This window comes from Anaerophaga thermohalophila str. Valhall (genome assembly GCF_000250735.1).
GTDB classification, from domain to species: Bacteria; Bacteroidota; Bacteroidia; order Bacteroidales; family Marinilabiliaceae; genus Anaerophaga; species Anaerophaga thermohalophila_A.
Window position 1 is genome coordinate 1 of record NZ_AHZV01000041.1, and the last position, 44,342, is coordinate 44,342.

A 44,342-nucleotide genomic window follows, 5' to 3' on the forward strand; every position below is an offset into this window, starting at 1 on the left:
CAACAGCCTGTTTTTTGTGAAAAAATGTCAAGTATTTCAGGAGCAGACTTATTGGTCTACAATAAGATTAAAAATATCATTATCTTTGAAGAAAAAACAGGTTATTTTTGTTGAGTTCATTCAATAGTCCTTAAAAAAACCTGAACGCAAAGACGCAAGGAGGCAAAGTTTTTATTAGTAAGCGAGTTATGGCTTGTATTATTAATGGTGCAAACAATTAATCATCAGACATTTGTAAAAGTTTAACTAAGTACTGTACCTTTAAACTCGCAAAAATTTTCACAATATGTGTGTCTGTTCAGAAAGTGCCAGTTGCAAGGCTTGCGAAGTCCGAAAATACGGAGTTTACTCATGGTAAATGAGTAATTTTCTGACAAGCGTAACGCAGCAAATGGTACTTTATGGGCAGACACTATTTAAACAATAAATGATATGAAAGACAAAACCCTAATTTTAAAGCATCTGCTGATAGCGGTTCTTATTTTTCCGCTAATGACCAATTGCTCCGATGAGGATGAAATAACTGATCCAACAACATCAGATACTGAGTCAGACACAGAAACACAAGAATTAGATGCACAAACATTGATGATCAATAATTTCATCGATGAAAATATGTCATTCTACTACTTTTGGAATGAAGAAATGCCTGATTTAGATCCTAAAAAAGAAGAAGATTCAGAAGAATATTTCTATAAGCTACTTAAAGAACCAGATGATAAATGGTCCTTTATAACAGATGATTATGAAGGGCTAATGAACTACTTCTCCGGGATACAGAAAAGCACAGGCTACTCTTTAATGCCGATGTATTTAGAGCAAGGCAGCAATCAGGTAATTGCTTTTATCGAATATGTACACAGAAATTCTCCTGCCAGTGAAGCCGGATTAGAACGTGGTGATATGATTTACCGGATTGACGGTCAAATCATGACGGATCAAAATTACTCGGATTTACTTAGTCGTGATATTTTTGATATAACTTTGGCAGAAATCCAAACAAATGAAGATGGTGATATTGAAATAATAGAACTTCCTGATGAAATACCAATGGTGGCAGAAGAGATCAATCTTCACCCTGTTATCGAGTCCACCATAATTGATACTCTTGATCATAAAATTGGATACCTTGCGTATTCTTCTTTTGTGTCCAATTACGACACAGCATTGGTCAACACTTTTAGTCATTTTAAAAGTGCAGGCATAACCGATCTGGTAGTTGACCTCAGATACAATGGTGGAGGATCAGTTTCAACTGCCGCCTTAATCGGTGACATACTGGTCCCACCCGGGAACGTTGGAGAAACCTTTATTGAAGAAGTATATAACGATTTGCTAACTGTAGCTTTCAAAAGAGAACCCGACTATGAGCCAGATGACTTCTTGATAAAGTTTGAACAAAATTCAAATAACCTTAACATAGACAAGTTCTACGTCCTGACAACTCCATCAACTGCATCGGCAAGCGAAATGGTTATTTACGGACTTGAGCCCTATATGGATGTTATTCAGATTGGTGAAACCACTCATGGAAAATATTATGCTTCTGCTACATTTTGGGACAGAGAAGAGAAAAAACATAATTGGGCAATCCAGCCTATTATACTAAGGTCAATTAACGCTACAAACAGTATTGATTATTCTAAGGGTCTTCCCCCCGACCACATTCTTGACGACCTATTTTATCTGATGCCCAACAAATATCAGTTGGGTGATCCGGATGAGTTGTTCATGGCAAAGGCCATTTCTCTGATTACCGGTGAACCGTTCATTTATGAAGATTTTGTGAATGGTTTAAAATCAGCCTCACCGAAGCCTGTCGAATCATACCGGCTCAGAAATAACCTTTATCCGGGAAGGTCCAGAATGTGGATAGATAAACCCGGATGGATGAAATAAAACGTTTTGAAACGAACATACAATGCTCGCTCAAAACAGGTTAGTTCTCCCCCTTTGTTTTTGAGAATTCCTCCCGCATCTGTTTCAAAAACCGGGAGGCATAAATAAATTCGTTCAATCTTGAATTATCTGAAGTTAGTATGTTTTCTTTTGTCCCTTCCCAACACTTTTCACCCTCCGATATGAAAACAACCTTTTCACCTATTCCCATCACTGAATTCATGTCGTGCGTGTTAACGATGGTTGTCATGTTATATTCCTTGGTAATCTCATAGATCAGCTCATCAATAACAATAGCCGTTCTGGGGTCAAGACCAGAGTTTGGCTCATCACAAAACAGGTATTTAGGATTGAGAGAAATAGCTCTTGCAATAGCAACTCTTTTCTGCATTCCACCACTCAACTCCGAAGGAAAGAGTTCATTAACATTTTCCAGGTTAACTCTGTTGAGGCAAAAATTGACCCGGTCGTCTTTTTCCGAGGCCGACATATCTGAAAAAACATCAAGCGGAAATCTTACATTTTCTCCTACAGTCTTGGAGTCAAACAGTGCCGACCCCTGAAACAGCATACCCATCTCTTTTCGAATATCCTTTCTGTTTTTCTCGGACATTCCCGAAAAGTCACGACCATCATAGATGATCTCACCCCGATCTATCTCGTGCAGTCCCACGATAGATTTAAGCAGCACTGTTTTCCCGGAACCGCTTCTCCCTATTATCAAATTTACTTTTCCAGGCTCGAACAAAGCCGATACGTTTTTCAATACTTCTGCTCCTTCAAACGATTTAAATACATTTTTGACTTCGATCATGCCAGCAACATTTGAGTAAGAATGAGGTTAAATAACAAAATCTGAATACTGCTTACAACAACAGCTCTGGTACTGCAACGCCCCACTTCAAGAGAGCCTCCGGAAGTATAATATCCCCAATAGCCGGAAATGGTCGCTATCAGGAATCCGAAAACGACCGACTTAATTAAAGAGTAAACAATATAAAAAGGGATAAAAGCATATTGAATACCGTAAATATACTCTGCCGAAGGAACAACCCCTGTAAACTCACCTGCAGCCCATCCGCCAAAAATACCTATTCCCATACTAATCATTACAAGAAACGGATTGATAAATACCATTGCCACCACCTTCGGAAAGACCAGATAACTGGCCGAATTAATTCCCATTACATCTAATGCATCAATCTGTTCTGTAACACGCATAGTTCCTATTTCCGAAGCAATATGCGACCCTACCTTGCCGGCAAGTATAAGAGATACAATTGTGGAAGAAAATTCCAGAAGGATAGTATCACGGGCTGCCACTCCCACCGTATATCTGGGGATGATGGGCAGTTCGATATTGTAAGCGGTTTGCAAAGTAATGACAGCTCCAATAAAAACAGAAATAATGGCTACTATCCCCAAAGAGCCAATTCCCAAATCATCAATTTCATCGATGATTTGCCGCATAAATATGCCGGGCTTAACGGGTTTACCAAAAACCCGGCCTAAAAACATAAAATACCGGCCCGTATGAAACAAAAAAGTCATCGCAAAATTTTTTTCTAAAAATAGTAACTAAATTAGTGGTACAAAACAAAATTTAACCAGATTATTCCGTGAGCTAAGTTATCCTAACTCAGATACCGCCGAAAAATACATATAAATTTCAACATAAAAATACCCTGGTGTTGTCTAATGCTTAAAATGAAGCATATTCGGTAAGCTATTTCATGCTTTATTTAATACCTTGTTTTTAGTGCAAAAGTTAATGTTGAAAAAGAAAAATAAACGGCATACTTTATGCAAGTCAGATTCAGCGAAAACACTCATTTTTTGTAAGATTAAACACTATTGTAATACATATTAAAATAATAAAAGATGAAAAACAACACTTATTGTGTCATAATGGCAGGTGGCATAGGCAGTCGTTTCTGGCCACTAAGTAAAACCAGTACACCAAAGCAGTTCCTCGATATCCTGGGTACAGGAAAGAGTCTTATCCGCCAAACCTATGAGCGGTTCGCACCTTTATGCCCAAATGAAAACATCATTGTAGTAACCAGTGGTGATTACAGCGATATGGTTCTGGAACATATTCCGGAACTAAAACCCGAACAGGTATTATCAGAGCCTTTCAGAAGAAATACTGCCCCATGTATTGCCTTTGCAAACAAATGGATTGAAGAGAGAAATCCTGATGCCAATATTGTTGTCACTCCTGCCGATCATCTAATCATTAACGAATCTGAGTTTCGACAAGCAATCGAGAATGGAATTGATTTTGTCAGCCAAAACGACGCACTCCTGACACTGGGGATAAAACCACATCGCCCGGAAACCGGGTATGGGTATATCCAGGCAGGAACCAACGATGACGATAACAGCAACTTCAAAAAAGTTAAAACCTTTACTGAAAAACCCAATGCAGAACTGGCCAGAGTATTTTTTGAGAGCGGAGAATTTTTCTGGAACTCGGGCATCTTTCTCTGGTCGTTAAAATCCATTAATAGCGCGTTCGACCTTTATTTAAAAGATGTAAAACAATTGTTTGATCCCCTTGAAGCATCTCCGGCGTTCGATATGAAAAAAATTGAAGATGTATATGCCGAATGCAAAAACATTTCCATCGACTATGGTATAATGGAAAAGGCAGAAAATGTATATGTTCAAACAGTTAATTTCGGATGGTCTGATCTTGGAACCTGGTCTTCACTGTATGAATATTCTGCTCAGGATAAGGAAGGAAACGCCATCATCAGCGGACAAGTTCTTCTTTACGATACAAATGGTTCAATTGTTAATGTCCCTTCCGGTAAAGTGGCGGTTATTCAAGGTCTGACCGACTATATAGTTGTAGATTCCGGTGATGCGTTGTTGATATGCCCGAAACAAAACGAGCAACAGATACGCCAATTTACCAGCGACATAAAAGCAGAGTTCGGTAAAGAATAATTACCGCTTTAATCAAAAGGGGGCTGTTGCAATTCAGCAGCAGCCCCCTTTTGACGTATGATGAGATAAAACAATTAATGCCCTAAAACTCCCATAAATCTTGTTCCCACTGGAATATTTCGTTTTCAATTCTTTTGGACTCCAGTATCGCTTCTTTACCAACCGTATATTCCTGAATGCCCCTGTTATCATAAACATTAGCTTCCTGGGCTATATAACTGCCAAAATACCGTTTGATGAAAATGTCATCAAAGCTCCTTCTTTGCGTATCATTTCGTGGGTTAAAAACTTCGTGCTGAGCCAACAATTCCCGAGCCTCAGGGAAATAAACCCAGAATACCATCTGCTTAACAACACCTCCTTCTATACCTTCTGCGCCTTCAAAGTCTTCATCAACATATTCTCTGATGGGACAAAGCCCCAGAATTCGAACATCCAGACGTGAATAGTTTCTGTCGAAATACCAAATTTCTTTAACCATAACCTGTTTCACCTCGTGTGTCCGTGCTCCCTGAACCACTTCCTGTTCTACTTGTGTCCCGTCAGCCTGGGTAACCACCACTGTTTCGGGACCGGCTCCCAACCTCTTGAGAATCTCACCTTCATCGTCCATTACAACTTTGAATTCATCGTTGGCATCAGGCGAATAAGCTGTTAATTCGCCTAACTTTCCATCGTTCGGATCATCACCAACAACACCTTTCAACAACAAATCTATAAGACTGTAGCGACCATCCATTGGTGTGGTAGGATAATATAAAGGGAGATTCATTTTTTCCCTTAAATCAATTATTCTCCATACCTTTTTCGACCACAGAACATCGGCTTCCCTTATACTAGGGTAAGGAATTGGCTTCCGGTTTTTAACGTGTTTTCGTTCAAACAGGCCGTCAATAGGAAGATTGTCTTCTGCTACGGGTTCTTGTTCCTGTGCAGTAAGGTTAGAACCGAGGATCCCCAGAAGACCTATCACCATTAATAAAAGAAGTTGCTTTCTCATCATAAAGAAATTTATACCATTCAAAATTTTATTCTATCTCAAAGTAAAGTTAATTGAACCCAAATCGCGAACTGAACCATCGGGTCCTTTGGCTTTGATATTATTAAACATCACCACACTTCCGGGCGAAGAATTATCAATCAGATCCTTCTGGTCTGTTGTAATAACAGCACTTTCACTGTCCTTAAATTGCAGATATCCGCTTCGGATGGTACTGACTGTGAAACTGACAACATTAAATTTCAGGTCAAAATCAAAATTATCCATTTCAGCAACTACAATTTCCTGAGCTTTTAGCAATGCCTTATCTATTCGGCCGCCTCTCATTCCGGCAACTGTGGCAACCGGATCAGGCACACGCTTAACACGGAACTCCTGGCTACCAAGGTTCTGAACCTTCCCGTCAACATTTGCCCTGACCGAAACGATACATTTTTTGCCAATAGCATTGGAATTGGGGTTTACGATATACTGGTTGCCGGATACTTTCCTCATTCTACCGTTGGTAATCCTGACATCCAGTCTCTCACTGGGAATACCCGGAGCAGAAACCTCAACCGGATTATCAACCCCAATATAGAAAACATTCATTTTAGTGGGAGAAATGACAACCCCGGGTTCGGAAACAATATACGAACCACTAACTTCCCTGCGTGTTAATGTTCCATCGGGTCCTACAATAGCAATCTCACCGCTCCATTGTTTTTCTCCTGTCGAGGTGGCTGGAACCTCATAAATGCCACGTCCGTTTTTGATGGGAAGGGTTTCACCATTCACTGTAACAACCGGTGGTTGGGTAGTGTCCCGCGCAGCAAGCATTATTTCAGCATAATAATTATCGCCGCGCATCACATATTCCGAACGCGGAACAACAATGGCTTCTATACTGTTAAAAGCAAAGGATCCTTCATCAATTTTTGCATACAAATACCGCACTACATCCGACTCCATATTTCTAACTTCACTCTGCAGCTGGCTCATCATGGCCATACTGGCGGCCAATGGTACATGCTCGAACTTTTCACTTTCCCAACTTTTTTCAACTCCCTCCTCTTTTGGAGGATCATGAGGTGTTAATGTCCGGTCAAGAGAGTTTAACAATGTCGTATCCTCTTCGTCTATCATTGATTTCAACACGTCCCTGAAATGTATAAAATGTTCCTTCAGCTTTTCACTCCGTTCTCCGCCTCTTTCGGTAATCATAATTTGGGCTGCCACATCCTGATTATCTATGGATTCATAGTTGTAGGGGGTAGCTTCTTCCCCATCGGCAGCCTGAACAATTTCATATTTTAAGTCTTCAATATGTTTATAGAGACTATCGGCTTCTTCCTTTACTTTTAAAGCATCGAAATATTTATCTCTTACCTTGGCTTCATTTGTTGCATAGGCACTTTGAAATTCGGCATAAGCAAGACTATTCTTCTTTTCCATCGTTTCGATGGTTTTCCTGATACTCTTGTCGACAAGCTCAAATGCCTGAAGCAATTCTCCGGAAACATTGAGAGCCAACATAGCCGTGAGCATAAGATACATCATTCCGATCATCTTTTGTCTCGGCGTTTCAGGACAGTTACCACCACTCATATCAATACAATGTCTTTAGGTTAGTTAATACTTCCTGTGTTATTTTGAGTTGCTCCCCATATTCATAGCACTGAGCATATTCCCATAAATGGTATTTAATTCTGAAACGGACTGGTTCAATTTGCTCAATTCTTCTTTATAGGCCTTTGCATCATCGACCGATTTATCGAATTGCTCATGAATGGCTCCCAATTTCTCTGTAACGTTTTTTGATGCTTCCATCTGAGCAGAGAAGCTTTTCAACTGCATTTCATAAACCGAGTTTATAGCAGTTAATTGTTTATTGGCCTCAGCAAGCTGCTGATTATAATTTTCAGCATTCCCGGTAACCTGACCTGCATTTTCATTAATGGTTTGGCTAAAGTTTCTGTAGGATGAAACCAGCTCTTTACCCGATTCTTCAATATCCCTGACAATAGTGTTTCCTGCTGCTGTCATATGCTCGGCAAGCTGCTTTCCCCCTTCAGCTACTTGTTGGGCTGCTGTACTGTAACTTTGACTCAAATTATCAATCTCGCGAATGCTTTTAGATTGAGAATTGGATAATTTATTGACCGATTCGGAAGCCATCTTCATACTTTGAAGATAACTTTCAGTGGCTAATGAAGCATCGCTCAGGTCTGATAATTGCCCGGTTGTTGCCGTTAATTTCCGGATTCCTTCTCCCAATTTTTCAACCACTTCCGGTTCCAGCGCACCACTTTCGATCAGAGCTGCAAGATCACTTCCCCCGGAACCTCCGCCACCACGACGACGGTCCTCTTTGGGCTCCAACCCTACCAACTCCGGATATACGATACTCCAATCCGGCATTTCATGTGGAGGTTCGAATGCCGAAAGGAAGAAGATAATAACTTCCGTTCCCATTCCAATATTCAGCATAAGGCCTGCCATTGGATAATGCTGAATCTTGAACAAGGCACCCAACAATACTAATGAGGCACCCCATCCGTATACTTTGGCCATAAACTTTTTATAGGCAGGACTCTGGACAAATTCTGAAAGACCCATAGAAACTAATTTTTCTTTTCCAAACCTTTAAAACTTAACTTCCTATATAATCACGAACACAACGGAATCCGATATAAGATTTTGCAGAATCCTGATATTCATAAGTGCGTGCACCATTCTGCAAAAAGTACCCTATATCTTTCCACGACCCTCCACGGATTACTTTTCTTTTCAAAACTTCCGGATCATCCGGTAACGCATTATATTTATAGGTAGGACTGATGTCGTGCATAAATCCATAAGCGGATTCATCATACGCACTTGAAGTCCATTCGGCTACGTTGCCAGCCATGTCAAACAAACCAAAATCATTTGGTGCAAAATTGGCCACTGCCATTGTATACATTCCGCCATCATCTCCATATCGGCCACGCAATGGTTTAAAGTTGGCCAGGAAACATCCCTGATTATTCCGGGTATAATAGCCACCCCATGGATATTTATTCTGATCCAGTCCGCCACGTGCTGCATATTCCCATTCTGCTTCACTGGGAAGGCGGTAATTCATTACCACGGACTCACCTTTACTGGCCAGATAATTATTTAATAATTGAGTACGCCAGATGGCAAATGCCGTAGCTTGTTTCCAGGTCACTCCGACTACCGGATATTCGTCAAAACCAGGATGCCAGAAATATTTTTCAGTAAGTGGTTCGTTAAACGAATAAGTAAAATCGGCAATCCAACACAGAGTGTCGGGATAAACCAAAACCTGATCGGTCATGATAAAAGCAGAACGGTCATCGATTTCACGTTCCTCTCCATACTGATCAAAAACGACCCCTTCATATTCCCTGGTATCAAAATTATACCGGTTGCTTTTTTTAGCTGCCTGTTGAAGATCAACCCATTGGTAGTCGTACACCAGCTTCCTTGTATCGATCTCCTTTCTCCTGAAAAAACGCTCGTTTTCAGGAAGATACATTTCTTCAAGAATGGGGGCATATTCCTCATCATCCCATTCAATTGGTTCGCTCCAGTTGAGATAAGGCGGATCGATGGGATTACCGAATTCATCCTCAGCAATTAAAAATTCTTCAAATTGCTGACCCAATAAACGCCGGGCAATAGAATCGCGAACCCAGTAAACAAACTGGCGATACTCTGTGTTGGTAATCTCGGTTTCGTCCATCCAAAACGAGGGTACCGATATCGTCCGCTTCTGTGAATTCATGGTATAAGCCATGTCCTCATCAGCAAGGCCCATATTAAAACTGCCTTGTGGAATAAAAATCATTCCGTATGGATCGGGCTCATAAAAAGCCGCTTTCCGTGACACACCGACGAGTTCTCCTCCACCGGATTTGCCACATCCGTATAAAAATGTGACGACGATGATACTTAGGGTAACTACTTTCTTCATAGTATTTCGGATAATCAATTTTGTTCCTGTTTATTATAAGAATCTTACACTTTTATATCTCTTGCTTTGCTTATTTATATTCAAATCGAACGAGTAACCGACAACTATTTCGTGTGAACCGTTACTCCCTGCTTTCGATAAAGCAGATGTTGAAATATCGTAACTGTATCCGGCCCAAACGCCATTGGATAATTTCAATCCCCCCATTAATACAATAGCATCCTGATAACGATAAGTAATTCCTGCCCAGTACTTATCTCTAAAATCAACATTCAGATTCCAGTCGATTTGCCAACTTCCACCTCCAACCCGGGCGTAAAATGACGGCTTCAGGTTATATCTGCGCTCGTTGGGGCTAATGGTATACCCTCCGGTTAAAAATACGGAGCGATGGATGTATACGTAAAAATCCTCCTGAAAGTTTGGTTCGGGCGCAAATAAATGCTGAATTCCCACACCGGCATACAACTTATCTCCCTGAAAAAAAGCTCCAAGGCCAAAATCCGGTGTAAATCCGCTTACTTCTTCGGCAGGTATTAGCGGATCATTTTCTTCGTGATAATCACTCTCCGGGATGACCACACCGGTACCATCGAAACTCTGACTAATCACTCCGGCCGATAAGCCAACTCCCAATCTGCCCACCGGAAGCAGGAATTGCCTTGCAAATGAGGCTTTAATAAACAAATTGGAAAACAATCCAATATTATCGTTCATCACTTCAAGACCAACGCCTGCTCTTTTCCCAAAAATATCAAGGGCTGCATCTGCGCCTGCTACCGTTGTAACCGGAGCTCCCTCCAGTCCTGTCCACTGGTTGCGGTTTGCCACTATCACATTCATCTGTCCGCTGCTGCCGGCATATCCCGGATTACCATTCAGCAGGTTGAACATATTCTGGCTAAACATTGGATCAAACTGGGCAAAAGCGTTGGATGATATGCAAAATAAAATAAAAAAAATAACACTCCCGCTTCCGGTCTTCTTAAAAACAGGGGTTACTTGTTTTAAAAGCAAAATTCGCAAAACAACCAAACAACTAATAAACAGGCCCTTGCAATTATTAAAAGAACGTATATTATTTGTGCTTTTAAATAAGTCCATATACTATATTTCCCCGGTAAAGGTTTCGTTTTTCATATAGAAACTCGAAATTATTGTTTGGTAATTTCATGATTACCGGCTATTCTGATAAAATGTCGCCACCAAATTTGCGGAAGCTCTTTATTTAATGCCAATTTATAGTCATCTGCATGGCATGGAACAATTTTACCACCCTTTGTGTCCGGCACGTTAATCCACCATCGGTCATTCCCCGGATTATGATAAAACTTCAGGGTTTCATCATATTCTTCAAGGTAAATCGCTTTCAATTCGTACTCCTCAATGGGTTTAAGAGGATAATCTCCTTCTTTGGCTCCACATCCTTCCAGAAAATGCCAAACCATCTGGGCAGCGGTCACTAGCGACATTTCATCCTCTTTATCAAGGCTTATGTCAAAGAGTCCTGCAACTTTCAACACATCACTTGCCCCTGCATACCATAACATTCTGCAGGCTTCTGCCTCCGAAAACCCGTTTGGCATTTTCCCTCCACGGGGAAGCGATGGTTGACCTTTAAGCGCACCAAAGTCAAAACTTAGCAAAGATGCATTTCTGATAAAGACCTCAAAGTAATCGATTCTATCAGCCCGTAAATCTTTTAAACGAACAACCGGGAAATGTAATTTATCCATAAAATCTTCCTGCTCCTTTGAGCAATAGTAGAGTTGAGTACCTAAAACGGATAAATCACCAATTTTATTTCCCGTTTCTTCTGTTAATTTGTGAATATAGGCAGAAGATGAGAAATCAAGTCTCTGAGGATCAACATCCAAAAAGGCATCTACAATAACTATATTTCCATCTTCTTCCTTCTTATCTAAAAACCTGCTTGCCGGCAAAGTTAAGTCCTGCGACCCGCCAATCAGAAAAACCGGAACACCTTTCAGATAGAGGTAATTTATTACCTCTGACAATGCATAATACCTGTCTTTCAATCCGTTGCCCTTTATATCTCCCAAATCGGCAATCGTGAGACCCGATGATACACTTCTCATTCCGTAAAGCCAGGTACGCACATGAGCAGGAACCTCCGGGAGTAAAGCGCGTGTGCTGTTTCTTACCTCAGGTATGCCTATGATGGCAACATCGAATTCATTATTTTCGAACCATTCAGATTCTCCGTTAAAAAATATTGTCTGGCCCCCGAGTGACGCTTCTTTTGAAATTCCCGGAAAGGCAACCCATGTTTTTTTCAATGGTTCCAGATAATGAACTATCTCCACAACATTAACTTAAGTTAAGTATTTTAATTTTTTTGGTCCGGGTCTTTGCCTGTTTTCCTGATTTTGTCCCCGGTTTCTTCTTACTTTTCCCCTTTTCTCTCTTAGTTTTATATCCTTCTTCTATCAATTTAAGACACTCCTCATAGCTTAATGCAGAGGCTTCTTTATCCTTTGGGATTTTATAATTTTTCTTTTTAAAACTGATGTATGGCCCCCAACGACCATTAAGGATTTGCAGGTCTTTGTTTTCTTCAAACGTCTTAATGGTTTTTTTATTGTCTCTTTCTCTTTTCTCCTCAATCAGTTCTATTGCACGGTCGAGACCTATGGTTAAAGGATCATCAATTCCCTTTTTCAGGGAAACAAATTTCCCGTCGTGTCTCACGTAAGGTCCGAACCGGCCAACCCCGACTACCACTTTCTTGTTTTCATAAGTACCTAATTCCCGGGGAAGATCAAATAATTTCAGTGCTTCTTCAAAAGTTATGGTTTCGATGTGTTGTTCTCGTGTAAGTGGTGCATAGCGCGGTTTTTCTTCGTCATCAGAACGACCGAGCTGTGCCATTGGTCCAAACCGGCCGATACGAACACTGACCTGTTTCCCCGTTTTGGGGTCTGTCCCCAGAATCCGTTCTCCGGTTTTGCGTTCCGATTTCTCCAGGGTTTCCTCTACCTGCTGATGAAATGGTTTGTAAAAATCATCAATAGCTCTGTGCCATTCTACTTTACCCATTGCAATTTCGTCGAATTCCTGTTCCACCTGCGCGGTAAAATCATAACTCACAATATTGGGAAAGTAGTTGACGAGAAAGTCGTTTACAACCATAGCAATATCGGTGGGAAACAGTTTGTTCCGTTCGGCATTGGCCACCTCTGTTTTTTCTTCCTGCTGAACTTTCCCCCCTTCGATCCATAGATACTGATATTTGCGCCTTTCACCTGTTCTGTCCTCCTTAACCACGTATCCACGCTGCTGAATGGTGCTGATGGTAGGTGCATAGGTAGACGGGCGTCCAATTCCCAGTTCTTCCAACTTGCGCACAAGACTGGCCTCAGAGTAACGAGGCGGTTTTTGAGAGAATCTTTGGCGGGCTTCCAGTTTTTTCATTTTAAGAAGGTCATTTTCTTTCATCGGTGGAAGGAATGCAGCAGACTCTTCGTCTTCTTCCTGATCAGTCGATTCTATATAAACCTTCAGAAAACCGTCAAATTTCACCACTTCCCCTGTTGCTACAAACTGATGTTTCTGTCCGGGAACATCTATATTCACCGTTGTCTTTTCGATGATGGCATCACTCATTTGTGAGGCCAGCGTGCGTTTATATATCAGGTCATAAAGTTTTTGCTCGGCAGATGTTCCCGAAACGGAAGCCCTGTCGGGATAGGTTGGCCGAATGGCCTCGTGCGCTTCCTGGGCACCTTTAGATTTTGTTTTATACTGCCTGACTTTAACATATTTCTCACCCATTTCGGATTTGATGGATGAAACAATCGAACCAATGGCCGACTTTGCGAGGTTGACAGAGTCGGTCCTCATATAAGTAATTTTACCGGCTTCATATAATCGCTGAGCAACCGACATGGTTTGACCAACGCTAAATCCAAGTTTTCGTGCGGCTTCCTGTTGCAATGTTGAAGTCGTAAAAGGGGCTGCAGGCGACTTCACCGAAGGCTTTTGGATAACAGACCGTACCCTGAATTCAGTACTTATACATCTCTCGAGAAATTCGCGAGCCTCTTCTGCAGTTTTGAAACGATGATTCAGCTCGGCTTTAAACTCACTTCGTTTACCATTTTCGTCAACTGAAAAAATAGCGGATACCCTAAATGAAGACTCGGCCTTGAAATCGAATATTTCCCGTTCACGTTCTACCAGCAGACGTACAGCCACAGACTGTACCCTTCCGGCCGAAAGTGAAGGTTTCACCTTTTTCCAAAGAACCGGGGATAGTTCAAACCCCACCAGGCGATCCAATACACGACGTGCCTGTTGGGCGTTAACCAGATTATGATCTATGCTGCGGGGATTTTCTATCGCTCTAAGAATAGCATCTTTGGTTATCTCATGAAAAACAATTCTTCGTGTGTTGTCCGGTGAAAGGTTTAGAACTTCACTCAAATGCCAGGCTATGGCTTCTCCCTCACGGTCTTCATCGGAAGCCAGCCAGACAGTACCAGAGTTTTTTGCCAAAGATTTCAGCTCTTTTACTACTTCCTTTTTATCATCAGAAATTATGTATTGCGGCTGATAGTTGTTGTTGATATCAATTCCGAAATCCTTCTTTGCCAAATCCCTGATATGCCCGAAGCTGGATTTAACCAAAAAATCCTTTCCTAAAAATTTCTCAATCGTCTTGGCCTTTGCAGGCGATTCCACAATAACCAGATTCTCTTCTGTCATCTTTTCTTTTTTCGCCATTTTTTATCGTTTTATTTTTGCCCTCCTCTGTATTTTAATTAGTGTTTGTCCATAAAGTGTCATTTACTGTGTTACGCTCGTCAGAAAATTACTCATTTACGATGAGTAAACTCCGTATTTTCGGACTTCGCAAGCCTTGTAAATGACACTTTCTGAACAGACACGCACTAATTACTCATCCGGGCTCTACATTATATATTATATCGAGGGGGGACAAATTTATAAAATATTGTTAACAGCAATCAAGTTATTTTCTCCAAAGCCAATTTATACCTGATTTACTACTCCTGCAAAGCAGATAAATCCACAACTGAATGACTCTTTTCATAGGAGACTCATTAACTTCATACTTGAATCCGGGGATTTTAGTTTCCTTATTTTTTGTATTTTTACAAATTCAATCTTTGGAGCAAATTTTGCATGGTAAGTAATAACAACATCACCATAAACGTTAGGAAATGCAAAGTTTAAACAATATCTTCTGATGGAAAAAAATCTTCTGCAAAAATATATTCGCTGGCTTTATGGCTTATTTTTGGGGCTGGTAGGCTTTTCAATCCTGCTGTTTTTTTTGATTTCAATTGGCGGACTGGGCTTTATGCCAAGTTTTGAAGAACTTGAGAATCCCAAAACAAATCTTGCCACAATACTTTATTCTTCCGACCATGAAGTGCTTGGTAAATATTTTCGGGAAAATCGGACCAATGTTACGTATGATGAATTAAACCCTCATGTAATCAATGCGCTGATATCCACCGAAGACATTCGGTTTTACAGGCATTCGGGGATTGATGCCCGCGGATTGGGAAGGGTTTTGTTCCGCACCATCATTATGGGAGAAAAGAGTTCGGGCGGTGGCAGTACCATTACCCAACAGCTTGCCAAACTTCTTTTTCACGATCCGGCCAGAAATCTCTGGCAGCGAAGTCTGCAAAAACTTAAAGAATGGGTTATTGCCGTAAAGCTGGAACGCAGTTATACCAAACAGGAAATTCTTACGATGTATTTGAACAAAGCCCCGTTCATTTACGGAGCGTATGGTATTGAATCGGCAGCCCATACTTTTTTCAGCAAACCGCTGGATTCTATACAGGTTGAAGAAGCCGCCACTTTAATCGGTATGCTGAAAAACCCTTCTCTTTACAACCCCATTCGCAGGCCGGAACTTACTCAGGCCCGTCGAAATGTGGTACTTGGACAGATGAGAAAAGCCGGTCACATTGCACCTGAAGAATTTGACAGTTTAAAGATGCTCCCGCTGAGTATCAATTTTCAGAGAGATGACCACATCCATGGTCTGGCACCCTACTTTCGCGAATACCTTCGTCTGGTATTAACAGCCGAAAAACCGGAAAGAGAAAATTACGCATCCTGGCAGGAGCAACAATTCATAGAAGACAGTACGGCCTGGATAGAAGACCCTCTTTTTGGATGGGTAAATAAAAACCTGCAAGCTGACGGAACAAAATACGATATTTACAAAGACGGCTTACGTATATATACAACCATAGACAGCCGGCTTCAGCAATATGCAGAAGAAGCCATGAAGCAGCATCTGGGTGAAGAGCTACAGCCCACCTTTTTCAGGGAAAAGAAAGGACGGCCGCGGGCTCCATTCACCAAAAATATTACCCGGGAGCAATATGAATCCATCATCAACCGTTCCATTCGCAATTCCGACCGATACAGGTATTTACGGGAAAAGGGTATTGAATGGGATTCCATAATGACCATCTTTAAAATACCGGTAGAGATGGAGGTTTTCTCATGGAAAGGCGATATTGACACCATCATGAGTCCACTGGATTCCATTCATTATTATAAGTCGTTCTTAAGGGCCAGCCTGCTCTCCATGGACCCGCAATCAGGACACGTAAAAGCTTATATCGGCGGCCCCAATTATGAGCATTTCAAATATGATATGGTTTCCATGGGGAAAAGACAGGTAGGTTCCACAATTAAACCTTTTGTCTACACACTGGCCATGCAGGAAGGGCTCACTCCCTGCGACATGGTTCCCAACATTCCGCAAACTTTTCATCTTCCCACCGGTAAAACATGGACGCCCAGAAATTCAGGGTCGGCCAGAGCCGGTGAAATGGTTTCGCTCAAATGGGGACTCGCCAATTCCAACAACAATATTACCGCCTGGATATTAAAACAATTTAATCCTGAGGCAGTTGTCAATATAATTCACGATCTTGGAATAGAAAGTCCTATGGATCCTGTACCATCCATTGTACTGGGTGTGCCTGAGTTCGGCCTCGATGAAATTGTTTCTGCTTATTGCACCTATGCCAATAAAGGTGTTCATGTTGACCCTTTGATGGTAACGCGCATTGAAGACCGGTTTGGGAATGTCATTTCAAGTTTTACACCCCGGAAACAGGAAGTGTTAAGCGAAGAAGCGGCCTTTCTGATGCTTAATCTTCTGGAAGGAGTTGTCAATCAGGGAACAGCCATCAGATTAAGGCTAAGGTACAATTTCGAAGCCCAGATAGGAGGCAAAACCGGAACCACCCAAAATCATTCCGACGGATGGTTTATGGGGGTCACTCCCAACCTCGTATCCGGGGTATGGGTAGGCGGCGATGACCGCGACATCCATTTCGACAATCTTTATTACGGACAGGGAGCCAACACAGCTTTGCCAATCTGGGCACTGTATATGAAACAGGTATATGAAGATGAAGAAATACCCATTACGCCTGAAGACACATTTGAAGAACCTGCTAATTTCAATATCGATTTGGAATGTCCCGATGAACATATTCCCGCGAATGAAGAACAACTCGAAGGAGGTGATACAACCATTTATGAAGAAGAATTTTTCTAATCAAAACTTCGCATGGTATAATAAGCAGCTCAGGAAAACAAGAATCTGAATGCCTCTTCAATCTTTGCTGCCTGAACAACTTTAATATCGAAGTTTTCAAAACTGACCCCGCGGTTGTATTTGGGTACAATAATAGACTTAAACCCCAGTTTTTCAGCTTCACTTACGCGCTGTTCGATGCGGGTAACCGGCCGGATTTCTCCGGAAAGGCCAACTTCTCCGGTCAGGCAAATCTCGCGCGGAACGGTCAGGTCGGTATTGGATGACAAAACAGAGGCAACCACCGCAAGGTCAATGGCCGGGTCGCTCACTTTTAGACCACCGGCAATGTTCAGGAAAACATCTTTGGCTGCCAGTTTAAATCCGGCACGTTTTTCCAGGACAGCCAGCAACATATTCAATCGACGCAGATCAAACCCGGTTGAAGACCGTTGTGGTGTACCATAAGCTGCTGTGCTGGCAAGGGCCTGAACTTCGATCATAAACGGACGAATCCCCTCTAACGCAGCAGCGATGGCAATGCCACTCATCTCTTCTTCATGATGAGCCAAAAGCATTTCCGAGGGATTACTGACTTCCCTGAGGCCGTCGCCCAGCATCTCGAATATGCCGATTTCAGAAGTTGAACCAAAGCGATTTTTTACGGCTCTCAGAATACGATACATATAATGCCGGTCACCCTCAAACTGCAAGACCACATCCACAATGTGTTCAAGCACTTTAGGCCCGGCAAGGTTGCCCTCCTTATTGATATGCCCGATCAACAACACAGGGATATTCTTCTCCTTGGCAACTTTTAAAATAGATGCTGTACATTCCCTTATTTGCGACACGCTACCGGGAGCCGACTCAAGCGTCTCCCGTTCCATGGTCTGAATACTGTCAATAATAACCAGACCTGGATCCTCATGTTCGATATGGTTCACAGTCTGCTCCAGAGATGTTTCTCCCACAAGCAGGCAATGGTCACCATTCACATCACTCAGCCGGTCGGCCCGAAGCTTGATCTGCTGCGGACTCTCCTCCCCCGACACATAAAGTATTTTGCGGGTATCGAGCTTCATAGCCATTTGCAAAACAAGCGTTGACTTCCCGATGCCCGGTTCACCTCCCAAAAGAACCAGAGAACCGGGAACCAGTCCACCTCCAAGTACCCGGTTCAACTCTTCTATGCGGGTATCAATTCTGGGTACATCATCCACAAACACAGAAGAAACCGGGACAGGCTTTTGCTTTTCTTTCCCAAAGGTGAGCGACAATCGCTTGTCTTTGTTTTTCCCTGTAATGGCCACTTCTTCTACAAAAGTGTTCCATTCACCACAGGCATAGCATTTCCCCATCCATTTGGGCGATTCGGCACCGCAATTCTGACAAACGAATACAGTTTTGTTTTTGGCCATAGTCGAGGTGATTTTAATACAAACTTAAACTTTTTTGTATTCCGTTTCCGGCAATAGCCGTTAAAAAAACCCTAAACGCAGAGACGCAATGACGCAAAGTTTTTATTAGAAGAGAGTTGTGGTTTGTGCTATGAAGAATATTCAACAAAAAACCCCGGCTAAACCGGGGTCCGTTAACAATATAAAATTCCTGCACTCTATACCAGTTTATTTGTAGCAGTATCGGGAAAAACAAAAACCGGTTTATACTTTTTAGCCTCTTCAACAGGCATAGAAGCATAGGTTATAATTATGACTGTATCTCCCACAGCTGCCTTGCGTGCAGCAGCTCCGTTTAAGCATATCACTCCCGAACCGGGCTCGCCTTTTATTACATAAGTTTCAAGACGTTCCCCGTTGTTGTTGTTGACCACCTGTACCTTTTCATTTTCAATAATGTTGGCCGCTTCCATCAATTCGGCATCGATGGTGATACTACCCACATAATTAAGATTGGCTTCGGTGACCGTAACATTGTGTAATTTTGATTTTACAACCTCTATGTTCATTACTCCACTTATTTGTAAACGATATTATCAATAAGTCGGATTTCACCAGCAAATACTGCTATACATCCAACAATATAATTGCTTTCCTCCCAACTGTCAACAGATTGCAAAGTGTTTCCGTCAACAATCTGAAAGTACTCCAGTCTCAGGTCCTTATTCCTGCCGATACTCTCCCTGACAAATTTTTCGGTATCGGCAACTGAACTATTCTTTGCAAAATTACAAGATTCAAATAAAGTTTTGGCTATCATCGGGGCACTTTTTCTGTGTTTTTCCGATAAAAGCCGGTTTCGCGAACTCATAGCCAGTCCGTCAGACTCCCTGATTACAGGACATGCAACAACTTCCGTTCCAAGATTCATCTGTCTGACTAAATCGCGTATAATAACAAGTTGTTGAAAGTCTTTCTGACCAAAAAAAGCCTTATCGGGTTTAACCATGTCAAAAAGTCGGCTCACAACCTGCGCTACACCGTTAAAATGTCCGGGACGGTGTTTACCTTCCATTACTTTATCCAGATGACCGAAATCGAAAACCCGTTTGTCAGGTTCGGGATAGATTTCCTTCACCGAAGGCGCAAAAAGAAGCTCGCAGGGAGTTGTTTTCAGAAGTTTAATATCTTCTTCCAGATTCCGGGGATATCGTTCCAAATCAGAAGGATCATTAAACTGTGTCGGATTTACAAATATACTTACAACAACAACGTCGCTAACTTTTCCGGCATTCCTTACGAGGGAAAGATGTCCTTCATGAAGCGCCCCCATCGTCGGAACAAATCCAACCTTTTTCCCGGGTTTTCTGAGAACGGCCAACCGTTCCTCCAGTTCATTCCTGGTTTTTACTACTTCCATAAGAGTTAACAGATCATTAGAATTTTAGCCTGCTGAATCTGCACTAAAAGAGCTGTTTTTGTCATAATCGAGGTACGAAAATTTTTGAGTTTGAATTAACTAATTGGTTATAAGTAATTAAGAATCTCCCTGACCATTAAACCGGCAAAAAACAACTTTTCGGTGCAGACTCATAACTGCCTAACTGCGGGCAATTAAAATATTTCACGCCATTGCTTGATCATTCTCAAATTTTCAAAAAACGCGGCAAAATAAAAAATAATTCTCATAACGGAAAGAAATTTTCTTATCCCAAGGCATCAGGGATAACATCCACTTGTAAGGGACAACAAAACTTCCCCGGAGGCAAAATGAGACGGATGATCAACGTAAATTCATTCACCAATAAGGCGGTTTTCCACAAGAATATCTCCGGAATGATTCAACAACAATTTCATGGAAACATTGATAATCAACCCAAAAGAAATACCAGGGAAATATTCAACTTTGTTTAGATTGCAGATTTTTTGTACTTTTGTGGAATATTTATCTTAATATATCCTTGAAAAATGGAAAATAACAAGGTCCTATTCATCTCGCAGGAAATAACACCCTATCTGCCCGAAAATTCAATGTCGTCTCTTTGCAGAAACCTTCCCCAGGGCATTCAGGAAAGGGGCAAACAAATCAGAACTTTTATGCCCCGTTTTGGTAACATCAACGAAAGACGCAACCAACTGCACGAAGTCATTCGTCTTTCGGGCATGAATCTGATTATAGATGACACCGACCATCCGCTGATAATAAAGGTGGCCTCCATTCAGGCGGCCAGGATGCAGGTCTATTTCATCGACAATGAAGACTATTTTTCCAGAAAAAATACCATCTCGGATGATGATGGCAAGGAATTTGATGATAACGATGAACGCATCATCTTTTTTGCCCGGGGTGTACTCGAAACAACCAAAAAATTAAGATGGGCACCCAATGTAGTACATTGCCAGGGATGGTTTACTGCCCTTGCTCCTTTATATATCAAAAAAGCAATGAGTGAAGACCCTTACTTTGCAGGTGCCAGGGTGGTATATTCTGTTTTTGACGATGACTTTAAGACTGCGCTCAATCCGGGCATTAAAGAAAAGGCGAAAGTTGAGGGAATAAAAGATACTGATCTGAAAATACTGAACCCGGCCAATTTTATCAATCTTACAAAACTGGCCATTAATAATTCAGACGGAATTATTCAGGGGTCGGAAAAGATAAATCCTGAAATTGAGAATTATATAAAACAGTCGGGAAAACCTTTTCTGGAATATCAACCCGAAGATCAGTATATTGACGCTTACAACAAATTTTACGACAGCCTGTAGTTAGTGCTCGTCTATAAATTACGCGAAAGTTGTTTCTGATCATGTGCCTGTTCAGAAAGTGTCATTTTCAAGATTTGCCAGGTCCGAAAATACGGAGTTTACTCATCGTAAATAAGTAATTTGGCTGCGAGCGTAACACAACAAATGGTACTTTATGAAGAGACACCAAGTAGTATAGACTTGCAGGAAATAAGGAATAACATACCCAAAAAACAATAAAAGCTTTTAACCTGTATTATTCATAAATCAGGTTTCAAATATCAACAAACTATTGAATAATTTTTAATAGTGACTTTTTAGAACGCCAAAACTGATTGGATTTTTATGCTGAATAAACTAAAAATTAGGTTTTTATTACCTTTTCTTATTGTACCGGTTGCAGTATTTGTTTCATGCGAAAACGAAACAGGAACCTTAGGTTTGGATGTTTTACCACAAGATGAACTATTCTCAGGCGCCGATGAAATCGCTTATATGCCCGTCAGTAATGAAAATCCGACACGGCTCCGTTCCGACGATGTGGATTATACCATTATTGGTAGTGTAGATGATCCTTATGCCGGAAAGACCGAGGCTTCGTTCATTACACAGGTAAATATCGGAGAGTTTACTGGCGAGTTAGACAAAACCGACTCCCTGAATGAATATTTTGTTGACTCTTTGGTTTTGAATCTTGCCTACCGTGAAAATTACTGGCTTGGGGATAAAGATGCACGCCATTCCGTCCAGGTTTACCGGTTCACTGAACCGTTGAACTACTCAACCGATTATTATTCGGATATGGAAGTTGAAGGGCTATATGACCCGAGTCCTGTTGGAGAACGAATAAGCAGTGGCTGGGATGCTTTGGCTGATTCGGTTTGGGAAGAGGAGGATTACATCCACCAATGGCAGATAAAACTAAACAACGACCTTGCTGAAGAAGTCTTTAACTACTCAGAAGATGTAATGAATTCCCGCGAAACATTTATGAATACTTTCGGAGCATTATTTGTGAAATCGGAATTACTGGATTCGGACACCCCGGGCTCACTTATCAGGATTAATATCCTGGCCTCCGAATCAAACATGCGGCTGTACTATTCCTACAATGTAATAGATTCTGTTACAAATGAAGTAGATACAACCATGCATAGCTCCTATACGTTCCCTATCAACGAAGAATGCGTCAGAATCAACCGTTTTACCCACGATCACGAGGGGAAAGTGGAATTTTCAACCCCCGACGCAGAACAGTTTGTGGTGCAGGGAATGGCAGGAAGCTATGTAAAAGTAGATTTTAACGATGTAGAACTGGAACCCGGAGTGGGTTTGTTTGAATTCTGGGAAGAAAAGTTATCCGCAAATACGAATAATGATAGTTCACAATATCACGGAATAAGTGCTGTAGACATTTACTTTGAAGCAGATACAACGCTTCAGCTCGGTGATGAAGACTTTTACTCTCCTATCCCGCAGGCCCTCGCGCTGAACATCATGAATGATGACGGGGAACTCGAAATCCCTCCATACTACTATCTGAGTAAAGAAGCCGCAGAGGCCGAAGGCATAGAAAACTATAAAGAAGACTGGTCACCCGAATTTGAAGATGGTACCTACAATGAAGAAACAGGTAAATACAGGTTCCGTATGAGTAGAGAGACTTTCCGTATGATGGTTGAAAAGCCGGAACTCAGAGGACCATATTATCTCACACCATACAACACCTCTACTTTTCCCTGGAGGCTTGTCCTGAAAAACAATCCATACTCAGAGAACCCCGTACCTTACTTAAGAGTTAAGTATGTTTCAGTTTCAAAAAAATAATTCGGAACAAAAATAAAATACTAAAAATTATTAAAAATATAAAAAACGCTTTGCAGATTTAAAACTCGTAAAGCGTTTTTTGTTTTCAGCAGCAAAATTTTGTTATAAACACAGGGGCCCTTGAGGTTCCCCTCATTCTCAGACAGAACATGACTCCATAGATGGTCAAATGGTTAAACCAATGAACATTATCTAATTCCTCATGCTCCCAGCCTGTCACTTTCAGAAACCTATTTTCCACTCTGCAATTCTCTTCCCCTTTTCACTTTACTCCTTGCTCTATGCTCCATGCCCTATCTTCTGCATTCAGCCTGATGGTTTCTTATCTTTATATCTAAAAATCTAATAGTGAGTGCGGTATAAAAAACATATTTTTGTAAAAATCAAGGCGTTTAAAATTTTGTACCAGAGTTAACTCGTTGTTAATGAGGGCTCAAAATTTAAAACAACACAGAGTTTGGCAATAAAGATGCTTTTTTGACCGTGCTCAATAGTCGTTTATGGTAATGTTTGCCATGCCCGTTTCAGTCACTAAAAATGACGTCCCGGCAAAATGCTGTTATTAAACATATCTGCATCCCGATAACATTTGTAATCCCCTGGAAAGTAAAAAAATAATCTTTATCCTTTTATGCAAATTCTTAACAATTCCAAATGCGGATTGAACCCTGAATTTTTGTTTGATAATTACAAAAGACTTATTTTAGAGCCACAAATTCAGATTAAAAAGTCGTTTCTACCCGATAAAAACTGGAACTATGACAAAAAAACTTCAGGACCTTACCGAAAAAATTTACAACGAAGGGGTACAGAAAGCCAAAGAAGAGGCCGATAAGATACTAAAAGAGGCCAGAGAAAAAGCTTCGGCCATAGAAAAAGAGGCCCGGAATAAGGCAGAACAAAAAGTTTCCGAAGCTGAGAAAAAGGCCGCAGACACAAAAAAACATGTTGAAGCCGAAATGAAAATGGCTCTGGAACAATCTGTTGCTGCCCTCAAACAGGAAATTACCAATCTGGTTACCATGCAGGCCATCGAACCCACCACCAAAGAATTATTTTCCGACAAAAAATATCTTGGAGACCTGATCGTAAAAGTCGTTGACGGCTGGATCAAAAAAGAAAGCATGGATCTGGAAGTAATACTGCCCGAATCGGAACGGAAAAAAATGGAAGAACATTTCCAAAAGCAGCTTGCTCAACATCTGAACAAAGGCCTTAAGCTCACTTTCTCGAAAAATCTGAAATCGGGCTTTAAAATTGGTCCTGCTGACGGAGGGTATGTAATCAGCTTCACCGATGAAGATTTCAACAATTTCTTTAGAGCGTACCTGAGACCAAAATCTACCGAATTACTCTTTAAAAAGAAAGAAAAGAAATAAAATATATGTCGAAAGGTTACTATTGTCTTGTTGCCGGACTTCCCGACCTTGTTCCCGAAGAAAAGAAACTGACTTTCTCTTCGGCCGACTTTCGGGAAATGATGGAAGACGAGCTGGCCCCCGGGGATTTCGCTTTGCTGCGGCTTTTCTATCTGCCATTTGACCATGAAAACCTGATCAATTTGTTCTTCAAGGAGGAAAAAGAGTGGGACGATCGGGGAAACTTCAGTAAGGAAGAGTTGGAGCCGCTGACAGACAGGAAACAGGCCTTCACAGCAGAAATGTCGCACTTCCCCCCCTACTTGTCCGACTTTGTCTTTGACATGCATGGCGACGATGCTAAAGACACCCGCGTGGAAGCCGGTCGAAAATTGTCTGCTGAATACTACGATTATCTTGAAAGTTCAAAAAATCTTTTTGTCAGAAAGCTTGCAAAATATCAGCGCGACACATCGAATGTTCTGACCGCCCTGAACGGCCGCAAGTATGAACTGGATTTTGAAAAGGCCCTGATAGGAAACAATGATGTCACCAATGCTTTAAAGAAGAGTCGTGCCAGGGATTTCGGACTGAAATCGGAAGTTGAGCATATAGAAGACCTTCTACAGATATTCGAAATAGAAAACCTGAAAGAGCGGGAACTCAAACTTGATGTGCACAAATGGCATTTTGTTGAGGATGCCACCTTCTTCAATTACTTTACAATAGAAAAAGTACTGGCTTTTCTGCAAAAACTCTTTATAGCAGAGCGCTGGATTCATCTTGACCCCGAAAAGGGACGCGAAATGTTTGAAAAATTATTCAATGAACTGAAGTCGGGATTTGAATTCCCCGAAGAATATACATTGACCTATGGAAAAAAACGATAAAACAACCGGAACGGTATCAGGGATCATTGCCAACCTTGTGGTGGTAGATATTTATGGTCCGGTGGGACAGAATGAGATTTGCTACATCGCCCACAACGAAGAGCGATTAATGGCAGAGGTCATAAAAGTGACAGGAAAACAGGCCTATGTACAGGTATTTGAGAGCACACGCGGGTTGAGACCCGGAAGCAAAGTTGAATTCGAAGGTCACATGCTTGAGGTGACGCTTGGCCCGGGCATGCTTTCCCGAAATTACGACGGACTGCAAAACGACCTCGACAAAATGGATGGTGTTTTCCTGAAACGTGGAGAATACACCGATCCCCTGGACAGAAAAAAGAAGTGGAACTTCAAACCCATAGCCTCAAAGGGTGACGAAGTAGTCGCCGGCGATTGGCTCGGTGAGGTAGAAGAAAACGGAATGCCCCACCGTATTATGGTGCCATTTAAACTTGAAGGTACCTACAAAATTAAATCAATAGCAAAAGAAGGTGAATACACCGTTGATGACGAAATTGCCGTCATTGAAGACAACAACGGAGATACCATTTCTGTTAACATGGTGCAGAAATGGCCGGTAAAAGTACCCATCAAAACTTACAAAGAAAAACCGCGTCCGTTCAAGCTTCTGGAAACCGGTGTTCGCTGTATCGATACATTGAACCCAATTACCGAAGGCGGAACCGGTTTTATCCCCGGCCCCTTTGGAACAGGAAAAACAGTGCTACAGCATGCCATTTCCAAACAGGCCGAAGCCGACATCGTAATCATGGCTGCCTGTGGTGAACGGGCAAATGAGGTGGTGGAAATTTTTAAGGAATTCCCCGAACTTGATGATCCCAGAACAGGTAAAAAGCTGATTGAAAGAACAACCATTATCGCCAACACTTCAAATATGCCCGTAGCGGCTCGTGAAGCTTCGGTTTACACAGCTATGACGCTTGCAGAGTATTACCGTTCTATGGGACTGAAAGTTCTTCTGATGGCCGACTCCACTTCGCGATGGGCGCAGGCATTACGTGAAATGTCGAACCGTCTTGAGGAACTTCCGGGGCCGGATGCCTTCCCAATGGACTTATCGGCCATTATTTCAAACTTTTATTCACGTGCAGGTTTCGTATACCTCAACAATGGAAAAACCGGTTCCATCACTTTTATAGGTACCGTATCACCGGCCGGGGGTAACCTGAAAGAACCCGTTACCGAAAACACCCGTAAAGCAGCCCGTTGCTTCTATGGTCTTTCGCAGGATCGTGCCGACAGCAAACGTTATCCCGCCATCGACCCCATCGATAGTTATTCAAAATATCTCGAGTATCCCGAGCTTCAGAAAACCCTCGGGGAAAGTCTCGATGAACACTGGCTTGATAATGTACTGAAAAGCAAAGACGTTCTGCTCAGGGGAAAAGAAGCCAACGAACAAATCAACATTCTTGGGGACGATGGTGTTCCCATTGACTTCCACGAACGCTTCTGGAAAGCCGAGCTTATCGACTTTGTAATTCTTCAGCAGGATGCTTTTGATAAAGTTGATGCATCTACCCCACTTAAGCGGCAGAAATATATGCTCGAGAAGGTGCTCGGTATTGTGGATACCGATTTCGAGTTCAGGCACTTTGAAGAAGTTGGCGACTTTTTCAAACGAATCATCAATCAATTCAAACAGATGAACTACTCGGAATTCGAATCGGATAAATTCAAAGGTTTTGAAAAAGAGCTTGATGAAATGTTGAAAGAGCATGCGGTAGAAGAAAAAAAGAAGGAAGAAGAAGCTGTATAGTTTAGTCATCAGGGGTCAGCTTTGAATGGATCTCAGCTCTTACCCCCCCAAATATCCCATGCGTTGGGTTGATATAGACAAACAACTTACGAAACAGGTATCGCAAAAATTGCCATAATAGATTTTTAGATTTAAGATGAAACGAGCTTGTTGACAAAGATTGTCACAAAAGAATATGTATAAAATCAATCATGCGAGTTCCATCATGCCAATAACTTAGACTAATTTTTTACTGATGAAACGAGTCCTGATTGCTCGGGACAAGTTCCATTAGACCTTAATAAAAAAATTTTATACGAATGAAAAGTCAGGCATTTCAAAAGGTATATACCAAACTAAACAACATCACTAAAGCCACTGTATCGCTTACCGCCAAGAATGTAGGATACGATGAGATGGCTGTGGTCAACGGGCGGATGGCCCAGGTTGTGAAAATTGTTGGCGACCAGGTCGTTCTTCAGGTTTTTTCAGGTACGGAAGGAATTCCTACCGATGCTGAAATAACATTTCTGGGGAATCCGCCACAGATAAAAGTAAGCGACGAGCTTTCGGGCAGATTTTTCAATGCTTATGGTGACCCCATCGACGGAGGCCCCGATATTGAAGGTGAAATACGCGAAATCGGAGGTCCGTCGGTGAATCCTGTTCGGCGCGAACAGCCCTCACAACTTATTGCCACCGGTATCGCAGGAATTGACCTGAACAACAGCCTTGTTTCGGGGCAAAAAATCCCTTTCTTCGCTGACAGCGATCAGCCCTACAACCAGGTAATGGCCAATGTGGCTTTGAGAGCTAAAGCCGACAAGATCATTCTGGGAGGTATGGGGCTTTCAAACGACGATTATCTCTATTTTAAGCAGGTATTTGACAACGCCGGAGCACTCGACCGTATTATAAGCTTTGTAAACACGACAGAAGACCCGCCGGTTGAGCGATTGCTGGTTCCGGATATGGCTCTGACGGCTGCCGAATACTTCGCTGTTGACAAAAACGAAAGTGTGTTGGTTCTTCTGACCGACATGACACTCTTTGCCGATGCACTCAGTATTGTATCGAACAGGATGGACCAGATTCCGTCGAAGGACAGCATGCCGGGTTCGCTTTATTCCGATCTGGCCAAAATTTATGAAAAGGCCGTACAGTTCCCGACGGGAGGCTCTATTACCATTGTGGCGGTAACCACACTTTCGGGGGGAGATATTACCCACGCCATACCCGATAACACAGGTTACATAACCGAAGGACAGCTTTTCCTGAGAAGGGATACTGATATCGGAAAAGTCATTGTTGACCCGTTCCGTTCATTGTCACGACTGAAACAGCTGGTTATTGGAAAACAAACGCGCGAAGACCATCCACAGGTTATGAATGCGGCCGTTCGTCTTTATGCCGACGCTGCCAGCGCCCGTACCAAACTGGAGAATGGGTTTGACCTCACCGATTACGACGAGCGAACACTGGATTTCGCCAAAGACTATTCGGAAAAACTGCTGGCAATTGATGTCAATGTTGACACGGATACCATGCTTGACATCGCCTGGAAGCTCTTTTCCACCTATTTTTCTAAAGCAGAGGTGGGAATCAAAAAAGAACTGGTGGATAAGTACTGGAAAAAGTAAATGAACCGTAGCATAAAGAAAGTAAGCCATCGATACTCTATTATGTTAATCATTAAATAAGAGGTAATAGTAACGAAAGAAGGAGAAAACGTGGCCATAAAATTTCAATATAATAAGACATCGCAACAGGCTCTTGCCAAACAGCTGCAAATAAGAGAACGCGCTTTGCCGACCCTGAAGAACAAAGAATCGGCATTAAGAGTGGAAGTGAAAAATGCTAAAGATAAAGCCGTCGAACTGGAAGAACAGCTTAAAAAAGAAATGGGCCTGTATGATGATATGATCCGCCTTTGGAGTGAATTTGACCCTTCTTTGGTAAAAATTGAAGACGTGGAACTTTCCACTAAGAAAATTGCAGGGGTGCAGACACCTGTGCTTGAGAAAATTCACTTCGGAATACGCGATTATAACATGTTCGAAAAACCCGCCTGGTTTCCGGATGGCGTTGCCATTCTTGAAAAACTGGTTAAACTTGCCATTGAGAAGGAGGTATTTGAACGAAAAATGGAATTACTTGACTTTGCTCGTAAAAAAACAACTCAAAAAGTTAATCTATACGAAAAAGTTCAAATTCCGGGATTTCAGGATGCAATCCGTAAGATTAAACGTTTCCTTGAAGATGAAGAGAATCTGTCAAAAGCTTCCCAGAAAATCGTTAAAAACAGGCAACAAAACATGGAGGTGGAGTCATGATTGTACCAATGTATAAATATTCGTTTCTGGTATACCATGCCGACTATGATCAATTTCTTGATCACCTGAAAAAACTCGGTGTGGCACATATCGTTGAGCACCAGCACGAACCCACCACCGAAATGCAGGATTTATACCGGAAAATCAGTGATCTTTCCAAAACAATAAAAATATTGGAAAGCCGTAGAAAACAAATCCAGGATCCCGCAGAAGTCGAAAATATAACAGACAAATCGGGTGAAAAGCTCAACCAACGGATAACAGAAATTGAGAGCAGACTCGAACAAATACAACAACAACTTTCTTCCCTTCAGAAAGAGGAAAAACAGATTGAGCCATGGGGACAATTTACTTTGGAAGCCATAAACAGACTTTCGGAAGCCAATATAAATCTGCGTTTTCTTATCTGTCCCGATTCAAAATACAATCCTGAATGGGAAGAAAAATATCCCGTTGAACTTATTTCGGAAACCGACGGTTATTGTTACTTTATCTTTGTTGACAAGTCAGAGAACAAAGAGTTGCCCGAAGAAATGGAAGAGTCGGACGAGATGCCGCTGCCAGCTAACACTCTTGAAGACGTTCGTAAAGAAATTTCAACAACACAGGCAAAGGCAGACGAACTCAATCATGAGTTAGATAAGATTGCCGTACATGGTATTGAATTGCTTGAAGAATATCAGAAAAAACTGGAAGAGCAGTTGGCCGATATTAATGTCAGATTTCAAACAGTAGATGAAGTAGAAGGGAAAATACGGCTGGTTGAAGCATGGGTTCCAGAAGTAAAGGCAGACGAACTGGAAAAATGGGTAGATAAAAAAGAGGTTTATTATTTAAAAGAAGCGGCACGAAAGCATGAGAAACCACCCATACTGCTGCGTAATAACCGGTTTGCAAGATTATTCGAGCCGGTGGCCAAACTTTTTTCATTACCTTCATATATAGAATTAGACCTTACTCCCTTCTTTGCGCCTTTTTTCTTGCTGTTTTACGGATTCTGCCTGGGAGATGCGGGATACGGTCTGCTTTTGGTACTGGCTATTGCCATATACAAACCAAAAGCAAAGCCAGGCATGCGTCCCATACTGACACTTGCACAACTACTGGGACTGGCCACTATTCTTTTTGGGGCGATTACAGGAACTTTCTTCGGAATAAACCTGATAGAGAATCCTCCGAAATTCCTGGCTAATGCGAAAGACTTGTTTTTGGACAACGATCAGATGTTCACACTGGCATTAGCGTTCGGCGCTGTTCAGATTCTATTCGGGATGGTACTTAAAGCCATCAATCAAATCCGCCAACAGGGCTTTGGTTATTCATTATCAACATGGGGATGGTTCATACTGATTGTATCATCAGGAATATTCTACCTTTTGGATATGCAAAATCCGGAAGCAGGCCATTTTTTCGGTCCTGTACACACGGTATTGGTGGGTGCTTCGGTTCTGGGAATATTTATTTTTAACCACCCGAAAAGAAACATCTTCATTAATATAGGAGCAGGCTTGTGGGACGCATACAATATGGTTACAGGTGTAATAGGCGATCTGTTATCGTACATACGCTTGTTTGCCCTTGGCCTGGCAAGTGCCATTCTCGGACAGGTGTTTAATCAGCTAGCATTCGATCTGGCCCCTGATATTCCATTGATCGGCATATTGGTGACCCTGATTATCCTGCTGATCGGACACGGTATCAATATCTTCATGTCAGGGCTTGGTGCTTTTGTCCACCCGTTACGTCTTACATTCGTGGAATTTTATAAAAATGCAGGTTTCATAGGAGGAGGAAAAGAATATAAACCATATCAAAGAGTTCAAGTAAAGAATTAATAACCTTAAAAACAGGAATAATATGACTCCAATTGTATTGGCCTATATAGGCATTGGCTTGATGATCGCACTGGCTGGAGCAGGAAGTGCTTACGGTGTCTCTTATGGTGGTAACGCTGCATTGGGTGCTATGAAAAAAAATCCCGATGCATTTGGCAACTACCTTGTCTTGAGTGCACTCCCCGGAACACAGGGACTTTATGGATTTGCAGGTTACTTTGTAATTAATGCAACCGGCGTGCTTTCGCCCGATATTACTGCGATTCAGGGCGCAGCGGTATTGGGTGCCGGTATTGCTCTCGGAATTGTAGGGCTGTTGTCCGGAATCAGACAGGGACAAGTTTGTGCCAACGGTATTGCCGGCATCGGATCGGGACATGATGTTTTCGGGAGTACTCTGGTTTTGGCTGTATTCCCTGAGTTGTACGCTATCCTTGCATTTGCAGCAACATTTATGATCAGCGGAACACTTTAGTGAGAAATAACAATTTTCGAAAAAACCTGCTTCTTCTATTCGAGGCAGGTTTTTTTGTGAATAAACATTTTTTTTCAAGCAACTGTTACTATTTATTACTAACTTCGGCAGTAACAGACAGTTATAGATACTATTGTAAGATGTATGATCAATTAATATTTGTCCTTAAAGCAAATCATTATGTCAGAATACCGGCCTTTAACCGCCCATGAAATTGAAACACTCGAAAAGCAGGGATGTTTTAATGATGAGTGGAACAACATAGAAGTAAAAGACGGGTTCGACCCTTCATTCGTCAGGCAAACTTCTTTCTCTGGAAAAATAAGGCTTGGCCGCTTCCGGCGCAGTTTTCAATTTGCAGGAGGTGTTACCAAACACTCGGGCATTTCGAATGCTACCATTCACAACTCAACCATTGATGACGATGTTTACATCAGCCAGGTAAGGAATCAAATAGCCAACTATCACATAGAAAGCAATGTCATCATAGAAAATGTGGACTCCCTCACTACCGAAGGAAAATCCTGCTTTGGTAACGGAGAAAAGGTTGCTGTTTTAAATGAAGCCGGCGGAAGAGAAGTCCCCATTTTTAATGAATTATCCGCCCATACTGCTTACCTTCTTGCTTTTTATCGTCATCGACCCGGACTTATCGAGATGTTGAACAGCATGGTAGACACTTATTGTCAAAATATGTGTGCCGAAAAAGGGATCGTAAAAAGCGAGGCACGGTTACTCAACTCAAGGACCATCCTGAATGTAAATATAGGGACCCAGGCAACTGTTGAAGGCATTTACCGGCTGGTTAACGGCACCATCAACAGCTCACGTGAGCATCCATCCTATTTTGGACCGGGCGTGATTGCTGAAGATTTTATTGCAGCAAGCGGCGCAACAGTGACCGACGCCACCCTGATATCCAAATGTTTTATCGGACAGGGCTGCACGCTGGGAAAACACTACTCGGCAGAAAACTCGGTCTTTTTTGCCAACTGCCAGGGATTCCATGGCGAAGCCTGCTCAATATTTGCCGGTCCATATACCGTTTCGCATCATAAATCTACCCTTCTGATCGCCGGATATTACTCATTTCTTAATGCAGGAAGCGGCTCCAACCAAAGCAACCACATGTACAAGCTGGGGCCGGTACACCAGGGAGTAGTAGAACGCGGCAGCAAAACAACCAGCGACTCATACCTCCTGTGGCCGGCTAAAATTGGGGTTTTCTCCCTGGTTATGGGGCGTCATTACCGCAATCCCGACACATCTAATTTCCCTTTTTCGTACCTCATCGAAAACAAAGATGAAAGTTACCTGGCACCAGGTGTCAATCTGCGGAGTGTAGGAACCATGCGCGATGCCCGCAAATGGCCAAATCGTGACAAGAGAAAAGACCCCAGAAAACTCGATTACATCACATTTAACCTGTTAAGTCCCTACTCCGTAGAAAAGATGATCAAGGGAAAAGAGACACTCATCAAACTTAAAGAGACATCCGGCGCCACTTCGGATTATTTCATGTATAATAGTGTGAAAATCGAGGCCAAAGCTCTTGAACGCGGCATCTTTTTATACGATATTGGCATCAAAAAATTTCTGGGAAATGGTCTGATGAAAAAACTTGAATCAGAAGAGTATTCATCCATTGAGGAACTACATGAAGTTTTAAAACCTGCATCTGCCGAAGGTACCGGAGAATGGGTTGATATGGCCGGACTTATTGTCCCAAAAGAAAAAGTTCTCGAATTGGCCGAAAAGATTGAGAAAGGAAAAGTGAATACCTTCACTGAAATGAACGCAATATTCGGGGAGTGGCACCGCAACTATTACCCATGGGCGTGGAACCGGAGCTATGCCATGTTCCAGTCGGCCCTGAATATTAATTTAGCCACTATATCGAAGCAGCAATTGCTCGACTTTATTGAAGACTGGAAAAACGCGGTTGTCAGCCTGGACAAGATGATGTTTGAGGACGCGCGCAAGGAATTCACGCTAAAAGCGCAGACAGGCTTTGGGATGGACGGAGAAGATGAAATAAGAAACGTTGATTTTGAACAGGTTCGTGGCGCCTTTGAAAAACACCCGGCCGTGTGTGATATTCTTGAACACATTGAAAGAAAAAAGAAGCTGGCATCAAAAATATCAGAAAAAATAAACTCTTTGTAGAATAGTAAAACAAATCGACGAAATTTATGTGTGGCATTGTAGCTTATGTAGGAGAAAGAACCGCTTACCCTATACTGATTAAGGGCCTGAAACGGCTGGAATATCGAGGATACGACTCCGCCGGAATAGCCCTGATGAATAACGAGACGCATCTGTATAAATGCAAAGGAAAAGTAAAAGACCTTGAAAACATTATTAAAGGCCAGGAAATTTCAGGTTCCATCGGGATGGGGCACACCCGTTGGGCTACTCACGGGGAACCTAACGATATTAATGCTCACCCGCACAAGTCGGAAAAGGGTAAATTTATTGTTGTCCACAACGGCATCATCGAAAACTACGGTCACCTGAAAAAAGAGCTGACCAATCGTGGTGTTTCTTTCAGTACTGAAACCGATACAGAAGTTTTAGCCAATCTCATCGAAAACATTTATATAGAGAAAAAAGTCCCTGCCGAACTGGCTGTCCGGTTAGCCCTGACCAAAGTTGTGGGAGCTTACGGACTGGTGATTTATTGTACCGATGAACCCGGCAGGTTAATCGCCGCCCGAAAAGGAAGTCCGCTGGTAATCGGGATCGGTGAAAATGAGTATTTTATGGCTTCAGATGCCACTCCCATCATTGAATATACCGACAAGGTGGTTTTCCTGAATGATGAAGAAGTAGCGGTTATCGATCACGACAAGTTCGACCTTAAAAATCTGCACAATGACATCAAAACACCTCAGGTGCAAAAAATTGAGCTGAGCATTGACGAAATAGATAAAGGAGATTACGAACATTATATGCTCAAGGAGATACACGATCAGCCTTCTTCCATTGAAGATACTTTTCGCGGACGGATTTCGATGGACCACAGTAAGATTTTCCTGGGAGGAATACTGGATGTGCTTCCCAAGCTGATCGATGCCCGGCGGATAATCATTATAGCCTGTGGAACTTCGTGGCATGCCGGCCTGGTGAGTGAATATCTTTTTGAGGAATATGCAAGAATCCCTGTTGAAGTGGAATATGCTTCCGAATTCCGCTACCGCAAACCCATAATATACCCCGATGATGTGGTTATTGCCGTTTCGCAAAGCGGAGAAACTGCCGATACACTTGCTGCCATAAGAATGGTCAGGGAACAATCGGATGCTACCATACTTGGTATCTGTAACGTTGCCGGTTCATCCATTGCCAGGGAAACAGACGCTGGTGTTTATACCCATGCAGGCATCGAAATCGGAGTGGCTTCGACCAAAGCCTTTACGGCACAAATTACCGTGCTTACCATGATGGCATTCCTGATAGGACACAGAAAAAAGCTGATCCCCGAATCGGATTATGTAGCTCTGGTACATGCCCTGACGGAAATACCCGGCAAAATGAAAGAAATACTGGAACATGAAGGCTTCATAAAAGATGTGGCCAACCAGTATATTAATGTCTCCAACGCATTGTACATGGGCCGGGGAGTATTGTATCCTGTAGCACTTGAGGGCGCCCTCAAGCTGAAAGAAATATCTTACATCCATGCCGAAGGTTATCCTGCTGCCGAGATGAAACACGGCCCTATTGCACTGATCGACGAAAACATGCCGGTTTTTGTTCTGGCTGTTAAAGACGGCTCATACGAAAAGATTGTCAGCAATATCCAGGAGGTAAAAGCACGAAACGGGAAAGTTGTTGCCATTGTAACCGAGGGAGAGAAAACCATCAAAAAGCTGGCCAATCATGTCATAGAAATTCCGGCATGTCATCCGTCTCTGTCACCGCTTCTGGCAGTAGTCCCCCTGCAAATCATCTCTTACCAGATTGCTGTAATGCGAGGATGTAACGTTGATCAGCCAAGAAATCTGGCCAAATCGGTTACAGTGGAATAATTAGTATCTGTCCATAAAGTGTCATTTACTGTGTTACGCTCGTTCGAAAATTACTCATTTACGATGAGTAAACTCCGTATTTTCGGACTTCGCAGGCCTAGTAAATGACACTTTCTGAACAGACACACATATTGTGAAAATTTTTGTGAGTTCATGGACAAGCACTAATTACCGGTTGTCGTACTGCTGAGAATAATACTTTGCATAATCGCCGGAGATAACGTTATTCATCCACTCTTCATTGTCGAGATACCACTTCACGGTTTTTTCGATCCCTTCTTCAAACTGTAAAGAAGGTTTCCATCCCAGCCCGGTCATCAGTTTTGATGAGTCTATGGCATAACGTTTGTCGTGTCCGGCACGGTCTTTTACAAAGGTGATCAGCTTTTCCGAATCGCCCGGTTCCCTGTTCAGTGCTTTGTCCATTACCTGGCAAAGCTTTCGAATCAAATCGATATTGGTCCACTCGTTGTTGCCGCCTATGTTATAGGTTTCCCCGTTTTTCCCGTGGTGAAAAATAAGGTCAATGGCCGCGGCATGGTCTTCCACATAAAGCCAGTCCCGGACATTTTCCCCTTTTCCGTATATGGGAATGCTCTTTTTGTGTTTGATATTATTGATAGCCAAAGGAATCAGTTTTTCAGGAAACTGATTTGGCCCGTAATTGTTTGAACAATTCGAAATCACGACCGGCAGGTTGTAGGTATGATGCCAGGCCCGTACCATGTGATCGCTGCTCGCTTTTGAAGCAGAATACGGACTACGCGGATCATAGGCAGTCTCTTCGGTAAAATATCCGGTATTTCCTAAAGACCCGTACACTTCATCGGTCGAAATATGGTAAAACCGCTTGTCGTCAGGTTTTTCACCCCACACATCGCGTGCTGCATTAAGCAGGTTAACGGTGCCGGTTACATTGGTACGGATGAAAGCCAGGGGATCGCTAATAGACCGGTCAACATGCGACTCGGCAGCCAGATGAATAACGCCATCAGGCCGGTATTCACGAAATATCCGGTTAATTGCGTCCATATCGGTAATATCGGCCCTTATAAATTCATAATTGGAGCGGCTTTCAATATCCTTCAGGTTTTCCAGATTCCCGGCATAAGTAAGCGCGTCAAGATTCAGTATTTTATAGTCGGGATATTTATTTACCAAAAGGCGCACTACGTGTGACCCTATAAAACCCGCACCACCTGTTATTAATATTGTTTTGCCCATATTATTTTATGTTTCTGACATGCTTTTCCCATTCCCATGCACTCTTTAGTGTTTCTTCGAGTGTTTTCTCAGCCTTCCAGCCCAATTCATTATTCGCATACGAGGTATCGGCCCATATTTTTCAATATCGCCGGCCCGTCTTCCCACAACAGAATATTTTAATTCAACCCCGGTGGCTTTAATAAAAGCTTTCACTAGTTGCATTACCGAATATCCCTCTCCGGTGCCAACATTAAAAAATTCGTAGGATGCTTTCTGCTTGTTGTTAAGCAGTCGGTTGATGGCTACGACGTGGGCTTTGGCCAGGTCGACCACATTGATATAATCCCTGATGGCAGTGCCATCGGGTGTATTGTAATCGTCGCCAAAAATTTTCAGTTCATCCCTCAACCCGGCAGCTGTTTGGGTAATAAAAGGGACTAAATTATTCGGAACGCCTACCGGCAGCTCACCTATAAGCGCTGACGGATGAGCACCAATGGGATTAAAATACCGCAAAGCAATACAATTAATGCCCTCGGTGGCCCTGGCAAAGTCGCGCATAATATCTTCCGATACTGCTTTTGTGTTTCCATAAGGTGATTCGGCAGGCTTTCGCGGCGTATCTTCGGTAACAGGTAGTTTTTCCGGCTGACCGTAAACTGTACAACTGGAACTAAACACCATATAGGGAATCTTATGCTTCCTCATACTCCCGAGAAGATTCATTAGTGATACCAGGTTATTGTGATAATACTCAAGTGGTTTTTCGACCGATTCGCCTACAGCTTTGTAGGCGGCAAAATGAACAATGGCCTCAATCCTCCTATATTTCTCAAAAAATGCATTGGTTTTCTCCTGATCGGTAAGATTGAATTTCTCAAAAGCAGGACGTTTACCTGTTATTTTTTCGATGGCATCCAGCACTTCAATGCTCGAATTGGACAAGTCGTCGACAACCACTACATCAAACCCTTCGTTCTGAAGTTCAACTACAGTATGGGAACCAATATAGCCGGTTCCGCCGGTAACCAGAATTTGTTTGCTCATAGAAATGATGTTATCAGATTATTGTTTTCGTAGAGCACGTAAAATTAAGAAAAGGAAATTAAAGGCAAAATATAGGTTTTACCGGTTAATTAGTGTCTCTCCAAAAGTTACTAAGGCCGAGGATTGAAAATAAGGTTTTTCCCGTTCCAAATTCATTCATAGGTCATAGTAAATTTATTTTCCCAAAACCTTATTTTTTCCCCCAACCTTAGAAACCAATGAACCTCTACTGAATCAAAACCATATTACCTTATTGAAAGTTTTAAGGTCTTCTGATAATAACGGATAAACTCATTATACTCCTCCTCAAAAGTTTTTTTACGATGGTGTTCCGGTTGATTCAGAATATATCTGCAAACATTTTCAATATCTCCTTTTGAGACCGAAAAAGCAGAAGCCGATTGCTGCCACGAGAATTTCCCACTACACAAATGATTATCGTTTATGAAATTTTCTGAACTGTTTGCAATTACCGTAGCAATAGTTTCTTCGGAAAGAACTGGAGAACGAGAAATTAAAAAATGAACGTGTCAGGATTAGCATAAATGGCATACATCTTACAATCTTTGTTATTCACAATTCCTGTAATATACTTTTCAATACGATTCCTGTATTGTGGCTTTATCAAAGCTATCCTGTTTTGAGTAACAAATACAAAATGTGTATACAGGTTATTGTATTGGATTTTCATAACAGTTTGTTTTTTAATAGTTTTAAAGATTCATGTTAACTTGTATTATTTAAGAACCTAAAGATACAAAATAAGGTAATAAGGTCAATGTCATTCGATTAGTCTGCCATGTTACTAAGGTCGAGGATTGAAAATAAGGTTTTTCCCGGTCCAAATTCATTCATAGGTCATAGTAAATTTATTTTCCCAAAACCTTATTTTTCCCCCAACCTTAGAACCAATGAACCTCACTGAATCAAAACCTTATTACCTTATTGAAAGTTTTCTGAATTAATGATACAAACATCAGTTTCACCTTTTCTCTTCCGAATGCATACGCGGTTAGTTGTTTCTATTCTTATGTTTTTTCAAACACAAAATAAGATAATAAGGTCAGGGGTATGGTTGGGACCCTTTCATTGTTACTAAGGTTAAGGAGTGAAAATAAGGTTTTCCCGTTCCAAATTCATTCATAGGTCATAGTAAATTTAATTTTCCCAAAACCTTATTTTTTCCCCCAACCTTAGTAACCAATGAACCTCCACTGAATCAAAACCTTATTACCTTATTGAAAGTTTTCTGAATTAATGATACAAACATCAGTTTCACCTTTTCTCTTCCGAATGCATACGCGGTTATATTGTAAAGTAATATTTATGCCGTCAGCCTTGCCACTTACACTTTCTGAACAGACACATGATTAAGTAGTAATCCCCCCCCCTTACCAGACAGGCACAAGTTATTTCAGCCTTTAATCTGCCTTTATCAACACTTTATCAACACCTGTTTAAAACAAAACTATGCAAAGAGCGTATAAATTGTTTAAATTTGCAATATGGCAAGCATCGAAAAATACATATCGGATTTATTATGCCTGCACGATTGCGTTATTGTGCCAGGCCTTGGAGGTTTTGTGGCCAATTATAAGCCGGCCGGCCTTATTGAAGAACGAAATCTTTTTCAGCCCCCTAAAAAGGAAATCGGATTCAACAGGAGTTTGTCGCACAACGACGGACTTCTCACCAACCATATTTGTAAGCAGGAACATCTGTCCTGGAACGAAAGCACAGAGCGGATAAACAGTTTTGTCGAGGGATTTCAAACAAAGATCAATAATGGGGGAACATCTGTTTTTGAAGGCATCGGAACCTTCAGAAAAGATGCCCTGGGAAATCTTCAGTTCACCCCTAATGTACGTAACAAGCTTCTTCCTGATGCTTACGGTCTTACCGAATTCCATTTTGAACCGCTCCAATACGTCGCGCACCAACAGAAACGCGAAGAGCCGGTAAGACGGTTGTTGCGCAGCCGGTCACCCCGGTACTGGGCAACTGTTGCCGCAATGATTGCAGGCTTATTCCTGTTTACCCCGGAACTTAAAATGCCGGAACATCAGCAAATTGACACCGGTAATATTATTTCATCTGTAGCCGAAAAACCTGCAAGTGCATCACAGCCCGCAACCCATGCTCCGAAGCAACTCACCAATGCCGACATTAGCGCACCCGATATTCCCGAAAAGGCTGACATTGCATCCGGCCGGACGAATGATCAGGTTAAAACCCCGTTTCACCTGATCGCTGCCAGCTTTAAATATGAAGCTCCGGCCCAACAAACTGCCGAACAAATGAAAAAAGAGGGTTTTCCTGACGCAAAGGTTCTTCTCAACGGTAACGGCCGATTCCGGGTAGCATTGGAGTCTTTCGAAAAACGAGACAGTGCGGTTGAAAGACTTTTTGCTTTACGGGAAGACCCAAAGTTTGAAAACGTTTGGCTACTTGATGATTTATCAGGCAAATGATAAATTACCGGATTTGTGATCCGGGCTTTATTCTTGTGCCAGGCGCAACAAAGTCAAGGCGGCCGTCGGAATCCTCAGCCATCAGAATCATTCCCTGCGATTCGATTCCTTTAATTTTCCGTGCGGCAAGATTTACCAGGACACACACCTGACGTCCGACTATCTGTTCCGGCTCAAAAAATTCGGCAATACCTGAAACAACCGTTCGTTTATCGATTCCGGTATCGACTTTTATTTTCAGAAGCTTTTTGGTTTTGGGCACTTTTTTCAGCTTCCAGAATGGTGCCCACGCGCATATCCATTTTAGTGAACTCATCAAACGAGATATCGGCTTTTGCCGGCTCGGCTTCTTTATTCTCTGCTTCATTGCTGGTTTTAGTACGGGCCAGACGGTCCAGTTGTTCCCGGATTTTTGCGTCCTCTATTTTTTCGAAGAGCAACTTAGCCTCATTAATAGTATGGGCAGGCTTCAGGAGTTCAGTCTTACCACCATCGCTCCAGACGGCTTGCTGCATATTCAACATATCACGCATTTTTTGTGCCGTAAACGGGAGGAACGGTTCCATAACAATGGCAAGGTTGGCTGTAATCTGCAGCGAAATATTCATTATCGTTTTCACCCGCTCAGGGTTTGTTTTCTGTAACTTCCATGGCTCCGTATCGGCCAGGTACTTATTACCAAGTCGGGCAAGATTCATAGCTTCGCGTAGTGCTTCTCTGAATTTAAACTGATCAAGATTGTTCTCTACGCTGCTGACAATGGACGGAATCGATTCCAGTGTCTGAACATCAAAAGGTTCGGTTTCTCCCATCAGGGGAACTTTTCCTTCATAATACTTATGCGTCAGCACTACTGCGCGATTCACAAAATTACCAAGAATCGCTACCAGCTCATTATTATTTCGTGCCTGGAAATCTTTCCAGGTAAAGTCGTTGTCTTTTGTTTCGGGCGCATTCGCCGTCAATACGTACCGCAAAACATCCTGCTTGCCTTCAAAATCCTCCAGGTATTCATGAAGCCAGACAGCCCAGTTGCGGGAAGTTGAAATTTTATCTCCTTCAAGGTTCAAAAATTCATTGGCAGGCACGTTGTCGGGTAAAATAAATGAGCCCTCGGCTTTTAGCATCGTCGGAAATACAATACAATGGAATACAATATTGTCTTTACCGATAAAATGGATGAGACGTGTTTCTGGGTCTTTCCAGTATTTCTCCCACTCCGGTGTCAGTTCCCTGGTTGCTGAGATATAACCTATCGGGGCGTCAAACCAAACATAAAGCACTTTTCCTTCTGCCCCTTCGAGCGGCACGGGAACCCCCCAGTCGAGATCGCGGCTTACAGCCCGTGGCTGAAGGCCGAGGTCCAACCATGACTTACACTGACCATAAACATTGGGTTTCCACTCCTTGTGCTCTTCGAGAATCCACTTTTCGAGGAAGCTTTGATGCTGATCAAGTGGCAGGTACCAGTGCCTGGTTTTTCTCATTACCGGGGTACTCCCTGATATCATCGATTTGGGATTGATAAGATCGGTGGCATTAAGGGAAGTACCACAGCTCTCGCACTGATCACCATAGGCACCGGTGCTGTTACAATGCGGGCAGGTGCCGGTTATATATCGGTCGGCCAGGAATGTTCCTGCCTCTTCATCATAGTACTGGTCGGTTTCTTTTTCAATGAAAGCACCATTGTCGTACAATTTTTTAAAAAATTCCGAAGCGGTTTTATGGTGCATCTTACTGGTAGTCCGGGAATATATATCAAAGCTGATACCAAACTTTTCAAAAGAATCTTTGATAAGCTGATGATATTTATCTACTACATCCTGAGGGGAAACACCCTCTTTCCTTGCCTTCAAAGTAATAGGGACTCCATGTTCGTCCGATCCGCCAATGTGTAACACATCTTCACCTTTTAACCTGAGATAACGCACATAAATATCGGCCGGGACATATACGCCGGCCAGGTGACCAATATGAACCGGACCGTTGGCATAAGGAAGAGCTGTTGTAACAAGTGTTCTTTTAAAATTACTCATAATGTTGTATCTGAACTTTTTACAGGTTTATTTTCTGTTACTCTAAGCAATAATTGACAACAAAAATAAAACAAAACCGGGCAAATGAGCCGGGTTTTGTTTAACTTCACAAAGATAACCAAAGATGTTAAAATCTTGTACACAAAGCTCTAAGATATGTCAACAGCAATACCGCCATTTATAAAAAAAGGAGCACTCTTCGGGCTGGTTTCACCGGCCGGCAGAATTGATTCCGACGTGGTTCCCAGGGCCGAGGCTTTTCTGGAGAAGCATGGTTTCCGAAGCCGCAGGGGAAAATACGTGTCCCATGAACATAATCAATTTTCGGGAACTGATGAGGAAAGAATTGATGATTTGCAGGCTATGATTGACGATCCTGAAGTGGAGGTAATATGGTGCAGCCGTGGAGGCTACGGAACGCTCCGCATTATTGATACTCTGGACTTTTCGCGCATGCCTGTTCAACCGAAATGGCTGGTTGGATTCAGCGACATCAGTGTCATTCATGCAACACTTCAAAATAACTACAATACTGTATCGGTTCACGGCCCCATGCCGGTTAATCTTCCGGCAGACAACAACTACGGAGCGGAATGGAAACATCTCCTTGATTTACTTCAGGGGCATGACATAGTTTACCGGACACCTCCCAATATACTTAACAAGCAAGGAACATCAGCCGGTCAGCTGATTGGAGGTAATTTATCCCTTCTGGCAGCCATGACCGGTACCAGATATGATTTTGACCCGCGTGGAAAAATACTTTTCATAGAGGAAGTCGGAGAACAATTATACCATCTCGACCGAATGATGTACCAACTCAAACTCAGTGGAAAACTTGAGCACCTTAAAGGTCTGATAGTAGGGCACTTTACAGATATGAAAGACGGAAAAATTCCTTTCGGAAATTCAGCCCGGGAAATTATCAGAGACATAACGGAACACTACGATTACCCGGTTTTGTTTGATTTTCCGGCCGGACACGAATCGCCTAACGAACCTTTGCTGATGGGTGCTCAGATACATCTTCAGGTCTCCGACGAAGGCGGGTTGGTGGTGTATTAAAACGCCTTGATTTTGACAAAAATATGCTTTTTATACCGCACTCATCTATATTTAACACCAAAACACATGGCACAACATAATGAACTGGGCAAAAAGGGCGAGGATAAAGCTGCTTCATATCTGCTCGACCAGGGATACCGCATTGTGGAACGCAATTATCGCTTCGATCGAAAAGAAGTAGATATTATAGCATGGGACGATGATCAGCTGGTGATTGTGGAAGTGCGCACACGTGCATCAGAGTACCACGAACACCCCAGAGAGAGCATTACTCCAGCAAAAATGAATGCCATTGCCTACGCAGCAGAGGCTTATATTATTGAAAACGAACTCGACTGCGAAACCCGTTTCGACGTGATTTGCTGGTTGCCGCATGATAATGAAGACCAATGGGAAATGGAGCATATTGTAGATGCATTCCGGCCATTGCCCGGCTAAAAACAGATTTTGACCCAAATTCCTGCCGTCAAGAACTTAGCCTG

General features: G+C 42.3%; 34 protein-coding genes and 1 pseudogene. 18 read left to right on the forward strand and 17 right to left on the reverse strand.

Features of this window, described 5'->3' with window-relative positions; translation table 11 throughout:
* The first annotated feature begins 432 nt into the window (after window positions 1-432).
* The gene (locus tag OQ5_RS0101565) at window positions 433-1,899 is read left to right on the forward strand and encodes a S41 family peptidase (protein WP_016775804.1); all 1,467 of its coding nucleotides are present in this window, start codon (window positions 433-435) and stop codon (window positions 1,897-1,899) included.
* A 40-nt stretch (window positions 1,900-1,939) separates the two neighbouring features.
* Here the strand turns inward: OQ5_RS0101565 and OQ5_RS0101570 are convergent, their stop codons facing one another.
* Both OQ5_RS0101570 and OQ5_RS0101575 read right to left on the reverse strand, forming a co-directional pair.
* On the reverse strand, window positions 1,940-2,713 hold the full coding sequence (locus OQ5_RS0101570; RefSeq protein WP_016775805.1) for an ABC transporter ATP-binding protein: 774 nt from the start codon (window positions 2,711-2,713) through the stop codon (window positions 1,940-1,942).
* On the reverse strand, window positions 2,710-3,450 hold the full coding sequence (locus tag OQ5_RS0101575) for an MlaE family ABC transporter permease (protein ID WP_016775806.1): 741 nt from the start codon (window positions 3,448-3,450) through the stop codon (window positions 2,710-2,712). Before OQ5_RS0101575 ends, OQ5_RS0101570 begins: the two co-directional genes overlap by 4 nt.
* Before the next feature lie 330 nt (window positions 3,451-3,780).
* Here OQ5_RS0101575 and OQ5_RS0101580 point away from each other — a divergent pair, with 330 nt between their 5' ends.
* On the forward strand, window positions 3,781-4,854 hold the full coding sequence (locus OQ5_RS0101580; RefSeq protein WP_016775807.1) for a mannose-1-phosphate guanylyltransferase: 1,074 nt from the start codon (window positions 3,781-3,783) through the stop codon (window positions 4,852-4,854).
* An 82-nt stretch (window positions 4,855-4,936) separates the two neighbouring features.
* On the opposite strand, the gene gldN is transcribed toward OQ5_RS0101580, so the two are convergent.
* Genes gldN through topA form a run of 7 tightly spaced genes read right to left on the reverse strand, consistent with a single transcriptional unit; the run spans window position 4,937 to window position 14,561 of the window.
* Complete coding sequence (gene gldN, locus OQ5_RS0101585) at window positions 4,937-5,854, reverse strand: gliding motility protein GldN (protein ID WP_026055066.1); 918 nt, start codon at window positions 5,852-5,854, stop codon at window positions 4,937-4,939.
* 33 nt (window positions 5,855-5,887) lie between these two features.
* The gene (gene gldM / locus OQ5_RS0101590) at window positions 5,888-7,441 is read right to left on the reverse strand and encodes a gliding motility protein GldM (RefSeq protein ID WP_082179441.1); all 1,554 of its coding nucleotides are present in this window, start codon (window positions 7,439-7,441) and stop codon (window positions 5,888-5,890) included.
* Window positions 7,442-7,480: 39 nt separating this feature from the next.
* Entirely contained in the window at window positions 7,481-8,452 is a 972-nt protein-coding gene (gene gldL / locus OQ5_RS0101595; protein WP_016775810.1) for a gliding motility protein GldL, read from the reverse strand.
* Window positions 8,453-8,486: 34 nt separating this feature from the next.
* Window positions 8,487-9,815 carry a gliding motility-associated lipoprotein gene (locus OQ5_RS0101600; protein WP_016775811.1) on the reverse strand — a complete coding sequence of 443 codons (1,329 nt, stop codon included), beginning with the start codon at window positions 9,813-9,815 and terminating at the stop codon, window positions 8,487-8,489.
* A 33-nt stretch (window positions 9,816-9,848) separates the two neighbouring features.
* Window positions 9,849-10,919 (reverse strand): PorP/SprF family type IX secretion system membrane protein, encoded by a 1,071-nt coding sequence (locus OQ5_RS0101605; RefSeq protein ID WP_016775812.1) that lies wholly within the window; start codon window positions 10,917-10,919, stop codon window positions 9,849-9,851.
* A gap of 50 nt (window positions 10,920-10,969) precedes the next feature.
* Window positions 10,970-12,142: an arginase gene (locus OQ5_RS0101610; protein ID WP_016775813.1), complete on the reverse strand. Its 1,173-nt coding sequence runs from the start codon at window positions 12,140-12,142 to the stop codon at window positions 10,970-10,972.
* A gap of 4 nt (window positions 12,143-12,146) precedes the next feature.
* The gene (gene topA / locus OQ5_RS0101615; protein WP_016775814.1) at window positions 12,147-14,561 is read right to left on the reverse strand and encodes a type I DNA topoisomerase; all 2,415 of its coding nucleotides are present in this window, start codon (window positions 14,559-14,561) and stop codon (window positions 12,147-12,149) included.
* A 484-nt stretch (window positions 14,562-15,045) separates the two neighbouring features.
* Here topA and OQ5_RS0101620 point away from each other — a divergent pair, with 484 nt between their 5' ends.
* Window positions 15,046-17,397 carry a penicillin-binding protein 1A gene (locus tag OQ5_RS0101620; RefSeq protein ID WP_016775815.1) on the forward strand — a complete coding sequence of 784 codons (2,352 nt, stop codon included), beginning with the start codon at window positions 15,046-15,048 and terminating at the stop codon, window positions 17,395-17,397.
* A gap of 29 nt (window positions 17,398-17,426) precedes the next feature.
* On the opposite strand, the gene radA is transcribed toward OQ5_RS0101620, so the two are convergent.
* From radA to panC, 3 genes are all read right to left on the reverse strand, one after another.
* The gene (gene radA / locus OQ5_RS0101625; RefSeq protein ID WP_016775816.1) at window positions 17,427-18,797 is read right to left on the reverse strand and encodes a DNA repair protein RadA; all 1,371 of its coding nucleotides are present in this window, start codon (window positions 18,795-18,797) and stop codon (window positions 17,427-17,429) included.
* A gap of 197 nt (window positions 18,798-18,994) precedes the next feature.
* Window positions 18,995-19,345 (reverse strand): aspartate 1-decarboxylase, encoded by a 351-nt coding sequence (gene panD, locus OQ5_RS0101630; RefSeq protein ID WP_010420679.1) that lies wholly within the window; start codon window positions 19,343-19,345, stop codon window positions 18,995-18,997.
* An 8-nt stretch (window positions 19,346-19,353) separates the two neighbouring features.
* Window positions 19,354-20,196, reverse strand: a complete 843-nt coding sequence (gene panC, locus OQ5_RS0101635; RefSeq protein WP_016775817.1) for a pantoate--beta-alanine ligase — start codon at window positions 20,194-20,196, stop codon at window positions 19,354-19,356.
* A gap of 359 nt (window positions 20,197-20,555) precedes the next feature.
* On the opposite strand from panC, the gene OQ5_RS24030 reads away from it, so the two are divergent.
* The 12 genes from OQ5_RS24030 (at window position 20,556) to glmS (ending at window position 36,032) form a co-directional block, all read left to right on the forward strand.
* A complete protein-coding gene (locus OQ5_RS24030) occupies window positions 20,556-20,690 on the forward strand; it encodes a hypothetical protein (protein ID WP_255297333.1) in 135 nt (44 codons plus the stop codon).
* 54 nt (window positions 20,691-20,744) lie between these two features.
* Window positions 20,745-21,545, forward strand: a complete 801-nt coding sequence (locus OQ5_RS0101645) for a glycogen/starch synthase (protein ID WP_016775819.1) — start codon at window positions 20,745-20,747, stop codon at window positions 21,543-21,545.
* Between the two features lie 324 nt (window positions 21,546-21,869).
* Window positions 21,870-23,351, forward strand: a complete 1,482-nt coding sequence (locus OQ5_RS0101650; RefSeq protein ID WP_016775821.1) for a DUF4270 family protein — start codon at window positions 21,870-21,872, stop codon at window positions 23,349-23,351.
* Window positions 23,352-24,109: 758 nt separating this feature from the next.
* Window positions 24,110-24,730: an ATP synthase subunit E gene (locus OQ5_RS0101655; protein ID WP_016775822.1), complete on the forward strand. Its 621-nt coding sequence runs from the start codon at window positions 24,110-24,112 to the stop codon at window positions 24,728-24,730.
* Between the two features lie 5 nt (window positions 24,731-24,735).
* Window positions 24,736-25,599, forward strand: coding sequence for a DUF2764 family protein (locus OQ5_RS0101660; RefSeq protein ID WP_016775823.1), 864 nt, complete (start codon window positions 24,736-24,738; stop codon window positions 25,597-25,599).
* Window positions 25,583-27,379: a V-type ATP synthase subunit A gene (locus OQ5_RS0101665; protein WP_016775824.1), complete on the forward strand. Its 1,797-nt coding sequence runs from the start codon at window positions 25,583-25,585 to the stop codon at window positions 27,377-27,379. Before OQ5_RS0101660 ends, OQ5_RS0101665 begins: the two co-directional genes overlap by 17 nt.
* Window positions 27,380-27,678: 299 nt before the next feature.
* Entirely contained in the window at window positions 27,679-28,998 is a 1,320-nt protein-coding gene (locus OQ5_RS0101670) for a V-type ATP synthase subunit B (protein WP_016775825.1), read from the forward strand.
* Window positions 28,999-29,088: 90 nt separating this feature from the next.
* The gene (locus OQ5_RS0101675) at window positions 29,089-29,691 is read left to right on the forward strand and encodes a V-type ATP synthase subunit D (RefSeq protein ID WP_016775826.1); all 603 of its coding nucleotides are present in this window, start codon (window positions 29,089-29,091) and stop codon (window positions 29,689-29,691) included.
* On the forward strand, window positions 29,688-31,526 hold the full coding sequence (locus tag OQ5_RS0101680) for a V-type ATP synthase subunit I (protein WP_016775827.1): 1,839 nt from the start codon (window positions 29,688-29,690) through the stop codon (window positions 31,524-31,526). Before OQ5_RS0101675 ends, OQ5_RS0101680 begins: the two co-directional genes overlap by 4 nt.
* A 22-nt stretch (window positions 31,527-31,548) precedes the next feature.
* Entirely contained in the window at window positions 31,549-32,001 is a 453-nt protein-coding gene (locus OQ5_RS0101685) for a V-type ATP synthase subunit K (RefSeq protein WP_016775828.1), read from the forward strand.
* A gap of 180 nt (window positions 32,002-32,181) precedes the next feature.
* The gene (locus tag OQ5_RS0101690; protein WP_016775829.1) at window positions 32,182-34,167 is read left to right on the forward strand and encodes a DUF4954 family protein; all 1,986 of its coding nucleotides are present in this window, start codon (window positions 32,182-32,184) and stop codon (window positions 34,165-34,167) included.
* A 26-nt stretch (window positions 34,168-34,193) separates the two neighbouring features.
* Complete coding sequence (gene glmS / locus OQ5_RS0101695) at window positions 34,194-36,032, forward strand: glutamine--fructose-6-phosphate transaminase (isomerizing) (protein ID WP_016775830.1); 1,839 nt, start codon at window positions 34,194-34,196, stop codon at window positions 36,030-36,032.
* Between the two features lie 168 nt (window positions 36,033-36,200).
* Here glmS and rfbB read toward each other — a convergent pair whose 3' ends face one another.
* From rfbB to OQ5_RS25185, 3 genes and pseudogenes are all read right to left on the reverse strand, one after another.
* A complete protein-coding gene (gene rfbB / locus OQ5_RS0101700; protein ID WP_016775831.1) occupies window positions 36,201-37,256 on the reverse strand; it encodes a dTDP-glucose 4,6-dehydratase in 1,056 nt (351 codons plus the stop codon).
* 45 nt (window positions 37,257-37,301) lie between these two features.
* The gene (galE, locus tag OQ5_RS19930; protein ID WP_255297334.1) at window positions 37,302-38,285 is read right to left on the reverse strand and encodes a UDP-glucose 4-epimerase GalE; all 984 of its coding nucleotides are present in this window, start codon (window positions 38,283-38,285) and stop codon (window positions 37,302-37,304) included.
* Between the two features lie 245 nt (window positions 38,286-38,530).
* A pseudogene (locus OQ5_RS25185) lies at window positions 38,531-38,976 on the reverse strand (transposase).
* Window positions 38,977-39,790: 814 nt separating this feature from the next.
* On the opposite strand from OQ5_RS25185, the gene OQ5_RS0101715 reads away from it, so the two are divergent.
* On the forward strand, window positions 39,791-40,756 hold the full coding sequence (locus tag OQ5_RS0101715; RefSeq protein ID WP_016775834.1) for an SPOR domain-containing protein: 966 nt from the start codon (window positions 39,791-39,793) through the stop codon (window positions 40,754-40,756).
* A 4-nt stretch (window positions 40,757-40,760) separates the two neighbouring features.
* Here the strand turns inward: OQ5_RS0101715 and OQ5_RS24035 are convergent, their stop codons facing one another.
* Together OQ5_RS24035 and metG are read right to left on the reverse strand one after the other, a co-directional pair.
* A complete protein-coding gene (locus tag OQ5_RS24035) occupies window positions 40,761-41,018 on the reverse strand; it encodes a hypothetical protein (protein ID WP_016775835.1) in 258 nt (85 codons plus the stop codon).
* Entirely contained in the window at window positions 40,966-42,795 is a 1,830-nt protein-coding gene (gene metG / locus OQ5_RS19940; protein WP_255297335.1) for a methionine--tRNA ligase, read from the reverse strand. Before metG ends, OQ5_RS24035 begins: the two co-directional genes overlap by 53 nt.
* A 156-nt stretch (window positions 42,796-42,951) precedes the next feature.
* Here metG and OQ5_RS0101725 point away from each other — a divergent pair, with 156 nt between their 5' ends.
* Both OQ5_RS0101725 and OQ5_RS0101730 read left to right on the forward strand, forming a co-directional pair.
* On the forward strand, window positions 42,952-43,860 hold the full coding sequence (locus tag OQ5_RS0101725) for a S66 peptidase family protein (protein ID WP_016775836.1): 909 nt from the start codon (window positions 42,952-42,954) through the stop codon (window positions 43,858-43,860).
* A 66-nt stretch (window positions 43,861-43,926) separates the two neighbouring features.
* Entirely contained in the window at window positions 43,927-44,298 is a 372-nt protein-coding gene (locus OQ5_RS0101730; protein WP_016775837.1) for a YraN family protein, read from the forward strand.
* Window positions 44,299-44,342 lie beyond the last annotated feature (44 nt).

Excerpts from the sequence above, each read along its gene's own strand:
- OQ5_RS0101565 (WP_016775804.1), top strand. The coding sequence starts at position 433 with ATGAAAGACAAAACCCTAATTTTAAAGCATCTGCTGATAGCGGTTCTT.
- OQ5_RS0101570 (WP_016775805.1), bottom strand. The coding sequence starts at position 2,713 with ATGATCGAAGTCAAAAATGTATTTAAATCGTTTGAAGGAGCAGAAGTA.
- OQ5_RS0101575 (WP_016775806.1), bottom strand. The coding sequence starts at position 3,450 with ATGACTTTTTTGTTTCATACGGGCCGGTATTTTATGTTTTTAGGCCGG.
- OQ5_RS0101580 (WP_016775807.1), top strand. The coding sequence starts at position 3,781 with ATGAAAAACAACACTTATTGTGTCATAATGGCAGGTGGCATAGGCAGT.
- gldN (WP_026055066.1), bottom strand. The coding sequence starts at position 5,854 with ATGAGAAAGCAACTTCTTTTATTAATGGTGATAGGTCTTCTGGGGATC.
- gldM (WP_082179441.1), bottom strand. The coding sequence starts at position 7,441 with ATGAGTGGTGGTAACTGTCCTGAAACGCCGAGACAAAAGATGATCGGA.
- gldL (WP_016775810.1), bottom strand. The coding sequence starts at position 8,452 with ATGGGTCTTTCAGAATTTGTCCAGAGTCCTGCCTATAAAAAGTTTATG.
- OQ5_RS0101600 (WP_016775811.1), bottom strand. The coding sequence starts at position 9,815 with ATGAAGAAAGTAGTTACCCTAAGTATCATCGTCGTCACATTTTTATAC.
- OQ5_RS0101605 (WP_016775812.1), bottom strand. The coding sequence starts at position 10,919 with ATGGACTTATTTAAAAGCACAAATAATATACGTTCTTTTAATAATTGC.
- topA (WP_016775814.1), bottom strand. The coding sequence starts at position 14,561 with ATGGCGAAAAAAGAAAAGATGACAGAAGAGAATCTGGTTATTGTGGAA.
- OQ5_RS0101620 (WP_016775815.1), top strand. The coding sequence starts at position 15,046 with ATGGAAAAAAATCTTCTGCAAAAATATATTCGCTGGCTTTATGGCTTA.
- radA (WP_016775816.1), bottom strand. The coding sequence starts at position 18,797 with ATGGCCAAAAACAAAACTGTATTCGTTTGTCAGAATTGCGGTGCCGAA.
- panD (WP_010420679.1), bottom strand. The coding sequence starts at position 19,345 with ATGAACATAGAGGTTGTAAAATCAAAATTACACAATGTTACGGTCACC.
- panC (WP_016775817.1), bottom strand. The coding sequence starts at position 20,196 with ATGGAAGTAGTAAAAACCAGGAATGAACTGGAGGAACGGTTGGCCGTT.
- OQ5_RS24030 (WP_255297333.1), top strand. The coding sequence starts at position 20,556 with ATGATCAACGTAAATTCATTCACCAATAAGGCGGTTTTCCACAAGAAT.
- OQ5_RS0101645 (WP_016775819.1), top strand. The coding sequence starts at position 20,745 with ATGGAAAATAACAAGGTCCTATTCATCTCGCAGGAAATAACACCCTAT.
- OQ5_RS0101650 (WP_016775821.1), top strand. The coding sequence starts at position 21,870 with ATGCTGAATAAACTAAAAATTAGGTTTTTATTACCTTTTCTTATTGTA.
- OQ5_RS0101655 (WP_016775822.1), top strand. The coding sequence starts at position 24,110 with ATGACAAAAAAACTTCAGGACCTTACCGAAAAAATTTACAACGAAGGG.
- OQ5_RS0101660 (WP_016775823.1), top strand. The coding sequence starts at position 24,736 with ATGTCGAAAGGTTACTATTGTCTTGTTGCCGGACTTCCCGACCTTGTT.
- OQ5_RS0101665 (WP_016775824.1), top strand. The coding sequence starts at position 25,583 with ATGGAAAAAAACGATAAAACAACCGGAACGGTATCAGGGATCATTGCC.
- OQ5_RS0101670 (WP_016775825.1), top strand. The coding sequence starts at position 27,679 with ATGAAAAGTCAGGCATTTCAAAAGGTATATACCAAACTAAACAACATC.
- OQ5_RS0101680 (WP_016775827.1), top strand. The coding sequence starts at position 29,688 with ATGATTGTACCAATGTATAAATATTCGTTTCTGGTATACCATGCCGAC.
- OQ5_RS0101685 (WP_016775828.1), top strand. The coding sequence starts at position 31,549 with ATGACTCCAATTGTATTGGCCTATATAGGCATTGGCTTGATGATCGCA.
- OQ5_RS0101690 (WP_016775829.1), top strand. The coding sequence starts at position 32,182 with ATGTCAGAATACCGGCCTTTAACCGCCCATGAAATTGAAACACTCGAA.
- glmS (WP_016775830.1), top strand. The coding sequence starts at position 34,194 with ATGTGTGGCATTGTAGCTTATGTAGGAGAAAGAACCGCTTACCCTATA.
- rfbB (WP_016775831.1), bottom strand. The coding sequence starts at position 37,256 with ATGGGCAAAACAATATTAATAACAGGTGGTGCGGGTTTTATAGGGTCA.
- galE (WP_255297334.1), bottom strand. The coding sequence starts at position 38,285 with ATGAGCAAACAAATTCTGGTTACCGGCGGAACCGGCTATATTGGTTCC.
- OQ5_RS0101715 (WP_016775834.1), top strand. The coding sequence starts at position 39,791 with ATGGCAAGCATCGAAAAATACATATCGGATTTATTATGCCTGCACGAT.
- metG (WP_255297335.1), bottom strand. The coding sequence starts at position 42,795 with ATGAGTAATTTTAAAAGAACACTTGTTACAACAGCTCTTCCTTATGCC.
- OQ5_RS0101725 (WP_016775836.1), top strand. The coding sequence starts at position 42,952 with ATGTCAACAGCAATACCGCCATTTATAAAAAAAGGAGCACTCTTCGGG.
- OQ5_RS0101730 (WP_016775837.1), top strand. The coding sequence starts at position 43,927 with ATGGCACAACATAATGAACTGGGCAAAAAGGGCGAGGATAAAGCTGCT.